General features: G+C 73.4%; 52 protein-coding genes, 1 rRNA gene and 1 pseudogene (1 of these 54 running past the window's edge). 16 read left to right on the top strand and 38 right to left on the bottom strand.

Translation table 11 applies throughout. The features are described from left to right. The 3 genes from ASD33_RS11965 to ASD33_RS11955 all read right to left on the bottom strand — a co-directional run. Positions 1-968, bottom strand: partial view of a glycosyltransferase family 4 protein gene (locus tag ASD33_RS11965; protein ID WP_056557712.1) — the 5' portion only. Its footprint begins 307 nt before the window's first position; the window shows 968 of its 1,275 coding nt (coding positions 1-968); its start codon is at positions 966-968; the stop codon falls past the left edge of the window. 114 nt (positions 969-1,082) lie between these two features. Beyond that, the gene (locus ASD33_RS11960) at positions 1,083-2,375 is read right to left on the bottom strand and encodes an ABC transporter substrate-binding protein (RefSeq protein WP_056557710.1); all 1,293 of its coding nucleotides are present in this window, start codon (positions 2,373-2,375) and stop codon (positions 1,083-1,085) included. Next, positions 2,353-2,871, bottom strand: a complete 519-nt coding sequence (locus ASD33_RS11955) for a hypothetical protein (protein WP_056557779.1) — start codon at positions 2,869-2,871, stop codon at positions 2,353-2,355. The genes ASD33_RS11960 and ASD33_RS11955 overlap by 23 nt, the downstream gene beginning before the upstream one ends. A gap of 99 nt (positions 2,872-2,970) precedes the next feature. Here ASD33_RS11955 and ASD33_RS11950 point away from each other — a divergent pair, with 99 nt between their 5' ends. From ASD33_RS11950 to ASD33_RS11940, 3 genes are read left to right on the top strand one after another with little or no spacing between them, the layout of a single operon-like run. Next, complete coding sequence (locus tag ASD33_RS11950; RefSeq protein ID WP_056557708.1) at positions 2,971-3,378, top strand: hypothetical protein; 408 nt, start codon at positions 2,971-2,973, stop codon at positions 3,376-3,378. Next, positions 3,366-5,927 carry an ATP-binding cassette domain-containing protein gene (locus tag ASD33_RS11945; protein ID WP_056557707.1) on the top strand — a complete coding sequence of 854 codons (2,562 nt, stop codon included), beginning with the start codon at positions 3,366-3,368 and terminating at the stop codon, positions 5,925-5,927. The genes ASD33_RS11950 and ASD33_RS11945 overlap by 13 nt, the downstream gene beginning before the upstream one ends. Then, positions 5,924-6,568, top strand: coding sequence for an ATP-binding cassette domain-containing protein (locus ASD33_RS11940; RefSeq protein WP_056557704.1), 645 nt, complete (start codon positions 5,924-5,926; stop codon positions 6,566-6,568). The genes ASD33_RS11945 and ASD33_RS11940 overlap by 4 nt, the downstream gene beginning before the upstream one ends. Positions 6,569-6,583: 15 nt before the next feature. Here ASD33_RS11940 and ASD33_RS11935 read toward each other — a convergent pair whose 3' ends face one another. Next, positions 6,584-7,201: a transglycosylase family protein gene (locus ASD33_RS11935; protein ID WP_056557702.1), complete on the bottom strand. Its 618-nt coding sequence runs from the start codon at positions 7,199-7,201 to the stop codon at positions 6,584-6,586. A gap of 227 nt (positions 7,202-7,428) precedes the next feature. Here ASD33_RS11935 and ASD33_RS11930 point away from each other — a divergent pair, with 227 nt between their 5' ends. Continuing rightward, positions 7,429-8,211, top strand: a complete 783-nt coding sequence (locus ASD33_RS11930) for a hypothetical protein (RefSeq protein WP_056557701.1) — start codon at positions 7,429-7,431, stop codon at positions 8,209-8,211. A gap of 227 nt (positions 8,212-8,438) precedes the next feature. Further along, a complete protein-coding gene (locus tag ASD33_RS11925) occupies positions 8,439-8,702 on the top strand; it encodes a hypothetical protein (protein WP_347232279.1) in 264 nt (87 codons plus the stop codon). Positions 8,703-8,782: 80 nt separating this feature from the next. On the opposite strand, the gene der is transcribed toward ASD33_RS11925, so the two are convergent. From der to ASD33_RS11895, 6 genes are all read right to left on the bottom strand, one after another. Continuing rightward, positions 8,783-10,231 carry a ribosome biogenesis GTPase Der gene (der, locus tag ASD33_RS11920; RefSeq protein ID WP_056557699.1) on the bottom strand — a complete coding sequence of 483 codons (1,449 nt, stop codon included), beginning with the start codon at positions 10,229-10,231 and terminating at the stop codon, positions 8,783-8,785. 70 nt (positions 10,232-10,301) lie between these two features. Then, complete coding sequence (locus ASD33_RS11915; RefSeq protein WP_056557775.1) at positions 10,302-10,889, bottom strand: lysophospholipid acyltransferase family protein; 588 nt, start codon at positions 10,887-10,889, stop codon at positions 10,302-10,304. 53 nt (positions 10,890-10,942) lie between these two features. After that, positions 10,943-11,617: a (d)CMP kinase gene (cmk, locus tag ASD33_RS11910; protein ID WP_079044718.1), complete on the bottom strand. Its 675-nt coding sequence runs from the start codon at positions 11,615-11,617 to the stop codon at positions 10,943-10,945. Between the two features lie 190 nt (positions 11,618-11,807). Then, positions 11,808-12,896: a prephenate dehydrogenase gene (locus ASD33_RS11905; RefSeq protein WP_056557697.1), complete on the bottom strand. Its 1,089-nt coding sequence runs from the start codon at positions 12,894-12,896 to the stop codon at positions 11,808-11,810. Next, positions 12,893-13,255, bottom strand: a complete 363-nt coding sequence (gene aroH / locus ASD33_RS11900) for a chorismate mutase (protein ID WP_056557695.1) — start codon at positions 13,253-13,255, stop codon at positions 12,893-12,895. The genes ASD33_RS11905 and aroH overlap by 4 nt, the downstream gene beginning before the upstream one ends. A 132-nt stretch (positions 13,256-13,387) precedes the next feature. Next, positions 13,388-13,819: a YidB family protein gene (locus ASD33_RS11895; RefSeq protein ID WP_056557693.1), complete on the bottom strand. Its 432-nt coding sequence runs from the start codon at positions 13,817-13,819 to the stop codon at positions 13,388-13,390. A gap of 107 nt (positions 13,820-13,926) precedes the next feature. Here ASD33_RS11895 and ASD33_RS11890 point away from each other — a divergent pair, with 107 nt between their 5' ends. From ASD33_RS11890 to ASD33_RS11880, 3 genes are all read left to right on the top strand, one after another. After that, the gene (locus ASD33_RS11890; protein WP_056557692.1) at positions 13,927-14,271 is read left to right on the top strand and encodes a DUF952 domain-containing protein; all 345 of its coding nucleotides are present in this window, start codon (positions 13,927-13,929) and stop codon (positions 14,269-14,271) included. 78 nt (positions 14,272-14,349) lie between these two features. Next, the gene (locus tag ASD33_RS11885) at positions 14,350-14,808 is read left to right on the top strand and encodes a Rieske (2Fe-2S) protein (protein ID WP_056557689.1); all 459 of its coding nucleotides are present in this window, start codon (positions 14,350-14,352) and stop codon (positions 14,806-14,808) included. A gap of 10 nt (positions 14,809-14,818) precedes the next feature. Continuing rightward, positions 14,819-15,511 carry a nucleotidyltransferase domain-containing protein gene (locus tag ASD33_RS11880; RefSeq protein ID WP_056557687.1) on the top strand — a complete coding sequence of 231 codons (693 nt, stop codon included), beginning with the start codon at positions 14,819-14,821 and terminating at the stop codon, positions 15,509-15,511. A 13-nt stretch (positions 15,512-15,524) separates the two neighbouring features. On the opposite strand, the gene ASD33_RS11875 is transcribed toward ASD33_RS11880, so the two are convergent. The 6 genes from ASD33_RS11875 to ASD33_RS11850 form a co-directional block, all read right to left on the bottom strand. After that, positions 15,525-16,295 carry a nucleotidyltransferase domain-containing protein gene (locus ASD33_RS11875; RefSeq protein WP_056557686.1) on the bottom strand — a complete coding sequence of 257 codons (771 nt, stop codon included), beginning with the start codon at positions 16,293-16,295 and terminating at the stop codon, positions 15,525-15,527. 3 nt (positions 16,296-16,298) lie between these two features. Continuing rightward, positions 16,299-17,330, bottom strand: a complete 1,032-nt coding sequence (locus ASD33_RS11870) for an ADP-ribosylglycohydrolase family protein (protein WP_056557684.1) — start codon at positions 17,328-17,330, stop codon at positions 16,299-16,301. Beyond that, positions 17,327-18,118, bottom strand: a complete 792-nt coding sequence (locus tag ASD33_RS11865; protein WP_056557682.1) for an NUDIX domain-containing protein — start codon at positions 18,116-18,118, stop codon at positions 17,327-17,329. The genes ASD33_RS11870 and ASD33_RS11865 overlap by 4 nt, the downstream gene beginning before the upstream one ends. Further along, positions 18,115-19,194, bottom strand: coding sequence for an AAA family ATPase (locus ASD33_RS11860; RefSeq protein WP_056557680.1), 1,080 nt, complete (start codon positions 19,192-19,194; stop codon positions 18,115-18,117). Before ASD33_RS11860 ends, ASD33_RS11865 begins: the two co-directional genes overlap by 4 nt. Beyond that, the gene (gene pnuC, locus ASD33_RS11855; RefSeq protein WP_056557678.1) at positions 19,191-19,844 is read right to left on the bottom strand and encodes a nicotinamide riboside transporter PnuC; all 654 of its coding nucleotides are present in this window, start codon (positions 19,842-19,844) and stop codon (positions 19,191-19,193) included. The genes ASD33_RS11860 and pnuC overlap by 4 nt, the downstream gene beginning before the upstream one ends. Before the next feature lie 88 nt (positions 19,845-19,932). Next, complete coding sequence (locus tag ASD33_RS11850) at positions 19,933-20,556, bottom strand: TetR/AcrR family transcriptional regulator (RefSeq protein WP_056557676.1); 624 nt, start codon at positions 20,554-20,556, stop codon at positions 19,933-19,935. Positions 20,557-20,669: 113 nt separating this feature from the next. Here ASD33_RS11850 and ASD33_RS11845 point away from each other — a divergent pair, with 113 nt between their 5' ends. Continuing rightward, positions 20,670-21,692, top strand: coding sequence for a hypothetical protein (locus ASD33_RS11845; RefSeq protein ID WP_056557674.1), 1,023 nt, complete (start codon positions 20,670-20,672; stop codon positions 21,690-21,692). A gap of 143 nt (positions 21,693-21,835) precedes the next feature. On the opposite strand, the gene ASD33_RS11840 is transcribed toward ASD33_RS11845, so the two are convergent. From ASD33_RS11840 to ASD33_RS11800, 9 genes are all read right to left on the bottom strand, one after another. Continuing rightward, complete coding sequence (locus ASD33_RS11840) at positions 21,836-23,053, bottom strand: pseudouridine synthase (RefSeq protein WP_056557672.1); 1,218 nt, start codon at positions 23,051-23,053, stop codon at positions 21,836-21,838. Further along, the gene (gene scpB / locus ASD33_RS11835) at positions 23,053-23,658 is read right to left on the bottom strand and encodes an SMC-Scp complex subunit ScpB (protein ID WP_056557670.1); all 606 of its coding nucleotides are present in this window, start codon (positions 23,656-23,658) and stop codon (positions 23,053-23,055) included. The genes ASD33_RS11840 and scpB overlap by 1 nt, the downstream gene beginning before the upstream one ends. After that, the gene (locus ASD33_RS11830; RefSeq protein WP_079044717.1) at positions 23,655-24,845 is read right to left on the bottom strand and encodes a segregation/condensation protein A; all 1,191 of its coding nucleotides are present in this window, start codon (positions 24,843-24,845) and stop codon (positions 23,655-23,657) included. Before ASD33_RS11830 ends, scpB begins: the two co-directional genes overlap by 4 nt. A 45-nt stretch (positions 24,846-24,890) precedes the next feature. Next, positions 24,891-25,394, bottom strand: coding sequence for a hypothetical protein (locus tag ASD33_RS11825; protein ID WP_242426954.1), 504 nt, complete (start codon positions 25,392-25,394; stop codon positions 24,891-24,893). Then, a complete protein-coding gene (locus tag ASD33_RS11820; RefSeq protein WP_037637819.1) occupies positions 25,379-26,404 on the bottom strand; it encodes a ParA family protein in 1,026 nt (341 codons plus the stop codon). The genes ASD33_RS11825 and ASD33_RS11820 overlap by 16 nt, the downstream gene beginning before the upstream one ends. Before the next feature lie 448 nt (positions 26,405-26,852). Next, positions 26,853-27,968 (bottom strand): alanine dehydrogenase, encoded by a 1,116-nt coding sequence (ald, locus tag ASD33_RS11815; protein WP_056557666.1) that lies wholly within the window; start codon positions 27,966-27,968, stop codon positions 26,853-26,855. A 146-nt stretch (positions 27,969-28,114) separates the two neighbouring features. Then, a complete protein-coding gene (locus tag ASD33_RS11810; RefSeq protein ID WP_242426953.1) occupies positions 28,115-30,100 on the bottom strand; it encodes a tetratricopeptide repeat protein in 1,986 nt (661 codons plus the stop codon). A 422-nt stretch (positions 30,101-30,522) separates the two neighbouring features. Then, positions 30,523-31,149, bottom strand: a complete 627-nt coding sequence (locus tag ASD33_RS11805; RefSeq protein WP_056557662.1) for an NUDIX hydrolase — start codon at positions 31,147-31,149, stop codon at positions 30,523-30,525. Positions 31,150-31,222: 73 nt separating this feature from the next. Further along, positions 31,223-32,872, bottom strand: coding sequence for a CTP synthase (locus ASD33_RS11800; protein ID WP_056557660.1), 1,650 nt, complete (start codon positions 32,870-32,872; stop codon positions 31,223-31,225). A gap of 459 nt (positions 32,873-33,331) precedes the next feature. Here ASD33_RS11800 and ASD33_RS11795 point away from each other — a divergent pair, with 459 nt between their 5' ends. From ASD33_RS11795 to ASD33_RS11780, 4 genes are all read left to right on the top strand, one after another. Next, the gene (locus ASD33_RS11795; protein WP_056557658.1) at positions 33,332-35,134 is read left to right on the top strand and encodes a glycoside hydrolase family 15 protein; all 1,803 of its coding nucleotides are present in this window, start codon (positions 33,332-33,334) and stop codon (positions 35,132-35,134) included. Between the two features lie 249 nt (positions 35,135-35,383). Continuing rightward, positions 35,384-36,220 carry a hypothetical protein gene (locus ASD33_RS11790; RefSeq protein WP_107103698.1) on the top strand — a complete coding sequence of 279 codons (837 nt, stop codon included), beginning with the start codon at positions 35,384-35,386 and terminating at the stop codon, positions 36,218-36,220. A gap of 110 nt (positions 36,221-36,330) precedes the next feature. Continuing rightward, complete coding sequence (locus tag ASD33_RS11785; protein WP_056557655.1) at positions 36,331-37,599, top strand: MFS transporter; 1,269 nt, start codon at positions 36,331-36,333, stop codon at positions 37,597-37,599. Positions 37,600-37,724: 125 nt separating this feature from the next. Next, positions 37,725-39,107: an FAD-binding oxidoreductase gene (locus ASD33_RS11780; RefSeq protein WP_056557653.1), complete on the top strand. Its 1,383-nt coding sequence runs from the start codon at positions 37,725-37,727 to the stop codon at positions 39,105-39,107. A gap of 22 nt (positions 39,108-39,129) precedes the next feature. Here the strand turns inward: ASD33_RS11780 and ASD33_RS11775 are convergent, their stop codons facing one another. Together ASD33_RS11775 and ASD33_RS11770 are read right to left on the bottom strand one after the other, a co-directional pair. Beyond that, on the bottom strand, positions 39,130-40,779 hold the full coding sequence (locus ASD33_RS11775; RefSeq protein ID WP_056557652.1) for an NAD(P)/FAD-dependent oxidoreductase: 1,650 nt from the start codon (positions 40,777-40,779) through the stop codon (positions 39,130-39,132). A gap of 25 nt (positions 40,780-40,804) precedes the next feature. Continuing rightward, complete coding sequence (locus tag ASD33_RS11770) at positions 40,805-42,319, bottom strand: APC family permease (protein ID WP_056557650.1); 1,515 nt, start codon at positions 42,317-42,319, stop codon at positions 40,805-40,807. A gap of 161 nt (positions 42,320-42,480) precedes the next feature. Between ASD33_RS11770 and ASD33_RS11765 the strand changes: the two genes are divergently transcribed. Next, positions 42,481-44,109: a PucR family transcriptional regulator gene (locus ASD33_RS11765; protein WP_056557648.1), complete on the top strand. Its 1,629-nt coding sequence runs from the start codon at positions 42,481-42,483 to the stop codon at positions 44,107-44,109. A 48-nt stretch (positions 44,110-44,157) separates the two neighbouring features. On the opposite strand, the gene ASD33_RS11760 is transcribed toward ASD33_RS11765, so the two are convergent. From ASD33_RS11760 to ASD33_RS11735, 6 genes are all read right to left on the bottom strand, one after another. Beyond that, a complete protein-coding gene (locus tag ASD33_RS11760) occupies positions 44,158-45,252 on the bottom strand; it encodes a glycosyltransferase family 4 protein (RefSeq protein WP_056557646.1) in 1,095 nt (364 codons plus the stop codon). A gap of 317 nt (positions 45,253-45,569) precedes the next feature. After that, a complete protein-coding gene (locus ASD33_RS11755) occupies positions 45,570-46,277 on the bottom strand; it encodes a hypothetical protein (RefSeq protein ID WP_242426955.1) in 708 nt (235 codons plus the stop codon). Between the two features lie 86 nt (positions 46,278-46,363). Then, positions 46,364-48,106 (bottom strand): DNA repair protein RecN, encoded by a 1,743-nt coding sequence (gene recN, locus ASD33_RS11750; protein WP_056557642.1) that lies wholly within the window; start codon positions 48,104-48,106, stop codon positions 46,364-46,366. Positions 48,107-48,237: 131 nt separating this feature from the next. Then, positions 48,238-49,161 (bottom strand): NAD kinase, encoded by a 924-nt coding sequence (locus ASD33_RS11745; RefSeq protein ID WP_056557640.1) that lies wholly within the window; start codon positions 49,159-49,161, stop codon positions 48,238-48,240. Next, the gene (locus tag ASD33_RS11740; RefSeq protein ID WP_056557638.1) at positions 49,158-49,973 is read right to left on the bottom strand and encodes a TlyA family RNA methyltransferase; all 816 of its coding nucleotides are present in this window, start codon (positions 49,971-49,973) and stop codon (positions 49,158-49,160) included. The genes ASD33_RS11745 and ASD33_RS11740 overlap by 4 nt, the downstream gene beginning before the upstream one ends. A gap of 7 nt (positions 49,974-49,980) precedes the next feature. Beyond that, the gene (locus ASD33_RS11735) at positions 49,981-50,271 is read right to left on the bottom strand and encodes a hypothetical protein (RefSeq protein WP_056557636.1); all 291 of its coding nucleotides are present in this window, start codon (positions 50,269-50,271) and stop codon (positions 49,981-49,983) included. Between the two features lie 43 nt (positions 50,272-50,314). Between ASD33_RS11735 and ASD33_RS11730 the strand changes: the two genes are divergently transcribed. Next, complete coding sequence (locus ASD33_RS11730) at positions 50,315-50,662, top strand: SCP2 sterol-binding domain-containing protein (RefSeq protein WP_056557634.1); 348 nt, start codon at positions 50,315-50,317, stop codon at positions 50,660-50,662. Positions 50,663-50,774: 112 nt separating this feature from the next. On the opposite strand, the gene ASD33_RS11725 is transcribed toward ASD33_RS11730, so the two are convergent. Beyond that, complete coding sequence (locus tag ASD33_RS11725) at positions 50,775-51,632, bottom strand: ABC transporter ATP-binding protein (protein WP_107103697.1); 858 nt, start codon at positions 51,630-51,632, stop codon at positions 50,775-50,777. A 54-nt stretch (positions 51,633-51,686) separates the two neighbouring features. Beyond that, positions 51,687-52,757, bottom strand: a complete 1,071-nt coding sequence (locus tag ASD33_RS11720; protein WP_056557630.1) for an HAD hydrolase-like protein — start codon at positions 52,755-52,757, stop codon at positions 51,687-51,689. 82 nt (positions 52,758-52,839) lie between these two features. On the opposite strand from ASD33_RS11720, the gene ASD33_RS11715 reads away from it, so the two are divergent. Then, entirely contained in the window at positions 52,840-54,135 is a 1,296-nt protein-coding gene (locus ASD33_RS11715) for a DUF1015 domain-containing protein (RefSeq protein WP_056557629.1), read from the top strand. A 70-nt stretch (positions 54,136-54,205) separates the two neighbouring features. On the opposite strand, the gene ASD33_RS11710 is transcribed toward ASD33_RS11715, so the two are convergent. The 3 genes and pseudogenes from ASD33_RS11710 to rrf all read right to left on the bottom strand — a co-directional run. Then, positions 54,206-55,030, bottom strand: a complete 825-nt coding sequence (locus tag ASD33_RS11710) for a tetratricopeptide repeat protein (RefSeq protein WP_199863516.1) — start codon at positions 55,028-55,030, stop codon at positions 54,206-54,208. Between the two features lie 585 nt (positions 55,031-55,615). After that, positions 55,616-56,428, bottom strand: a pseudogene (locus ASD33_RS36925) (hypothetical protein); the annotation flags it as partial. 138 nt (positions 56,429-56,566) lie between these two features. Further along, positions 56,567-56,663 (bottom strand): 5S ribosomal RNA (gene rrf / locus ASD33_RS11700); the annotation flags it as partial.

The following is a 56,663-nucleotide window of genomic DNA, read 5'->3' as shown; positions in this document are numbered from 1 at the left end:
CCGTCCTCGATGATCTCGCCCGGCCCGTACGGGCAGTCGGTGGAGACGACGGGGAGGCCGCAGCGCATCGCCTCGACGATCGTCATGCCGAAGGACTCGCGCTGCGAGGTCACGGCGGCGACCGAGCCCTTCACCAGCTCGGGTTCGAGCGGGGTCACCGAGCCCATGAGGAAGACCTGCTCGCCCAGGCCCCGGTCCTTGATCTGCCGGGTCAGCGGCCCCTTGAGGTCCTGGACGGCGTCCCCGGTGCCGTAGATCCGCAGCTTCCAGTCGGGGTGGTCGGCGGCGATCTCGGCGAAGGCGTCGATCAGCACGTCGTACCGCTTGACGCGGGTCAGCCGGCCGGCCGCGACGACGGTCTTCGCCGCGGGGTCGGCGGGCGGCACGGAGGGCGCGGGCACGCTGTTGGGCACGCCCTCGATCCGTACGCCGGGCAGCCCGAGCTTCCGGTACGCGCGCGCGTCCGCCTCGGTGACCGTGGTGACGGCGTCGAGGAGCGCGTACTCGTGGCCGATGTCCCGGCGCAGCCGGTAGCTGTGGCCGTCCAGGATCAGGTGTTCCTGGCCGACGAGGACCGGGCCGCGCCGGGCCTGCCGGGTGAGGTGCACGTTGAGTCCGGGGCGGGTACCGACGAGGACGTCGGCCTCCACGCCGCGCAGGTGCTCGCCGATCCGGGCGTCGGTCAGCGCGCTGTACTGCTTCCAGCGGCCGTCGCCGCGCGGGAAGACCTCGGCGGGGCGGTGGAAGTCGGGGTGGTCGCCGTCGTAGCCGGGGCTGTCCTTGCGCAGGTCGACGAGGTGGCGCAGGGCCACGCCGGAGGGCAGGCCGAGGAGTGGGTGGTCGCGGTGGCGGAACACCGAGACGATCTCGACCTCGTGACGTTCCGCCAGTTCCTCGGCGAGGGTGAACGTCGTCCGGATCGTGCCGCCGTAGTGGTAGCCGTTGTGGAGCAGAAAGGAAATTCGCATCGCGCTGCCGGTTCCCCCCGGTCAGTTGATCGGTCGCCCGACTGTACTGCCGGTGACGGGCCGGTGTTCACGGGCGGTGGCCGTGCCGGGGTCACGGGCGGCGGCGGGCGGGGGTCACGGCCGGTAGCCGAGCTGGGGCACGGTCGCGCAGTTCCGGGTCATCTCGCCCTGACTCACCCAGCCCCGGCCGTCCAGCCAACGCGCCACGGACAGACAGGTGTTCCGGGTCGCGGGCGGGCGCGCCAGGTGCTCGAAGCGGACGGGGAGCAGCAGACCGCGGGCGGTGTACGGCTCCGGCCGGTTCATGAACCGCTCCACGCACGCGCGTGTGAGTCCGTCCCCGGCGAGACAGGAGCGGGCCGCGTCGGTGAACCACATGGCCGCCGCCCAGCCCTCCAGCTGCCACTGGGACAGCGGCCGGTCCCCCATCGCCGTCCGGAACGCGCGGACCTCCGGGTTCCCGGTGTCCTGGTGGTTCCGGCTGGACGCGGTCGCCCACAGGGAGTCCCGGCAGCCGGGGGCGCGGGCGTAGTCGCGGGCGACGGACGAGGACCAGTTCTGCACGTTGGTCACCTTGGCGTCGACGCGTACCCCGAGCGACTCCATGGCCTCGCAGAGGCGGACGTTGCCGTGGGTGTCCATGGCGTCGAAGAGGACGTCGGCGTGCTGGGCGCCCAGGTCGGCGGCGACGGCCCGGAAGTTGGGCAGGGCGAAGTCCACCTGTTCCTCGACGACCCGGTAGCCCTCGGCGCGCAGGCCCCGGGTGACCAGCCGGGCGTACGCGGCGGACGCGGCCTGGTTGTAGGAGACGACGGCGGCGGTCCTGGCGCCCCGCTCCTTGGCGAACCAGCGGTAGACCTCGGTGCCGCCGTACAGGACCCCGCCCCAGCCGGGTTCCTTCCCGGTGCGCGGGGCGGAGCTGCCGTAAATCCCGTAGAGGTGCGGATAGGTGTCGTACGCGGGGGTGAGCGGCTGGCCGCCGATGTCGGGGACCCCGGCGCGGGCGACGAGGGGCGCGCCGGCGTAGTCGAGGGCGGTGGTGGCGACCAGGGCGAAGACCTTGCGTTCGTCGACGAGCCGGTGCACGCACGCGTTGTTGCCGACGCCGCTGCCGCCGTCGTCGCAGGTCTCGACCTCGATCCGGCGCCCGTCGAGGCCCCCGCGCGCGTTGAGGGCGTCGAACCAGGCGCGGGCTCCGTCGCGCGGGCCGGTGAACGCCTCGCCGCCGACCGGGCTGGTGGCGCTGGTGATGATCCCGATGCGGAGCGGCTCACCGCCGGAGGGGTGGGCGGTGGGCCGCGTCTCGAAGGCGCGCTCCGGGAGCCGGCTGCCGCAGGCGGTGAGGAGAAGGAGCAGCAGGCCCAGGAGCAGCGCCGCTCCCGCCTCAGCAGCCCGGAACGGTGACACCGCTCAGCTCGACCAGGCCGCACAGGGTCTTCACGGAGACCTTCCAGGTGTCGTTCTGCAGGACGGAGGTGCCCTTGGCGCCGGGCAGGGCCGGGTTCCCGCCGACCAGCAGGTCGTAGGTGACGTTCGCCCCGGTGGCGGAGGTGAACTCCACCCCGGTGACCTTCGCGGAGGTCATGGCCGCGTTCTTGTCGCCGCCGAAGGCGCCGAGGACCGCCTGCATCCGCTCCCCGTCCTCCAGGAGCTTCACCCGTTCGGCCGCCGGGGTCTTCGGGTCGAAGAAGGCCGTCCAGTTCCTGGTGATCTCGGCCTGGGCGGCGGCGGGATCGGCGGGCCGGTCGGCGGGGGGCGTCACGTTCGCCGTCCCGGGCGGGGCGGTGGTCGTGGTGGAACCGGTGCCGCTGTCGCCGTTGTCGGAGCAGCTCGCCAGGGCGGGGGCCAGCATCAGGACGAGGACCCCCGCTCGGAGGTGTCCGCCGCGTCGTTCGAAAACCATCTGGCTCACCACCGGACGTCCCTCCGGGCCGAACGGCCCGCTGCTACCAGGGTGGGACGGAACGGGGCATAGTGCAAGGAAGAGACGAGGGAGGCCCCCGTGCCGACATCCCGGATCCTGCTGTGGAGCGGTCTCGTGGCGCTCGCCGGTGGCGCGGTGCTCTGCGTGCTCGGCTGGTACGGGATCTCGGGCCAGCGGTTCGCGGAGCGGCAGCTGCCCTATCTGGCCTCGTGCACGGTGCCGGGGGCGGCGCTGATCGTGGCGGGCGCGGTGTTCGTCGTGGCGGGCGCGGTGCTTCCCGTACGCCCTCCGGAGCGGCCCCGCCGCCCGGAGCCGGGGCCCGAGGAGGACCCGGCGCCCTCCTCCGAGGGCCCGCTCGTGCGGGTCCCCGGCGGGACGCTGGCGCACCGGCCGGACTGCCCGCTGGTGGCGGGCAAGCCGGAGGCGGTGGCGGTGGGAGGGGCGGCCCTTGCCCCCTGTCCGGTGTGTGAGCCGTGGCCTCCCTGACGTACGAGCTGACGCTCGCCGGCCTCGCGGTCGGCGCCGCCGCCGCGCTCACCGGCATCGGCCTGGTCGTCACCTACCGGGCGACCGGCGTGCTGAACCTGGCGCACGGCGCGGTGGCGATGATCTGCGCGTACGTGCTCCGCCAGCTGGTGGTCGTCCGGGGCTGGCCGCTGCCGGCGGGCGCCCTCGTCACGCTCCTCGTCGTCGCCCCCGGCCTCGGGCTCGTCCTGGACCGGCTGGTGTTCCGGCCACTGGCACGGCGCGAGGCGAACCCGGCGCGGACCCTGGTGGCCTCCATCGGCGTCTTCGTGCTGCTGGTGGGCGCGGCGGTGGTCCTCTGGGGCCCGGGGGCGCGGGACGACGCGCCGGTCCTGCTCGGGGACGATCCCTGGGCCCAACTGGCGACGGTGGTGGCGCTGGCCTGCCTGGTGGGGGCGGTGACCCGGTGGACCCGGTTCGGGCGAAAGCTGCGGGCCGTGGTCGACAACCGACCGCTCGCCGTCCTGTCGGGCATCGACGCTGACCGGGTCGCGGCGGCGGGGTGGGCGTTCGGCGCGTTCACCGCCGGGCTCACGGGGGTGCTGCTCGCCCCCTACGTGCGGCTCGACCCGTACGGGATGCCGTTGCTGGTCATGGAGGTGATCGCGGTCGCGGTGATCGCCCGGATGCGGTCGCTGCCGGTGGCCGTGGCCGCCGCGCTCGTGATCGGCGTGGCCCAGGCCCAGCTGACCCGGCTGCACCCGGAGGGCTGGGCGGGCCCGCTGCTCCAGGCGGTCGGGGCGAACCTGTTCGTGGTGGCGCTCCTGGTCGCCGCGCTCGTCCTGCCGGGGATCGGCGGGAAGGGCAGGGACGCGCTGCCGCCCCCGGTGCGCCCGGGCCGGGTGCCGGGCGCCGTGTGGCCGGTGGCCGGGGTCCTGTTCCTGCTGCCGCTCGGCTTCGCGGGCTCCGACCTGCACACGGCGGTCCAGGTCCCGGCGCTGTCGGTGATCCTCCTCTCGTTGGTCGTGGTGGCGGGGCGGGGCGGCCAGATCGCGCTGGGGCAGGCGGCGTACGCGGGGCTGGGCGCCCTGTTCACGGCGCTGCTCACGGCCCGGGGGGTGCCGGGTCTGACGGCCCTCGGGCTCGCGGTGCCCCTGGTGGCCGTGGCCGGCCTGCTGACGGGCGGACCGGCGATCCGCCGCCACGGGCTCGCCCTGGCGCTGGCGACGCTGGCGACCGGGGTGGCGGTGAGCCGCTTCGTCCTCACCCAGCCGTACGCGACGGCGGACCTGTCCCTCGGACGCCCGGCGGGCTTCACCGACGACCGTGCCTTCTACGCCCTGGAGCTCGTCGTCCTCGCGGGCTGCCTCGCCCTGGTCGCGGCCCTGCGCCGGGGCCGTACGGGCCGGGGGCTCGCCGCGCTGCGGGACCACGAGCCGGGCGCGGAGGCGGCGGGCGTGCCGGTGCCGCGCCTGAAACTCCTGGCCTTCGTCCTGGGCGCGGCCCTGGCGGCCCTCGGCGGTGGCCTCCTGGGCATGGGGCTGCGGGCCTTCGACCCGGAGGCGTACGACCCGGTGCGGGGCCTGCTCTGGTTCGCGGCGGTCCTGGTCCTGGGTGCCGACAGCCTCCTCACCCCGCTGGTGGCGGCGGCCCTCCTGACCACCCTGGACGCGGGCCCGCACGCCGGCGTGGCGGCCCTCCTCCTGGGACTCCTGGCCGCCTTCACGGCCCGGGTCCCGCCGCTGACGGACCTGCTGCCCACCAGGGGTACGGGTGAGGGGACCACGGCGGCCGCGGCGGCCGGGAAGCCGCACGGCGGCCCCGGCGTCCGGCGGCGCGCCCCCGCGGACGGGAAGCCGAACGATGGCCGGGGCGTCCGGCGGCGCGCCCCCGCAGCCGCGCCCGTCCCCGTCAGCCCCGCCCCCCGTCTCCGCGCCCACGACCTCACCCTGGTCCACCCCGGCGGGGTCACCGCGCTCGATCACGTCAGCCTCGCCCTCTCCCCCGGCCGCGTCACCGCCCTCGTCGGCCCCAACGGCGCGGGCAAGAGCACCCTCTTCGACTGCCTCGCCGGGACCCTCCGGCCCCGCCACGGCCGGATCACCCTCGACGGCACCGACATCACCTCGCGCTCCGCGCACGCCCGCACCCGGCTCGGCATCGCCCGGTCGTTCCAGCGGCTCGCGGTCTTCCCCTCCCTCACCGTCGAGGAGAACGTCCGCGTCGGCGAGGAACGCGGTCACGCCCCCGGGGACCCCGCCGCCGTCGAGCGGAGCCTGCGCCTGCTGGGGCTGGCCGGGCCCGTACGGCACGCGGCCGCGGGAGGCCTGCCGACCGGGACCCTGCGCCGGGTGGAGCTCGCCCGCGCCCTCGCGGGACGGCCGCACACCCTGCTCCTCGACGAACCCGCCGCCGGTCTCGACGCCGCCGAGGCCGCCGCGCTGTCCCGCGTCCTCGCCGCGCTCGCCGCCGACGGCCTGACCGTGCTGGTCGTCGAGCACGACCCGGACCTCGTGGCGGGCATCGCCCACACCGTGCACACCATGGAGGGAGGCCGGATCGTGTCATGAGCGTCGAGATCGCCCTGCGCGCCGCACGGGTCCGCTACGGCCCCCTGGAGGCCCTGCACGGCCTGGACCTCCCCGTCCCGGCCGGCACGGTCACCGTCCTCCTGGGCCGCAACGGCTCGGGCCGTACGACGGCGCTGCGCGCGCTCGCGGGCACGGTACGGCTCTCCGCCGGCCGGGTGGTGTGGCGCGGCGCCGACGTGACCCGGCTCCCCGCCCACGCGCGCGTACGGCGCGGGCTGTGCTTCGTACCGGATCTGGAGGCGGTGTACGCGAGCCTGACCGTCGCGGAGAACCTCGCCCTCGCCGCACCCGGCGCCACCGCCCCGTACCCGGAACTCCTCCCCCTGCTCGACCGCCCCGCCGGGACCCTCTCCGGCGGGGAGCGCCGCATGCTGGCCCTCTCCCGCGCGCTGCTCGCGCCACGCGCGCGCGTGGTGCTGGTCGACGAGCCGTCGCTCGGCCTGGCCCCGCCGGTCGCGGCCCGGACGTACCGGGGTCTCGTGGCGCTCGCCGTGGCCGGCGGCGCGGCGGTGGTCCTGGCCGAGCAGCGCGTCCCGCGCGGGCTGCCGCCCGGGACGCTCGTGCACGAGCTGCGGCGCGGCTCCCTCGCGTTCAGCGGGGAGCCGGCCGAACTCGGCTGACCGGAGCGGGAGCGCTCACAGCGGGTCGAAGCGCAGCATCGTCCCGACGACGACCCGGTTCGGATCGGGCCCGATCAGGTTCCGGTTCGCCGTGTACAGGGCCTGCCAGCCGCCCTTGACGCCGAAGCGGCGGGCGATCGAGCTGAGGGTGTCGCCGGGCTGCACGGTGTGGACGCGCCCGCTCAGGCCGTACCGCTTGGAGCAGACGGGCCAGGCCCCCCAGCCCTGGGTACGGAGCACCTCCTCGGCGACGGTGATCTGCTGCGGCCGGGTCGCGAGGTCGGCGCGCCGGGCGTACTTCAGGCCGCCGTGCTCGACCCAGGTCGGGTGCCAGAACTGGAGCCCGCCGTAGAAGCCGTTCCCGGAGTTGACGTGCCAGTTCCCGCTGCTCTCGCACGCGGCGACGCAGCCCCAGGGCCACTGGTCGTCGGCGCAGGGGTAGGAGGGCACGGCGGCGGCCGCCCGGAGCCCGTCGGAGACGTCCCGGAGCACCGTGGACGCGTCCCGCGCCCCGGCGGCGGACGCGTCGGACACCGCCGCGGCCACGGCGGGCGCCGGGGCGGCCAGGGTCAGCAGCGCGGCCGCCGAGGCCGCCACGAGGGAACCGGCTGTCCAAAATCGGATCTTCGACATCGGGGCAGGCTAGGCAGCGCCCCGGCGGCCCCGGCCCGTGCCGCGCGGAACACTGTTCACACCCCACCCGGTCGGAGTCACGGCCCGGGACGGGCCCCGCCGCACGGGCCGGTGGCAAGTTGCCTCGCTTCCACGCGTGACCCCGGCCGAGCCTGACCCGTTGAACTCGGCATGAGACGCCCGGGAACGGCCCGGCGTCCCCCCGTACCGAGTCCAGGGAGCCCCCCGTGCCGCGCATGCTCGACGTCAGCGAGGACGTACGCGCCGAGATCGGCGACGAAGAAGCGGACCGGCTGCTCGCCGGCGACCACGCCCCGGGCAGCTACGACTGCACCTCCTGCCGCACTCCGGGAGACTCCGAGCAGGAGCGCACCAGCACGGTGCTGTTCGTCGGCGACGAGACCGCGGTCCTCGCGTTCGCCCACGCCAGCTGCATTCCGTCGCAGGTCGTCCGGGTCGCCGAGGAGCAGCTCCAGGGCGCCGTCGCCTCCATCACGGCGGCGGACACCGCGGACGCGCTCACCGCCGCCCACCCCGAGCAGGCCGTGCTCGGCGTCACCAGCGGTCTCGTCCTGATCCAGGGCGAGCTGCACCCGGCGCTGGTCGTGGAGCCGACCGCCCCGGTGGCCCGCCCGGGCACGGACGGTCTCACCGACGAGTTCCTCCCGCTCCTTGCCGAGCAGGGCTTCCACCAGGTCATGGACCTCGACCAGAAGCCGGCGGCGCTGCCGGGCTGGTCGGTCCTGGTCGCCATGGGCCAGCTGCACTCCGTGCTCCAGCCGGGCCCCGGCGGCGCCGGGCAGGCCGCCTGGTGGCAGGCGCACCAGCCGCTCCAGGTCACCGAGGGCTGGCGCGCCGCGGCCAACAAGTCGCACACGGTGCTGGTCTTCGCCGCCCCGGTGGGCTCGATCGGCCAGCAGCCGCGCGAGGACCTGCTGCGCGACGCGCTGGAGAAGGCCGCGGCGAACGGACGTCTGGTCGCCGCCGCGATGCCGCTGGCCGGTACCTGATGGAGGACGGCCGTCCGGGCATAGGGCGGGCCCGGATCACCGGTGTGCCGCCGGGTCTCCCGGCGTCGGCCGCGGAGACCGGCGCGGCCGGGGTGCCGACCGTGCCGCGGCCCAGGCCGGCGCCGGTTTCGGAGAGCCGCCCGCATCCGACGGGCGGCGGGGTCGTTGGCACCTACGTGCACTCATACGACCCCTTCCTCCCCCCGTATCCGAGTCAGATCCCCGCGATGCGCCCCTCGCGGGAGGTCACGGCGGGCTCGCCCACGCCGATCTACGACGCCCTGTACTCGGAGTACCGCAGGTCGTTCCGCACGCTGCCGGGCGACCGCAGCGGCGAGGAGGAACTGAGCTTCCGGGCCTTCGGCACGGCGGTGAGCACGGGGGTGTACGGGAACGGGCACCGGTACGCGGGCGCGTACCCGACGGCCTGGTCGGCGCAGCACTCCCCCACGCAGGCGGCGCTGCCACCGGGGCCCCGCAGGGGCGTCTAGCAGCGGCACCGGGTACGAACGGCGGAGGGCCGGGGCACGATCGCCCCGGCCCTCCGCCGTTCGTCACCCCCCGGGGGGTGCTACTTCTTGCGGCCGCGCTTCTCGCGCACGCGGACCGACATGTGGATCGGGGTGCCCTCGAAGCCGAACTCCTCGCGCAGGCGGCGCTCGACGAAGCGGCGGTAGCCGGCCTCCAGGAAGCCCGAGGCGAAGAGCACGAAGCGGGGCGGCTTGGTGCCGGCCTGCGTGCCGAAGAGGATGCGGGGCTGCTTGCCGCCGCGGATCGGGTGCGGGTGGGCCGCGACGATCTCACCGAGGAAGGCGTTCAGCCGGCCGGTGGGGACGCGGGTCTCCCAGCCGGCGAGGGCGGTCTCGATGGCCGGGACCAGCTTCTCCATGTGGCGGCCGGTCTTGGCGGAGACGTTGACCCGGGGCGCCCAGGCGACCTGCTGCATCTCGGTCTCGATCTCGCGCTCGAGGTAGTAGCGGCGCTCCTCGTCGAGCTCGTCCCACTTGTTGTAGGCGATGACGATCGCGCGGCCCGACTCGACCGCCATCGTGATGATGCGCTGGTCCTGGACCGAGATGTTGTCGGTGGTGTCGATGAGGATGACGGCCACCTCGGCCTTCTCGACGGCGGCGGCCGTCCGCAGGGAGGCGTAGTAGTCCGCGCCCTCCTGAAGGTGGACCTTCTTGCGGATGCCGGCCGTGTCGACGAACTTCCACGTCACGCCGCCGAGCTCGATCAGCTCGTCGACCGGGTCGCGGGTGGTGCCGGCCAGCTCGTTGACGACGACGCGGTCCTCGTTGGCGACCTTGTTCAGGAGCGAGGACTTGCCGACGTTCGGGCGGCCGATGAGGGCGATGCGGCGCGGGCCGCCGACGGCGTTGCCGAAGCGCTGCTCGGGGGCCTCGGGCAGCTTCCGCAGGACCTCGTCGAGGAGGTCGCCGGTGCCGCGGCCGTGCAGCGAGGAGACGGGGAACGGCTCGCCGAGGCCCAGGGACCACAGCATGGAGGCGTCGGCCTCGCCGGACTGCCCGTCGACCTTGTTGGCGGCGAGGACGACCGGCTTGCCGGCGCGGCGCAGCAGCTTGACGACGGCCTCGTCGGTGTCGGTGGCGCCCACGGTGGCGTCCACGACGAAGAGACAGGCGTCGGCGGCCTCGATGGCGTACTCGGCCTGGGCGGCGACGGAGGCGTCGATGCCGAGGACGTCCTGCTCCCAGCCGCCGGTGTCGACGACCTTGAAGCGGCGCCCGGCCCATTCGGCCTCGTAGGTGACGCGGTCGCGGGTGACGCCCGGCTTGTCCTCGACGACGGCCTCGCGGCGGCCGATGATGCGGTTCACCAGGGTCGACTTGCCGACGTTCGGGCGGCCGACGACGGCGAGGACGGGAAGCGGGCCGTGGCCGGCCTCCTCGATCGCGCCCTCGACCTCTTCGACGTCGAAGCCTTCTTCGGAGGCGAGCTCCATGAACTCCGCGTACTCGGCGTCGCCAAGTGCCCCGTGGTCGTGCTGGTCGTTCATGAAGTCCGTTCCTTGATCATTCGTGGTCGGTGGGTCCCCGGGCCGCGGGGCCCACTACTGAGAGTCTCGCTCAGCGCCCGGTGAGGCGCCTGGCGTTTTCCAGGTGCTCGGTGAGCCTGCCCTGGATCCGTACGGTGGCCTCGTCCAGTGCCTTGCGGGTGCGGCGTCCCGAGCCGTCGCCCGCCTCGAAGGCGTCGCCGAAGACGACGTCGACGGCGCCGCGCAGCGGAGGCAGGGCCTTGACCAGCCGTCCGCGGCGCTCGGTGCTGCCCAGGACGGCGACCGGGACGATCGGCGCGCCGCTGCGGACGGCGAAGTACGCCAGGCCCGCGCGGAGCGAGGCGAAGTCCCCGTCGCCCCGGGTGCCCTCGGGGAAGATCCCGAGGACGCCGCCCTGCTCCAGGACGCCCAGCGCGTTGCCGATCGCGTTGCGGTCGGTGCTGTCGCGGTCGACCTTGACCTGCCCGATGCCCTCCAGGAAGGGCCCGAGGGGTCCGACGAACGCTTCCTTCTTGATGAGGAAGTGCACGGGGCGCGGGGCGGTGCCCATGAGCATGGGGCCGTCGATGTTGTGCGCGTGGTTCACGGCGAGGATGACGGGGCCGGAGGCCGGCACCCGCCAGGCGCCGAGGACGCGCGGCTTCCAGAAACCGTACATCAGGCCGATCCCGATGCGGCGGCCGACGACGGCGCCCTTCGCGGAGGGCAGGGTCACTTCGCGGCCGTCCTCTTCTCGTCCACCAGGGTGACCACGCACTCGATGACCTGGTCCAGGGTGAGGTCGGTGGTGTCGACCTCGACCGCGTCGTCGGCCTTGGCGAGCGGGGAGGTCTTACGGCTGGAGTCGGCCGCGTCCCGCTTGATCAGGGCTTCCCTCGTCGCGTGGACGTCGACGCCCTTGAGCTCGCCGGAGCGGCGGGCGGCACGGGCCTCGGGCGAGGCGGTGAGGAAGATCTTCAGGTCGGCGTCGGGCAGGACGGTGGTGCCGATGTCCCGGCCCTCGACGACGATGCCGTTCCCGGCGGCGCGGGCGATGGACCGCTGGAGCTCGGTGATCAGGCTCCGCACCTCGGGGACGGCGCTGACGGCGCTGACCTTGGAGGTGACCTCCTCGGTACGGATGGGGCCGGCCGCGTCCGCGCCGTCGACGGTGATGGTGGGCCGGGCCGGGTCCGTACCGGAGACGATGACGGGCTTGGAGGCGGCGTTGGCGACGGCCTCGGCGTCGGTGACGTCGACGCCGTTGCTGATCATCCACCAGGTGATCGCCCGGTACTGGGCGCCGGTGTCGAGGTAGCTCAGCCCCAGCTTGGCGGCGACCGCCTTCGAGGTGCTGGACTTGCCCGTGCCGGAGGGCCCGTCGATGGCGACGATCACGGATTCCACGGTGGGAACACCTTCCTGGGGTGTGCGGCGGGCCCTGGCGGGACGCGGGGACCTCCACAAGGTTACCGAGTCCGCGGCACCCGTTCGGCCCCGCCCGCACGGGCACGGCCGCGACGGGCCCGGGGGAACGCGTCGGCCCCCGCGGCGGGGCGGGAGCGCCGCCCCGCGACGGATGCGCGTCAGCCGTCCGTCACGTCGTGCGCAGGGACCAGCCCCGTTCCTGCAGTGCCGCTCCCAGTGCCGCCGCCGCCGACGGTTCCACCATCAGCTGGACCAGGCCCGCCTGCTGCCCGGTCGCGTGCTCGATGCGGACGTCCTCGACGTTGACGCCCGCGCGCCCCGCGTCCGCGAAGATGCGGGCCAGCTCGCCCGGCCGGTCGCTGATGAGGACCGCGACGGTCTCGTAGACCGTGGGGGCGGCACCGTGCTTGCCGGGGACCCGGGCGCGCCCGGCGTTCCCGCGCCGCAGGACGTCCTCGACGCCCGAGACGCCGTCCCGCCGCTTCTCCTCGTCGGCGGACTGCAGGGACCGCAGCGCCCGTACGGTCTCGTCGAGGTCGGCGGCCACGCCGGAGAGCACGTCGGCGACGGGCCCGGGGTTGGCGGAGAGGATGTCGATCCACATGCGCGGGTCGGAGGCCGCGATCCGGGTCACGTCACGGATGCCCTGCCCGCAGAGCCGTACCGCCGACTCGTCGGCCTCCTCCAGCCGCGCGGCGACCATGGAGGACACCAGCTGCGGGGTGTGGGAGACCAGCGCGACCGCCCGGTCGTGGGCGTCGGCGTCCATGACGACGGGCACCGCCTTGCAGAGCGCGACGAGCTCCAGGGCGAGGTTGAGGACCTCGGTGTCGGTGTCCCGGGTCGGGGTGAGGACCCAGGGCCGGCCCTCGAAGAGGTCGGCGGTGGCCGCGAGGGGCCCGGAGCGTTCCTTGCCGGCCATGGGGTGCGTACCGATGTACGCGGCGAGGTCGAGGCCCCGCGCCTCCAGGTCCCGCTTCGGGCCGCCCTTGACGCTGGCCACGTCGAGGTAGCCGCGGCCCAGCCCGGCGTTCATGGCCTCGGCGAGGGTGCCGGCCACGTGCGCGGGGGGCACGGCGACGATGACGAGGTCCACGGGGCCCTCGGGGTCCTCGTCGGTCCCGGCGCCGAGCGCGGCGGCCGTGCCGGCGCGCGCCGGGTCGTGGTCGCGGAGGTGGACGGTGACGCCCCGCCCCGCGAGGGCCATGGCGGCGGAGGTGCCGATCAGTCCGGTGCCGATGACGAGCGCTGTTCTCACTGGGCGATGTCCTTGCGCAGGGCGGCCGCGGCGCCGAGGTAGACGTGCGCGATCCGGGACTTGGGCAGGTCGGTCTCGACGTGGGCGAGGAGCCGGACGACCCTCGGCATCGCGCCCGCGATGTCGAGTTCCTGCGCGCAGATCAGCGGGACGTCGACGATCCCCAGGTCGCGCGCGGCGGCGGCGGGGAAGTCGCTGTGCAGGTCGGGCGTGGCCGTGAACCAGATGCTGATGAGGTCGTCGGCGGTGAGCCCGTTGCGCCCGAGGACGGCGGTGAGCAGCTCTTCGACCTGCTCGCGCATGTGCCCGGCCTCGTCCCGCTCCAGCTGGACGGCTCCGCGGACCGCTCGTACCGCCACGTCGTACTCCTTCGCCTGCGTCAGTGCTCCGTTCAGCCTAGTCAGCGCCGGGGAGGACGTGTCGCGGCGCCCGCCCTCCGAGACGGAGGGCGGGCGCCCGGGACGCTCGGGTCCGCTGCCGGCGGCCGGCCGTCAGAGCTTCTGCTGCCGGATCAGGTCCTCCAGGGAGCCCTGGGGCACCGCGCCGTCCGGGGTCAGCTTGTCGACGGCCTGCGGCAGCGACCGCGCGATCTCGTCGGCGGCCTCCTGCGGGCTGACCCCGGCGTCCCGGGCGACCTGCCGCAGGGTGTCGTCGGGGAGCGCCTCGGCGATCTGGGCTCCGTCCACCGGCTGGTTCCGGCCGGTGCCGACCCAGGACTGGGCCTGGTCGGCGAGGCCGGACCTGGTGAGCATGTCGAGGAGTCCGCCGAGCGGGTTCGAGCCGTTCCCGCCGGCGCCCGCGCCGCCCTTCCCGCCGGCGAGGGCGCCGAGCAGGGAGCCGAGGACGCCTCCGGCGCCGCCGCCGGAGGCGCCGGAGCCGCCGAGGAGGCCGCCGAGGAGACTGCCGAGGTCGTTACCCGCCATGGTCCTGCCTTTCGTCCGGTACGGAACACGCCCAATGTCACCCGAACCGCCACGTTCCGCCACTCGGGGTAAGGGCTCGTGACCGGCCGCGCGGTAGAACTGTCGACATGTTGCTGCACGTCGTACCGCTGGCCGACTGGTCGGCCTCCCCCGCCGCCCCGGACGCCCCCTACGCCCCCGCGTCCCTCACCGCCGAGGGCTTCGTCCACTGCTCCTCCGACGAGTCCGCGGCCCTCGCCGTCGCCGACGCCCACTACCGGGACGTGCCGGGCCCGCTCCTGGTGCTCGTCATCGACGAGGCCCGGCTGAGCGGGGAGGTCCGGTACGAGGGCTCGGGGGACGTGCTCTTCCCGCATGTGTACGGGCCGGTCGAGCGGGACGCGGTGACCTCGGTCCTTGAGGTACGGCGGGACGCGGACGGCCGTGCGAGGGGGCTGGACCCCCGGGCGTAGGCCGGGTCCGGAAAGTCCCGCCCGGCCCGCGCGGCGTGTTGCGGGACCCGGCCGCGGCGCGCCGCCAAGCTGGGCCGCATGACCTCACGTGCCACGCACCGCCGTACCGTCCTCCTCGCCTCCGCCGCGGCCCTGACGGCGGGCTGCGGCTCGGACGGCGGGGGCGACGGCGGTACGGCCACCACCGCCCCGGCCACCCCGGGCGACCCGGCCGCCACGGACGCCCCGAGCGGCACCGCGTCCCCCGCCGGACCGGCCCTGGCCACGACCTCCGACATCCCGGTCGGCGGCGGCACCGTCTTCACCGAGGAGAAGGTCGTCGTCACCCAGCCCACGGCCGGGCAGTTCAAGGCCTTCTCCGCGGTCTGCACCCACCAGGGCTGTCTGGTGAACAAGGTCGCGGACGGCACCATCGACTGCCCCTGCCACGGCTCGAAGTACCGCGTCGCGGACGGTGCGGTGGCGGCGGGACCGGCTCCCCGGCCGCTGCCGGCCCGGCAGATCACCGTCTCGGGAGAATCGATCACCCTCGCGTAACCTGCCCGGCATGACTCCGGACGAGCTGGTGCGCGAGCACACGATCTACTCCTGTGTGATGGGCTCGCGCGCCTTCGGCCTCGCGACCGAGGACAGCGACACGGACCTCCGGGGCGTGTACCTCGCCCCGACGCCGCTGTTCTGGCACTTCGACAAGCCCCCGGCGCATGTGGAGGGACCCGCCGAGGAGCAGTTCAGCTGGGAGCTGGAACGCTTCTGCGAGCTGGCCCTGCGCAACAACCCGAACGTCCTGGAGTGCCTCCACTCCCCCGTCGTGCGGCACGTCGACGACCTCGGCCGGGAGCTGCTCTCGCTGCGCGGGGCCTTCCTGTCCCGGCAGGCCCACCAGACCTTCGTCCGGTACGCGGGCGGCCAGCGCCGCAAGCTGGAGGCGGACGTGCGCCGGTACGGCCACCCGCGCTGGAAGCACGCCATGCACCTGCTGCGGCTGCTGACCAGCTGCCGGGACCTGCTCCGCACGGGCGAGCTGCGGATCGACGTCGGCGAGGACCGCGAGCGGTTCCTCGCGGTCAAGCGCGGCGAGGCGTCCTGGCCCGAGGTCGAGTCCTGGATGAACCGCCTCCAGGAGGAGGCCGACCGGGCCCTCGACTCGACCCCGCTCCCGGTCGCCCCGGACCACGCACGCGTGCAGGACTTCCTGATCCGCGCGCGGCGCGCCTCGGCGCTGGACGTGCTCTCCTAGGGTCCGCCGGGGTCTAGCTGCCCGTCAGCCGGGCCCGTACGACGAGGTCGTGGAGCAGGTCGTGGGCGCGTACCGGCGTCTCGGCGAGCCCGGACGCGGCCTGTGCCTCGTCCAGGACCCCGTGCAGGGCCTCCGTCTCCGCCCGTACGTCCTCGGTCGCCAGGTCCGCGAGCCCGTGCTCCGCCGCCGCCTTGGCCGCGACGAGGTCGGGCAGCCGCGCCGGGGCCTCGGGCACCGCCTCGACCAGGGTCGGCAGATGGGCCTGCAGCTCGCCCGAGCGCATCAGATGGATGCCGGTGAGCAGCGCCCGGTAGGTGTAGAGCAGCGGCTTGAGTTCACCGCTGCTCTCGAAGAGCCGCCACTGCGTCCCGGCGAAGCCCCGGTAGTGGTGGGCGTGGTGGGAGGTGAGCACCTCGGGCACGAGGGAGATCAGCTCGGCGTGCGTCTCCGTGGTGTGCGCGACGAGCGGGGAGGTGAGCTGCTCCAGGACGTAGCCGTTGCGGCGCAGCATCAGCCGGGCGAACTTCCGCAGGTCGTGGGTGACGAGGTCCATCTCGACGCCGTCGCGGTCCCATATCCGGCTGCGGGTCTCCTCGGGTTCCCGCAGCCCGATCAGGGCGTCGACGGGCAGCAGGTGCGCCCCGCGCAGGTCCACGTCCGAGTCGCGGGACGGGAAGCCGTAGAGGTGCGCGCCGGAGACCGTCGCGAAGAGCAGGGGGTCGGGCTGTTCGGCGACGACGGCGGAGAGGTCCGCGCCCGGGGAGAGGTCGAGGGTGAGCGTCATGGATCAAGCGTCCCAGAGGGCGCCGAAGGTCAGCAGGTCGCTCCGGTACTCGATGTGCTCCTCCCACTCCTTCGGCCAGGCGGCGGCCCCGAGGTGGGCTCCGGCGAAGGCTCCCGCGAGGGCGGCGATCGAGTCGGAGTCACCGCGGGTGCAGGCGGCGCGGCGGAGGGCGGTGAGGGGCTCGTCGGGGAAGAGCAGGAAGCAGAGGAGACCGGTCGCGAGGGCCTCCTCGGCGATCCAGCCGTCGCCGGTGTACTCACAGGGGTCGAGCTCCGGGTCGGCCGTGCGCTGGACGGCGTCCAGGCGTTCGAGGACGGCCAGGCACTCGTCCCAGCCGCGCCGGATGAAGTGCAGGGCGTCGGGGTCCTGGGAGCGGGTCCAGAGGTCGCCGAGCCAGTGCTCGTGGTACCGGTCGCGGTTCTCGTACGCGTACGAGCGCAGCTGTCCGACGAGGCCGGCCGGGTCCACGCCCTGCGCGAGCAGGTACACGGCGCGGGCGGTGAGGTCGGAGGCGGCGAGCGCGGTGGGGTGACCGTGGGTCAGGCCGGACTGGAGCTGCGCTGCGCCCGCCCGCTGCTCCTCGCTGAGTCCGGGGACGAGCCCGATGGGCGCCACCCGCATGTTGGCGCCGCAGCCCTTGGAGTGGATCTGGCTGGCGTCCTGCCAGAGCCGGTCTCCGTCGAGGAGGAGGCAGGCGCGCAGGCAGGTGTTGCCGGGGGCACGGTTGTTCTCCGGGGAGTGGTACCAGTCGACGAACTCCTCGCGGACGGGCCGGGTGAGCCGCAGCGGGGCGAGCACGCCCCGGTCCATGGCCGTGCGGATGCCCCGGGCGAAGGCGAGGGTCATCTGGGTGTCGTCGGTGACGTACGCCTTCCCGCCGGTGACGGGCAGGGCCATCGTCCGCCAGGGTCCGGCCTTGGCGAGGATCGCCGGCACGTCGTTGAACTCGGTCGGGAATCCCAGCGCGTCGCCGAGTGCCAGCCCGATCAGGGAGCCGGTCGCGGCCTGCTTGGTGGCGGGGCGTGCGAGGTTCATGCGGGGCGTCCTTCCGGTCGGAGGAGGGGCGGGTGGAGGGTGGTGGCGTCGCCCGCCCGGTAGAGGGCGGCCGGTTTCCCCCGTCCGCCGGTGAGGCGCGGCGGTCCTTCCACGGCCTGGACGAAGCCGGGCGTGGTGAGGACCTTGCGCCGGAAGTTGGGGCGGTCGAGCGGGACGCCCCAGACCGTCTCGTAGACCTGCCGCAGCTCGCCGAGGGTGAACTCGGGCGGGCAGAAGGCGGTCGCGAGGCAGGTGTACTCCAGCTTGGCGCCGACCCGTTCGCGGGCGTCGGCGAGGATGCGGTCGTGGTCGAAGGCGAGGCCCCGGACGGTGTCGTACGGCGTCCAGCGCGCCTGGGCCGCGTCGCCGCCGCCGCGCGGCTCGGGCAGGTCCGGCACGAGGGCGGCGAAGGCGACGGAGACGACCCGCATCCTCGGGTCGCGGTCGGGTTCGCTGTAGGTGCGGAGCTGTTCGAGGTGGAGTCCGGCGACGCCGGCCTCGGAGAGCCCGGTCTCCTCGGCGAGTTCGCGACGGGCGGCCCGCTCGGCGGACTCCCGGGGCAGGACGAATCCGCCGGGGAGAGCCCAGGTACCGGCGTACGGTTCCTGCCCGCGTTCGACGAGGAGGACGTGGAGGCGTTCCTCGCGGACGGTGAGGACGGCGAGGTCGACGGTGACGGCGAAGGGCTCGAAGGCGTACTTGTCGTACCCCTCGGGCGTCGCGGGCGTCGGAGGGACAGGGGGCGTCGGGGGCGTTGGGGGCGTCGGGGGCGTCGGCCGGGTGTTCATCGGCGCTCCGGCAGCGGGTCCGTGAAGCCCCAGCCCTCGGCGAGGAGGCCGTCGACGGCGGCGACGGCGGCCGCGAGCCGCTCCTCGTGGGGGCCGCTGAGGACGGCCGTGCGGCGGCCGGTGTGGGCGAGCTGGGTGAGGAAGCGCGCGGTCATCCAGGGGCGCAGGTGCTCCCCGTCACGGAGCCCGTCGTCCTCGAAGTCGACGCCGCGGTGGTCGGTGAGCAGCCAGAGGTGCTGGCGGCCGTGCGCGGCGATCTCGCCGGTGGCGGTGCTGGCGGTGCCCATGTAGCGCTCGTGCCAGATGGTGGTGGCGAAGGCGTCGGTGTCGCAGAAGAGCACGGGCGAGCCGTCGCGGGCCGCCTCCTCCTCCAGTTCGGCCTGGCGCTGGGCGATGACGGGGAAGTCGGAGGAGTGGAAGGCGACGTCGGACCAGGCGGCGCCGGGGCGCTCGGCGCGCAGCTCGGCGAGCTTGAGTTCGCTGTACTCGCGCCCGTACTCCGGTACGTACCGGGTGCGGGCCCAGATCCCGCCGCGCCGCCGGTAGTGGTCGGCGAGGGCGAGGGCCATGGTGGTGGTGCCGGTGGACTCGGCGCCGAGGACGACGATCCGCCGGGTGAGCGCGGCCCGCACCGGGGGTTCGAGGAAGTCCCAGCAGGCGACGGGGTCCGCGCGGACGGCGGTGCCGGAGACGGGGAAGCGGGTGCGGTCGGGGTCGACGCAGACGGACGCGGCGCCGAAGCGGCGGCCGAGCTCCTCCCCGTACGGCTCCGAGGTGAAGACGGCGTCGACGGGTTCGGGGACGGCGGCCCGGAAGACGGCCATGTGGGCGGCCCAGACGTCGGGGTCCCGGAGGTCGACGGGGATGTCGTCGACGGCGCCGACGACGAGGGCGTCGGGGTGGATCTCGCGCATCCAGGCGACGCGTTCGTCGAGGGGGACGGATTCCACCGAGGAGGCGCAGACGAGGACGGTGAGGCGCTCGCAGCGCGCGCGGGCGGTCTCGACGAGGTGGTGGTGGCCGGCGTGCGGCGGATAGAACTTGCCGAGGACCAGGCCGTGTCCGTAGCGCTTCACGCGGCCGCTCCCACCGCGAGGGCCCGGCGGGCGGTGAGGTCCTTGGTCCAGCCGCGCAGGCCGAGGACGCAGAGCGTCATGAAGCCGACGTAGAGCAGGGAGGTCAGGTACAGCTCCTTGTACGCGTAGAGCGGTACGTAGACGACGTCGGCGGCGATCCACAGCCACCAGGACTCCAGGCGCTTGCGGCACTGGCCGTAGGTCGCCATCAGGGAGAGCGCGGTCGTCAGCGCGTCCCAGAAGGGGACGGTGGAGTCGGTGACGCGGTCGAGCAGCAGGGTGAGTCCGAGGGTCCCCACCACCCCCGCCGCGAGCAGCCACGTCCACTCGGTGCGCGTGGTGCGGCGCACCGGGAGGGCGTCGGAGCCTGGTCCACCCCCGTGGGTCCAGGTCCACCAGCCGTACGCGGCGAGGGTGATGAAGACGATCTGGAGGCCGGCGTCGGCGTAGAGCCCCGCCTGCGTGAAGAGCAGGACGAAGAACAGGTTGTTGGCGATGCCGATGGGCCAGTTGGCCAGGTGCTGCCGGGCGACGAGCCAGACGCAGAGCGCGCCGCTGCCGAATCCGAGGACCTCGGTCCAGCTGACCGGGGTGTCCAGGACGGTGAAGAGCGGCTGTTGCAGGGGTTCCAGCATGCTTGCGAGGCTCACGCCCGCCTCCTTAAGAGTCATGTTGACTATAAAGGTGGGCGACCTCCGGCCACAAGACCGAAAACCCGTGGGCGGCGGACGGCAGGGCTCAGCCGGCCGCTGTCCCGCGCCTCCGGACCAGCGGCAGATACACCTCGTCGACGATCTCGACGAGGACCTCGTCGGGCGCGGTGGGCACCCCGCGGACCACGAACTCGTTGCGGAGCAGCACGACGGCCACCGTGGCGACGCGCGGGTGCAGCGCCTCCGGGGCGGCCTCGCCGCGCGCGACCGCGCGCCCGAGCACGGTCAGCCAGGTGGCGGCCACCGAGTCGCCGGCCTGCTCGGGCAGCTGCGCCAGGAACTCCGTCGCCCCTCCGGCGGCCGCCATGAGTTCGCGCAGGACCGTGCCGAGCGGCGAGCTCCAGTGCCGGTTGGCCCCGCGGAGCAGCTCCAGGGCGTCGGAGCGCAGCTCGCCGGTGTCGGGCGGCTGGACCGAGGTGGCCAGCCGCCGGTAGCCGGCGACGCCGAGCGCGAGGCGGTTGGGCCAGCGGCGGTAGATCGCGTTCTTGTTGGTTCCCGCGCGCCGCGCGACCCGGTCCATGGTCAGTCCGGCGTACCCGGACTCGACCAGTTCCTCGGCCGCCGCCCGCAGGATCGCCTCCTCCAGGGCGGCGCCGCGCCGCCGCGTCTGCCCACCACCGGCGCTCTTCCCCGTCGGTTCGTCGGCCATGTCCTCACCCCGTGATCGGTACCGCTGGTTCCTCTCCATCGTCCTGTTGACCGCACACCACGGGCAAGTAAGGTACGCCAAGTACCTTAACCATCTCGGGGAGGACATCACCCATGCGCGCCAAGGGCATCACGTACGACACCGGTTTCGTCCGCGGGGAGTCCGTCTCCCGCGAGCGCTTCGACCCCGTGACCGTCGAGCGCGAGCTCCGTGTCATCCGGGACGACCTGCACTGCACCGCCGTCCGCGTCACCGGGGGTGACCCCGAGCGGATCGAGCGGGCGGCGAGGTGCGCGCTCGCCCTCGGCCTGGAGGTCTGGTTCTCGCCGTACCCGCTGGAGCTGACCGCCGACGAGATGCTGGCGCTGTTCGCCGACTGCGCCCGGCGCGCCGAGCGGCTGCGGGGGCTCGGCGGCGAGGTCGTCCTCGTCACCGGCGCCGAGCTGAGCCTGATGAACAAGGGCTTCCTGCCCGGCGACTCGATCGACGAGCGGGTCGCGTTCCTGCTGTCGCCGGACCGCCCCGCCGAACGGATCGCGGAGGCCGGGGCACGGGTGAACGAGTTCCTCGGCAGGGCCGTGGCGGTGGTCCGCGAGCACTTCCACGGCAGGATCACCTACGCCTCCGTGCCGCTGGAACAGGTCGACTGGACGCCGTTCGACTTCCTCTCCGTGGACCTCTACCGGTCGGCCGAGATCGCCGACGTCTTCGCCGCGGGCGTGCGGCGGCTCGTCGACCAGGGCAAGCCGGTCGCGATCACCGAGTTCGGCTCCGCGACCTTCCGGGGCGCCGGCGACGTGGGCGCGCGCGGCCTGGAGATCGTCGAGTACGGCGAGGGGCACGGCCCGCTGCGCCTGAACGGGGAGCACGCGCGCGACGAGGCCGGCCAGGCCGCGTACGTACGGGAACTCCTGGAGGCCTTCGACGCCGGGGGCGTCGACACCACCTTCGTCTTCGTCTTCGCGCTCCACGACCACGTCCACCGGCCGGACGCCGACCCCCGGGAGGATCTGGACCTGGCCAGCTACGGCATCGTCAAGGTCTTCGAGGACCGCAAGGGCGACACGTACCCCGACCTGGACTGGGAGCCGAAGGAGGCCTTCGGCGCCGTGGCCGCGTACCACCGGGAGCACTAGGTCGTGTCCGGAAAGTCCCGCCTGGCCCGCGAGCAGACGGCGCCACTTTCCGGACACGACCTAGCGGGGACGGGGAACGCGAAGGAGCCCGTGACCGCCGGGTGGGGCGGTCACGGGCTCCTTCGTAGCGCGGGCCGGGGGCCTTACATGCCGACTTCCTTCATCAGCATGCCGACCTCCGTGTTGGTCAGGCGGCGCAGCCAGCCCGACTTCTGGTCGCCCAGACCGATCGGGCCGAAGGCCGTGCGGACCAGCTTCTCGACCGGGAAGCCGGCCTCGGCCAGCATGCGGCGCACGATGTGCTTGCGGCCCTCGTGCAGCGTGACCTCGACCAGGTAGTTCTTGCCGGTCTGCTCGACCACGCGGAAGTGGTCGGCCTTGGCGTAGCCGTCCTCCAGCTGGATGCCGTCCTTCAGCCGCTTGCCGACCTCGCGGGGCAGCGGGCCGGTGATGGCGGCCAGGTAGGTCTTCTTCACGCCGTACTTCGGGTGCGTGAGGCGGTGGGCCAGCTCACCGTGGTTGGTGAGCAGGATGATGCCCTCGGTCTCCGTGTCGAGCCGGCCGACGTGGAAGAGACGCGTCTCACGGTTGTTGACGTAGTCGCCGAGGCACTGGCGGCCGTCCGGGTCCTCCATGGTGGAGACGACACCGGCCGGCTTGTTCAGCGCGAAGAACAGGTACGACTGGGTGGCGACGGTCAGGCCGTCCACCTTGATCTCGTCCTTCTCCGGGTCGACGCGCTTGCCCTGCTCCAGGACGATCTCGCCGTTGACCTCGACGCGGGCCTGCTCGATGAGCTCCTCGCAGGCGCGCCGCGAGCCCATGCCGGCGCGGGCGAGGACCTTCTGCAGCCGCTCGCCCTCCTGCTCGGCGCCCGGGAAGGTCTTCGGGGTCCTGATCTCCGGCCGGTTCTCGTACCGCTCCCGGTTGCGCTGCTCGATCTTGGCGTCGAGCTCGCGCGAGCGGGCCGGGGCCTGCCGCTGGCCGTGCGGGCCACGACGGGGCGGGGTGCCGCCCTGGGGTGCCTTGGGGCCGCCCTTGGCGCCGCCGCGGGCCGCGGAGCCGCGGCCCTTCTTCGGGGCCTCCGCGGGCGGGCTCACGTCGTAGGAGCGCTCCTCGGGGCGAGGCCGGCGCGGGTTGCTCGGGCGCTTCTGGTCGTCACGGCCGCCACCCTGGTAGCCACCGCCGCCGCCACCGCCCTGGTAGCCGCCGCCACCACCGCTGCCGCCCCGGTAACCGCCGCCGCCGCCGGAGCCGCCGCGGCCGCCGCCGCCACCGCTGCTGCCGCCGCGGCCGCCGCTGTTGCCACCACGGCTCCCGCCGTTGTTTCCGCTGCTGTTCCTGCCGCTGCTGCTTCGCATCAAACTTCCGTCTTGTCGTCGTCGTCCTCACGATCCGGTGCATCCGGATCGAACGACGGGACCCCTTCCAGCGAGTCCGGCTCGACCGCCTCCGCCTCGGGGAGGAAGGGCGCCAGCTCGGGGAGCTCGTCCAGGCCGCGCAGGCCCATCCGCTCCAGGAAGTAGTTCGTCGTCCTGTACAGGATCGCACCTGTTTCGGGTTCCGCGCCCGCCTCCTCCACCAGACCCCGCTGCAGGAGGGTCCGCATCACCCCGTCGCAGTTGACCCCGCGGACCGCCGAGACCCGGGAACGGCTGACCGGCTGGCGGTACGCGACGACCGCCAGGGTCTCCAGGGCCGCCTGGGTGAGCCGGGCCTGCTGGCCCTCCAGGACGAAGGCCTCGACGGCCGCGGCGTGCTCGGCGCGGGTGTAGTAGCGCCAGCCGCCGGCCACCCGCCGCAGCTCGAAGCCCCGGCCCTGGACGGTGTACTCGTCGGCCAGCTCCCGCAGGGCGTCCGCGACCTCGCGGGGGGTCCGGTCCAGGACCTTGGCGAGGTGGGCCTCGGTGGCGGGCTCGTCGACGACCATCAGGACGGCTTCGAGGGCGGGCTTGAGGTCGCTCATGCGGGGGCCTCCTGGTCGAATTCGTCCGTCACGGACCCGGCCGGGTCCGCCTCCCCGCCGGTCCAGGAGACGGTGAGGTCCCCCAGGGCGGTCTCCTGGTCGAGGGCGACGGCCTTCTCCCGGTAGAGCTCCAGGAGGGCGAGGAAGCGGGCCACCACGGTCAGCGTCTCGTCGCCGACGTCCTCGATCAGCTCGCGGAAGAGCGCCGTCCCGCGCTCGCGGAGCAGCGCGACGACCACGGCGGCCTGCTCGCGGACGCTGACGAGCGGGGCGTGGATGTGGTCGACGTACACCTGAGGCTCGGCCCTGGGCCGCATCGCCTTGACCGCCAGCTTCGCGAAGCCCTCGGCGCCGATGGAGATGACGACCTCGGGGAGCAGCTCGGCGTGGTGCGGTTCGAGTCCGACGGTACGGGGGTGGCGGCGGCCCTCGGCCTCCCAGCGCTCCGCGAAGATCGCCGCGATCTTCTTGTACGCCCGGTACTGGAGCAGCCTCGCGAAGAGCAGGTCGCGGGCCTCCAGGAGGGCGAGGTCGGCCTCGTCCTCCACCTCGGCGGCGGGCAGCAGCCGGGCGGCCTTGAGGTCGAGGAGGGTGGCGGCGACGACGAGGAACTCGGTGGTCTGGTCGAGGTCCCCGTCGGGACCGAGGGCGCGCAGGTGCGCCATGAACTCGTCGGTGACCTGCGAGAGCGCGACCTCGGTGACGTCGAGCTTGTGCTTGGTGATCAGCTGGAGGAGCAGATCGAAGGGCCCCTCGAAGTTCGAGAGCCGCACGGTGAACCGACCGCTGTCGCCGTCACCACCGTCGCCGCGCCCGGCCTCGGCAGCACCGTCACCGTCACCGCCGTGCCCGGCCTCGACGGCCCCGGCTCCGGCCTCATCGGCGTCGACACCATCCTCAAGGGCCCCGGAACCGCCCTCACGCGCGCCCGTGGCACCCTCTCCGGCCTCGGTGCCCCCGTCACCGCCCCGAAGGGCCCCGGAGCCGCTCTCAGGGCCGTCAGGGCCCTCGGAGCCGTACTCCCGCCCGTCCGGCCCCTCGGCCGGGGCCGCAGAGCCGTCCGGCCGCCCCTCGTCCTGTACGGGAGGGCCGGCCGGAGGCTGTGGTGCGGCCTCCTCCGGCTCGCCCGGCCCGCGGCCCAGGAGGCGGCGTGGCGGGCGGGACGTTTCATCGGGGGCGTGGTGCATGGAGGTCCAGGGGGAACGGGGAGCGCGGCAGCCCGCAGGCTACCGTCAGCGGCCGCGCAGGCGGCGGACGAGGATGCTCGCGTCGCCGCGGGACTCCAGGTCCGCCAGGACGACCGCGACGGCCTCCCGGACGATCCGGCCGCGGTCCACGGCGAGACCGTGCTCACCGCGGAGCACCAGCCGGGCGTGCTCCAGGTCCATCAGCTCCTCGGCGGAGACGTAGACCGTGATCTTCTCGTCGTGGCGCTCCCGGCCGCTGGGCCGCCGGTTCGGGGCCCGACCGCCGCCGCGTCGCCGCGCCGCCGGGGCGGGGACCGCGGCCGCGGGTGCGCCCTTGGCGGCGGCGCCGTCGGGCTCCGCCGTCCTCGCGCTCGGTTCTGCGGTCTCGGAGTCCGCCGCCGTGTGCTCCGCGGAGCCCTCGGCCGCCGCCGGGGCGCTCTCGCCCGCCGGTGCCGGGACGGCCCGGCGGGGTGCGGACGACTGGAGCGCCGTCCCCCCGGTCGTACGGAAGAGTTCGTCGGCGCCGGGCAGACTCACTCGGCGTGACACCGGGCGAGCACCTCCCTGGCGAGCTGACGGTAGGCGGCGGCGCCCACGGAGTTGGAGGCGTACGTGGTGATGGGCTCACCGGCGACCGTGGTCTCCGGGAAGCGCACCGTCCGCCCGATGACCGTGTGGTACACGTGGTCGTCGAAGGCCTCGACGACGCGCGCGAGGACCTCACGGCTGTGCACCGTACGGGAGTCGTACATCGTGGCGAGGATGCCGTCGAGCTCCAGCTCGGGGTTGAGCCGCTCCTGGACCTTCTCGATGGTCTCGGTGAGCAGCGCCACTCCGCGGAGCGCGAAGAACTCGCACTCCAGCGGCACGATGACCTTGTGAGCCGCCGTCAGGGCGTTCACGGTCAGCAGGCCGAGCGAGGGCTGACAGTCGATCACGATGTAGTCGTAGTCGTTCATCAGCGGCTTCAGGGCGCGCTGGAGCGTCGACTCGCGCGCGACCTCGCTGACGAGCTGGACTTCGGCGGCCGAGAGGTCGATGTTGCTCGGCAGCAGGTCCATGTTGGGCACGGCGGTCTTCAGGAGGACCTCGTCCGCCGACATGCCCCGCTCCATGAGCAGGTTGTAGACGGTGAGGTCGAGCTCCATCGGGTTCACGCCGAGGCCGACCGACAGGGCTCCCTGCGGGTCGAAGTCGACGAGCAGCACCCGTCGTCCGTACTCGGCGAGCGCGGCACCCAGGTTGATGGTCGACGTGGTCTTGCCGACGCCGCCCTTCTGGTTGCACATCGCGATGATCTTCGCGGGTCCGTGGTCGGTCAGGGGACCCGGGATCGGGAAGTACGGCAGGGGCCGTCCGGTGGGGCCGATCCGCTCGCGGCGCTGGCGGGCAGCGTCGGGTGCGAGGGTGGCCGCGTACTCCGGGTCGGGCTCGTACTCGGCGTCGGGGTCGTAGAAGTGCCCCTCGGGCACCTCGTCAAAGGCGGCGAAGTGGGTGGACTCTCGGCCCATCTCGTTGCCGGCCGTGGCGTTCACGTGTAGGCCGTCCATCGTCTTCATCGTGTGGGCTGTCGTCATGGGCTGGTGCGTCGCGAAGGTCCGCACCGCGACGGAGCCGATCGGAGCACCTGGCGCACCGCTCCCGGGAGTAATTGTCGACTCATTCACAAGTCGTCTACCTCCTTGGATGTCACCAGGAACATTTATCGATAGGTCAGCGTGGCACCATGCCGACGGTTGGCGACTCTATGGCGTGTCACCGCTCCGCAGCAACACAATCCGCCGGACCCGGCCCGATGTGTCGGCAACCGAACACGTCTCTGTCAAGGGTGCGCAGGCATGCATCCACACGTTTCAGGGGTGTGCGAAACGGTTAAAGGGTTACGTTCGAGGCGAGTTGGCCGAACGTTACGGCAGGCCCGGAGACACGGCCGGCCGGACCTTGTCGAACAAGGTCCGGCCGGGTGCGTGGCATTGACGGCACGCGTTGACGGCGGTGCCGCGGAGGTCAGCCCAGGAGGGTGCTGAGCTCGACGTGCTCGAGGCCGTGCGCCTCGGCGACCTCCTTGTAAACCACCTTGCCGTCATGGGTGTTGAGGCCCAGACCGAGGGCGGCGTCGCGGCGCAGCGCCTCGGCCCAGCCGTTGTTCGCCAGCGACACGATGTAGGGCAGCGTGGCGTTGGTGAGGGCGTAGGTGGAGGTGTTCGGGACCGCGCCGGGCATGTTGGCGACGCAGTAGAAGACCGAGTTGTGGACCTGGAAGGTCGGCTCGGTGTGGGTGGTCGGGTGCGAGTCCTCGAAGCAGCCGCCCTGGTCGATCGCGATGTCGACAAGGACACTTCCGGGCTTCATCTTGGCGACGAGCTCGTTGGTGACCAGCTTCGGGGCCTTGGCGCCCGGGATGAGAACGGCGCCGATGACGAGGTCGGCCTCGACGACGGCCTTCTCCAGCTCGTAGGCGTTGGAGACGATCGTCTGCACCTTGGTGCCGAAGATCTTGTCGGCCTCGCGGAGCTTGTTGATGTCCTTGTCGAGCAGGGTCACGTGGAAGCCCATGCCGACGGCGATCTGGGTGGCGTTCCAGCCGGAGACGCCGCCGCCGATGACGACGGCCTTGCCGGCGTGGGTGCCGGGCACGCCGCCGGGCAGGACGCCGCGACCGCCGGCCGAGCGCATCAGGTGGTAGGCGCCGACCTGCGGGGCCAGCCGGCCCGCGACCTCGGACATCGGGGCGAGCAGCGGGAGGGCGCGGTTCGCGGTCTCCACGGTCTCGTACGCGATGGCGGTGGTGCCGGAGGCCAGGAGGGCGTCCGTGCACTCGCGGGAGGCGGCGAGGTGCAGGTAGGTGAAGAGGGTCTGGTCCTTGCGGAGGCGGTGGTACTCCTCCGCGATGGGCTCCTTGACCTTGAGCAGCAGGTCGGCGGTGGCCCAGACCTCGTCGGCGGTGGGGAGGATCTCGGCGCCGGCGGCGACGTACTCCTCGTCCGTGATCGAGGAGCCGACACCGGCGTTCTGCTCGACGAAGACCTGGTGGCCGTGGCGGACGAGCTCGTGGACACCAGCAGGGGTGATGGCCACGCGGAACTCGTTGTTCTTGACCTCGCGGGGGATGCCGACCTTCATCGTCGATCACGGTCCTTGAATCAGGGGGATATCTGGGGCACTGCGATACATACCCGGATGCACTGCGGCGCACCGGGGCACACCACGTTCACACGCGGCGGACCCAGTCTAATGAAGGAGTTCCCGCTGTCTAGCCTTTCAAAGTACTAATCTTCGCTGGAGCCACTACGGATTTCGTAGGCTGGTGATGCCGTTTCCAGCAGTCTGTCCGCAGCGGCCCGGTGCAGCCGGGCGGCGGCCGGGTCGCCGAGCCGGTCGAGGGTGTCGGCCAGCCGCAGCTGGAGTGCGGCCTGGAGCCGGGTGTCCTGGGCGCGCCGGGCCCATTCCACCGCTTCCTCGCAGGTCCGCAGGGATTCCTCGGGCCGTCCGGCGTACTCCTGGACCCGGGCCGCCTCGCTCAACGCCCGTGCGTGGCCCGGGAGATCGTCGAGGCGCCGATAGCCGGCCGCGGCGGCCCGCCAGTTCCGCAGGGCCTCGCCGTACCGGCCCGCGTAGGTCTGTACGGCGCCGAGGCGGGCGTACAGCCGAGCCTGGTCGGCGCGCTCGTCCCGGGCGAGGCGCTGGGCGAGCGCCCGCCCGTACCAGTCGCCGGCCCGCTGCCAGTCTCCCAGCTCCTGATACGAGCCACCTACGGATTCCATTGCGCGACCGGTCGCGTACGGGTCATTTGCTGCGCGTCCGGCCTCCAATGCCAACCGATATCGCAGCAGAGCGTCCTTCGTCCTGCCGGTCCGGGCGTCGAGATCGGCGAGGTTCAGCAGGGCGGCGGCCCGCTCGCGGTGCAGCCCGTGCCGCTCGGCCACGTCCAGGACCAGCTGGTGCAGCCCGTACAGCTCGGGAGCGGCGGCCTCGGCGCCCCGGTGCGCCGCGAGCGCCCGGACCAGGGAGGCGATGAGACGGCGGGCGAGGGTGTCGAGCTCCCCGTCGGCGACGGCGAGCCGGGCGGAGGCGAGCAGGAAGGACTGGCGGGAGCGCAGCCAGAGGGCTCCGGCGGCGGCGTTCGGGAAGCGCAGGGCGCGGGGCAGGCCGGCCAGCTTCCGGCGGGCGGGCGAGCCCTCGGGTTCGGTGACCGCACGGCAGGACTGGAGGAGCCGTACGGTCCGCTCCAGCATCCGGGCCCGGGCGAGCTGCACCTCGGCGGGCCGGTCGCGCTCCTCCAGCTGGGCGCGAAGGAGGGGGACGAGATGGCCGGGCACCTCGTACTGCCCGTCCTCGCCGGCGGTGACGAGTCCCAGGGCGGCGAAGTCGGCGAGGGTGGTGGTGGCCGCCGAGACCGAGCAGCCGGCCAGGGCGGAGGCGGTGTGGGCGTCCGCCCGGCCGAGTGGCGCCAGGGAGAGGAATCGCAGTATCCGGGCGGCGGGCCCGGCGAGCGCCTCGTGGGCGAGGTGGAAGGCGCGGGTCAGCGGGTCGCCGGCGAGGGCCCGGAGCCGCTTGGCGAGGTCGGCCACGGAGGCCGTGGGCTCGCCGGCGAGCCAGCCTCCGGCGAGGACGACGGCGGCGGGCAGCCCGCCGCACTCCTCGACGAGGGTCTCGGCGGCCTGCGGGTCGACGGTGACGCGTACGGAGCCGGTGAAGGCGGTGAGGAGTTCGATGGCCGACTTGGGGTCGAGCCCGCCGAGGGTGCAGGGGCGTACGTCGGGGATGCCGGTGAGCGGGCCCCTGGCGACGCCCACCACCAGGGTGTCGGGGTCGTCGGGGATCAGCGGGTCGGCCTGCTCGGCGTCGACGGCGTCGTCGAGGATGAGGACGGCGCGGCGGCCGGCGAGGGCGCCGCGGACCAGCTCGGTCAGTTCGTCCTCGGCGGCGCCGGGGGGTTCGGCCACCCCGAGCGCGGCGAGGAGTTCACGGGCGACGCGGGCGGTGGGGACGGGGTCGCCGCCGGGCTCGGTGAGACGGGCCCGGAAGATGCCGTCGGGGTAGCGGTCGGCGAGTCCGGCGGCGAGCTCCTCGGCGAGCGCGGTGCGTCCGGAGCCGGGCTTCCCGGCGATGAGCAGGACGCGGGCGCGGGGGGCCTTGCGGCCGGTCAGGGTGTCGAGGCCGGTCCGCTCGATGTCGGCGCGCAGGGCCTTCAACTCCCGCTGCCGGCCGAAGAACTGCCGGCTGCCGGCCGCCGCCACCGCCTGATCCGTCACGGGCCACGCTCCCGTCCACCTGCACACGAGCCGATCCCGCGGGGTGTCCGCACGGGCGATCCCGAGCGTAGTTCAGGGCGGGGTACGGACCTGGCGGAGCAGGGCGGACACATCCCCCGATCGGATCAACAGATGTTCACACCGGAACCACCCACCATGGGGCTGCCCGCCCGCCGGTTGCGGGCCACGTCCCGGCCCCGCCGCAGGGGCCAGGCCTTCAGTGCCTGAACCCGCACCCGTGGTGCAACGCGCCGGCGGTGCGGGCCAAGGCACAAGGGGCCGAGGCGCGGCCAAGCGCGCCGTCCCGTGTGCCCACCCGTCCCGCCCCAGCGGGACGATTGCCCACACGGCGGTGGGAGCGGCGGCTCGGCGCGGGCCGCGCGACGACGGTGGGCGGCGCGGCCCGCACCAAAACCCCTCCGCTACGCCTCGAACGGTCGTGCCGGCCAAGCCGCCTCCGCCGGCCTCAGCGCCTCCAGCCCCTCCCCCGCCCGCGCCGCCGCCAGCGACAGCACTCCCACCACCAGGCAGTTGTTGTGCAGCTCCCCCGCGAGGACTCCGCGTACGAGCTCCGGCAGCGGCACCCGTGCCAGCTCCATGTCGGCCTCCTCCTCGGAGACTTCGAAGCGCTCACCCTCCGCCTCCGCGATCCCGCGCGCGAGGAAGATCCGTACGGCCTCGTCGCAGCCGCCCGGCGTCGTGTAGACGTCGGTCAGGACGCGCCAGTCCTCCGCCTTGACGTGCGCCTCCTCGTACAGCTCGCGCTGCGCCGCGTGCAGCGGGTTCTCACCGGGCACGTCGAGGAGGCCCGCCGGGATCTCCCAGAGCTTCTGCCGCACGGGGTGCCGGTACTGCCGCAGGACGAGCACACGGTCCTGCTCGTCGAGGGCGAGGACGGCCACCGATCCGGGGTGGACCTGGTAGTCGCGGCGCGCGACCGTGCCGTCCGGCATGACCACGTCGTCCGTGCGGACACTCGTCTTGTTTCCCTTGAAGGGGGTGGTGGTGGCGACGACGCGCCACTCCTCCGGGGTGTCCTGCACGCGCATGAGTAGTCCTCTCGTACGAAAACCGGGGTACGGGTCCACAGGACCCGTACCCCGGTTACGTTAACGCGCCGTACTACTTGCCCGTCTTGCGCTCCACGGCCGCCTTCACCAGACCGGCGAAGAGCGGGTGCGGACGCGTCGGACGCGAGCGCAGCTCCGGGTGCGCCTGCGTGGCGACCAGGTAGGGGTGGATCTCGCGCGGGTACTCGACGTACTCGACGAGCTTGTTGTCCGGGGAGGTGCCGGAGAAGACCAGACCGGCCTTCTTCTCCAGCTCCGCGCGGTAGGCGTTGTTCACCTCGTAGCGGTGACGGTGACGCTCCTCGACGTACGGCTCGTCGTTGTAGACCTCGCGGACGACCGAGCCCTCGGCGAGCTTCGCCGGGTAGAGGCCGAGGCGCATCGTTCCGCCCAGGTCGCCGGCGCCCTCGACGTACGCGAGCTGCTCCTCCATCGTCGAGACGACGGGGTGCGCGGTCGCCGGGTCGAACTCGGTGGAGTTGGCGTCCGGGATGTCCGCCAGGTTCCGCGCGGCCTCGATGACGATGCACTGCAGACCGAGGCAGATGCCGAGCAGCGGCACCTTGTTCTCGCGGGCGTACTGGATCGCGCCGATCTTGCCGTTCACACCGCGGTCGCCGAAGCCGCCGGGGATGAGGATCGCGTCGACGTCGCCGAGCTGCTTCTCGGCGCCGGCCGGGGTCTTGCACTCGTCGGAGGTGACCCACTTGACCTTGACGCGGGCCTTGTTGGCGAAGCCGCCGGCGCGCATGGCCTCGGTGATGGAGAGGTACGCGTCGGGGAGGTCGATGTACTTGCCGACGAGCGCGACCGTGACCTCGTGCTCCGGGTTGTGGACGCGGTCGAGGAGGTCCTCCCAGACGGTCCAGTCCACGTCGCGGAAGGGCAGGTCGAGCTTGCGGACGACGTAGGCGTCCAGGCCCTCGGTGTGCAGCACCTTCGGGATGTCGTAGATCGACTTGGCGTCGATCGCGGCGACGACCGCGGCCTCGTCGACGTCGCACATCAGCGAGATCTTGCGCTTGATGGCGGTCGGGACCTCGCGGTCGGCGCGCAGCACGATCGCGTCCGGCTGGATGCCGATGTTGCGCAGCGCGGCGACCGAGTGCTGGGTCGGCTTGGTCTTCAGCTCGCCGGAGGGGCCGATGTAGGGCAGCAGCGAGATGTGCACGACGAAGACGTTGTCGCGGCCGACCTCGTGGCGGACCTGGCGGACGGTCTCCAGGAAGGGCAGCGACTCGATGTCGCCGACCGTGCCACCGACCTCGGTGATGACGACGTCGACGTCGTCGGTCGCCATGCGGCGGATCCGGGACTTGATCTCGTTGGTGATGTGCGGGATGACCTGCACGGTGTCACCGAGGTACTCGCCGCGCCGCTCCTTGGCGATGACCTGCGAGTAGACCTGGCCGGTGGTGACGTTGGCCGAGCCGTCGAGGTCGACGTCGAGGAAGCGCTCGTAGTGGCCGATGTCCAGGTCGGTCTCGGCGCCGTCGTTGGTGACGAACACCTCGCCGTGCTGGAAGGGGTTCATCGTGCCCGGGTCGACGTTCAGGTAGGGGTCGAGCTTCTGCATCGTGACCCGCAGGCCCCGGGCCTTGAGGAGCGCACCCAGGCTGGAGGCGGTCAGGCCCTTGCCGAGGCTGGAGGCGACACCCCCGGTGACGAAGATGTGCTTGGTCGTCGTGGTTTTGGGCGGCATCGCCAAGAGGGGGCTCCCGTGGTCGCGTTCTGGAGGTGCGTACCGGCGTCCCCTCCGGAAGAATCGGGGGGTGCCGTCGCTGCGGTTTCGGGGTCCTCGGCTGTCGCCGTTTCCCACCGGTCCACGGGGTACCAGGGTATCAGCGACATCGGGAGACCGCTTCCGGCCACACGCGGCAGTCGGGTGTTCACGGACGGCGACGGGGGTACGGGGGCGGGCGGAAGGCGGGGTTCACCCGAATGGAGCAGCGCGCCGCTCGTGTGATCACTACGGTCACGGGGGCGCGTCGTATTCTGCTCGGACATCGCCCGCCGAGTCGGCCGGTTCGTCCCGCACACTGGCCGTACGGGCACCGCGCACGGGCCCGACATCGCACACACGGACACCGCACAGACAGCACGCACATCCGTTGCAAGCGCCCCGCGGGGCGGACATGGCCGTTCGACTGGAGTGAAGCACGTGGCCGGGCGCATCGAGGATTACGCACTCATCGGGGACATGCAGACCGCGGCGCTGGTCTGCCGGGACGGCAGCGTCGACTGGCTCTGCCTCCCCCGCTTCGACTCGCACGCGGTCTTCGCCGGACTGCTCGGCACCGAGGAACACGGATTCTGGCGGGTGGGTCCCGCCGGTCCCGCGGACGCCGATCCGGCCCCGGCCGACCGGCGCCGCTATCTGGGCGACTCGCTGATCCTGGAGTCCGAGTGGGACACCGAACGCGGCACGGTCCGGGTGACCGATTTCATGCCGCCGCGCGACGGCGCGCCGCAGCTCATCCGGATCGTCGAGGGCGTCTCCGGCCGGGTGCGGATGCGTTCCGCGCTGCGGATGCGGTTCAGCTACGGCCGGATCGTGCCCTGGGTCCACAAGGTCGGCGAGCGCACGGTCGCCGTCGCGGGCCCCGACTCGGTGTGGTTCGACACGGATGCCGAGACCCACGGCAAGGACCTGACGACGTACTCCGAGTTCACCGTGAACCCCGGTGACCGGATCGCGTTCACGCTGTCCTGGCAGCCCTCCCACCGGGAGCCGCCGGCCCTGCCGGACCCGGAGGGGTCCCTGGAGGCGACCGCCGAGTTCTGGCGCGAATGGGTCGACCACTGCACGTACCACGGCCCCTACCGGGAGGCCGTGATCCGCTCCCTGATCACCCTGAAGGCGCTGACGTACGCGCCGACCGGCGGGATCGTGGCGGCGCCGACGACCTCGCTGCCCGAGGAGATCGGCGGCGTCCGCAACTGGGACTACCGCTACACCTGGCTGCGGGACGCGGCGATCACCCTCTCCTCGATGCTCCGCACCGGCTACCGCGAGGAGGCCCGCGCCTGGCGGGACTGGCTGCTCCGCGCCGTCGCGGGCGACCCGGAGAACCTCCAGATCATGTACGGCATCGCGGGCGAGCGGGAGCTCGGCGAGGCGGAGCTCGACTGGCTCCCGGGGTACGAGAACTCCGGCCCGGTCCGGGTCGGCAACGGCGCCGCCAACCAGCTCCAGCTGGACGTCTACGGCGAGGTCACCGAGGCCCTCCACCTCGCGCACATGACAGGGCTCTCCCGCAACGACTACGCCTCGCTGCTCCAGATCAAGCTGATCAACTACCTGGAGAAGCACTGGGACCAGCCCGACGAGGGCATCTGGGAGGTGCGCGGCCCGCGCCGCCACTTCGTCCACTCCAAGGTGATGGCCTGGGTGGCCGTCGACCGCACGATCAAGCTGATCGAGTCCGGGGACGCAGACGGCCCGCTGGAGAGCTGGCGCGAGCTGCGCGACGAGATCCACCGGGACGTCTGCGAGAAGGGCTACGACCCCGAGCGGAACACCTTCACGCAGTCGTACGGCTCCAAGGAGCTGGACGCCTCGCTGCTGCTGATCCCGCAGATGGGCTTCCTGCCGCCGGACGACAAGCGGGTCATCGGCACGATCGAGGCGATCCAGCGGGAGCTGTCCACGGAGGACGGCTTCGTACTGCGCTACCCGACGTCCGGTGAGGAGGCCGGTGTCGACGGCCTGGAGGGCGACGAGGGCGCGTTCCTCGCGTGCTCCTTCTGGCTGGCGGACGACCTGGCGATGATCGGCCGGGTGGACGAGGCCCGCACCCTCTTCGAGCGGCTCCTCGCGCTCCGCAACGACCTGGGCCTGCTCGCGGAGGAGTGGGACCCGAGGCTCCAGCGGCAGGTGGGCAACTTCCCGCAGGCCTTCAGCCACGTCCCGCTGATCGACACGGCCCTCCGTCTGACGGCGAGCGGGGCGTACGGCGGCTGAGCCGCCGGGGACTCCTTCGCTCCCCGCCCCTCCCCGTGCGCCGTGGACCCCCGCGCACGGGGAGGAGCCGTGCCCCGTGACGAGCCGCAGTTCCCTCTGACGGGCCTCCCCCGCCCGTCGTCTCCCCCGCCCGTCCCCACCGACAGAGCCCTCCCCGAACTCCCTCTCCGGAATACCCCCTAGGGGTATATGGTTATGACGTCCCGAACGGACAACGCCAGGAACCACGTCACATCCTTGGGAGATGCCATGAAGGATCACTCCGCCCACGCCGGCCACGGCGCCCACGCCGGAGCCCAGCCCGGCGGGCTGTCGGTCTCCGCGCACGGGTACACCCTCCAACTCGATGCGCCGATCCTCACCGCCGGAGTCCGGACGGTTACCTTCCGGGTGACCGGCCCCGACGGACGGCCGGTGACCGAGTTCACGCCCGAGCACGAGAAGAAGCTGCACTTCATCGCCGTCCGGCGCGACACGGCCGGGTTCCAGCACGTGCACCCGGTGATGGACGAGAAGGGCACCTGGAGCGTCGACCTGGCCCTGGAACCGGGCGACTGGAGGTTCTTCGCCGACGTCCACCCGGTCGGCCACGACGGGACCATGACGCTGGGCATCGACGTCGCGGTCGCCGGGGCGTACGACCCGAAGCCCCTCCCCGAGGCCACCGGGACCGCACGGATCGGCGAGTACACCGTCACGCTCGACGGCGAACTCCTGCCCGGCGAGGCGAGCGCGCTGACCCTCACCGTCAGCAGGAACGACCGCCCCGTGACCGACCTGCAGCCCTACCTGGCCGCGTACGGGCACCTGGTGGCACTGCGGGTCGGCGACCTGGGCTACCTCCACGTCCACCCGGAGGGCGAACCCGGTGACGGCACCACCGGACCGGGGCCCGAGATCGCCTTCATGGCGGTCGCGCCCTCGGCCGGCACCTACCGCCTGTACCTGGACTTCCAGCACGAGGACGTCGTCCGGACGGCCGAGTTCACGGTGCGGACCACGGCGAGCACCTCCCGCCCCGACACACCGTCCCCGGCCGCGCCCGAGCACGGCGGCCACCACCACGGCAGCCACGCCCACCACTGACCACGAACAGGAGCGACACCCGTGCCCGGAGACATCTCCGCCTGTACTCGCCGGACACGGCCCCCACCCCTGGGCCGTGCTCCTCCGCATCGACACGGAAGGAACCCGCCATGCGCCTCTTCGCCATCCGCGACTACCGCCGCTTGTTCGGCGCCCAGGTCATCGCCCTGTTCGGCACCGGGCTGACCACCGTGGCCCTCGGACTCCTCGCCTACGACCTCGCGGGCCCACGCGCCGGCATGGTCCTCGGCACTGCCCTGACCATCAAGATGGTCATGTACGTGGTCCTGGCCCCGCTGGCCGCCGCCTACGTCGACCGGCTCCCCAGACGCATCCTCCTGGTCGTCCTCGACGTGGTCCGCGGTGCGGTGGTCCTGGCCCTGCCGCTGGTCACCGAGGTCTGGCACGTCTACGTCCTGATCGGCCTGCTCCAGGCCGCCGCCGCGGGGTTCACCCCGACGTTCCAGGCCGTCATCCCCGACATCGTCCCCGACGAGTCCGCCTACACGCGTGCCCTGTCCGCCTCCCAGGTCGCGTCCACCATGGAGAGTCTGCTCAGCCCCGTGCTGGCCGCCGTCGCCCTGACGTTCATGAGCTTCGACCTGCTGTTCCTGGGCACCTCCGCGGGATTCCTCGTCTCCGCCCTGCTCGTCCTGTCCACGCGCATCCCCGACGCCCGCCCCGGTCCCCGCACCGGGGCGTGGGACAGGGTCGCATCGGGAATCAGGACGTTCCTCCGGACACCGCGGCTGCGCGGCGTCATGGCGCTCAACCTCGTGGTGGCGGCGGCAGGGTCGATCGTCGTCGTCAACACCGTCAACCACGTCCGTGACGGCCTCGGCGGCTCGCAGTCGGACGTGGCCTGGATGCTCGCCGCCTCCGGCACCGGAACCCTCCTGACGGCCCTCGCTCTGCCCCGCGTCCTCGACCGGACCGCTCCCCGTACCGTCATGACGGCCGGCGCCGGAGTCCTCGTGGGCGCCACGACCGCCGCGGTGACACTCAGCGCGACCGGCCTCACCACCTGGACCGGCACGGCGGTCGTCTGGACCGTGATCGGGATCGGCATGGCGCTGGTCATCACGCCGACCGGCAAGGTCCTGCGCGCCTCCGTCGGACGGAACGCGATCCCCGCGGCGTTCGCGGCCCAGTTCTCGCTGTCGCACCTGGCCTGGCTGATCACCTATCCCATCGCCGGGTGGCTCGGCACCAGCGCGGGCTTCACCCTCGCCTGGTCCGTCCTCGCGGTCCTCGCCTGGGCCGGAGCGGCCGGTGCCCTCCTCCTGTGGCCGCGCCACGACGGACGGGGAGCCACCACCGGACCCGTGACGACCGCCCGGCACGCGCCGGACCGGTCCACGCTGTCCAAGGCCGCGTGAAACAGCCCGTACGGCGCTCCGCGACCCGGCCGAGCGGAACCCGCACCAACGCTCCGGCACGCGCGGGGCGGACCCCGGACCTACGATGAGAAGGTCCCGTCCCCCCGCGTGAAAGGGGGGCTCCCATGGGTCCCCACATCTCAGAGAGCGCCCTGTCCGGGCTGATCGAGGACCTGGCCGGTGAGGTGATCATCCCCGGCGGTCCCGGTTACGACGAGGCGCGCGCCCTGCACAACGGCATGATCGACCGGCGTCCTTCGGTGATCGCCCAGTGCGCCACCCAGGCCGATGTGTCCAACGCGATCGTGTTCGGCCGCGAGGCCGAGCTGCCGATCGCGGTACGCGGCGGCGGGCACAGCGTCGCCGGCACCTCCGTGATCGACGGCTCCCTGGTCGTGGACCTCCGTCGGATGCACGGCGTCGTCGTCGACCCGGAGAACATGACGGTACGGATCGAGGGCGGGGCGACGATGGCCCACCTGGACCACGCGTGCCAGCCCTTCCAGGTGGCGACCACCGGCGGCCGGGCGTCCACCACCGGCGTCGGCGGCTTCGTCCTGGGCGGCGGCTCGGGCTGGCTTGAGCGGAAGTTCGGGCTGGCCAGCGACAACCTGCTCGCCGCCGACCTGATCACCGCCGAGGGCAAGCACGTCCACACGGACGCGGAGGAGAACCCGGAACTGTTCTGGGCGCTGCACGGCGGCGGCGGCAACTTCGGCGTGGCGACCTCGCTGACGATGCGGCTGCATCCGCTGCCCCGGATGAGCATGGCGATGCTGCTCTACCTGCCGGACAACGCGCCCGAGGTGGTGCGCACCTTCCGCGATCTCGGGGCGGGCGCGTCCGACGACATGGGCGGTGGCGCCATCTACATGCCCGCGCCCCCGATGCCGTTCATCCCCGAGGAGCTGGTCGGCAAGCTGGTCTGCGGCGCCCTGTTCACGTACACCGGCCCGGTCGGCGAGCTCCGCGAGTTCGCGGCGCCGCTGTTCGCCCTGGGGCCGGTGGTCGAGGTCGTCATGGACGTCCCGTACGTGGAGCTGCAGACGATGCTCGACGACCCGCCGGGGCTGCGGAACTACTGGTCGGCCGAGTACCTGCGGGACCTCCCCGACGAGGCCGTGGACATCTTCTGCGACCGGGGCGCGCGGATCCCGGCGTCGACCGCCACCCAGCACGTGCTGTTCCTGATGGGCGGGGCCGTGGCCGCGGGGCCCTCCGAGTACCCGCAGCCGTGGCGCACCGCGCCCTGGGCGGTGCACCCGTTCGCGACCTGGGAGGACCCCGCGTACGACGAGCAGGCGAAGCAGTGGGTGCACGAGGTGCGGGCGGACGTGCGGCCGTGGGCGCTCGACGCGACGTATCTGAACTTCGTCGGCGCCGAGGGCGAGCAGCGGATCGTCTCCTCCTACGGGGAGGAGAACTACCGCCGGCTCGCCGCCGTGAAGGCCGCCTACGACCCGGACAACGTGTTCCGGTACAACCAGAACATCGCACCCGCGGGCTGATCGGCGGGCGGGCCCGCCCGGCTCAGCTCAGCACGGCCACCACCTCCTTGGCGGCCCGCTCCCCCTCCGTCGCCCCGCCCTCCATGAAGCCCTGGAAGTCGTAGCTGCAGTGCTCGCCGCCGATGTGGACGTTGCCCTGGGCTCTGCCCTCGTACCCGGCGTAGCGGTGGAGGTAGCCGACGGGCCAGCAGGAGTACGCGCCGAGGCTGTAGGGGTTCTTGTGCCAGGCCGAGAGCTGGGCGCGCCCGGTGTACGCCCGGGAGGTGCCCGGGAAGAAGGCGTCGATGCCGGCCAGGTAGCGGGTGACGAGGTTCCGTACGTACGGGTCGGACTCGGTGGAGAAGGGTGCGGCCGGGTTCAGGTTCCGGGCCAGGCTGCCGCCGCCGTACTGGAGGAGGATGCCGCCGGTGCCGCCCTGGACCTTGGTGGTGTCCCAGGTCTGCTGGACCTCGGTGTCGGTGAAGCAGTCACCGGCCGAGACGCCCGGCCAGGCGCCGGTGCCGCGCCAGGGGCGGGTGCCGAACTGCATGTTGAGCTTGGTGCAGTAGCCCATGCGGGCGTCCCGCAGGAGGTTCCGCATGAGCGGGTCGAAGGCGGCCTGAGAGAGGTCGAGCTGCTGGAGGACCGGCAGCGGGAGACAGAGGATCGTGTGGTCGGCGGTGACGGTCCTGGTGGCGCCGGCCTCGGTGAAGGTGAGCGTCTGGGTGCCGTCGGCGTTGGCCCGTACGGCGGTGAGGGACCAGCCCTGGCGCAGGGTGCCGGGGGTGAGGGCTCCGGCGATGGCGTTCGGGAGCCGGTCGTTGCCGCCGACGATGTGGTAGCGCTCGTTGGAGAGGCCCCAGATGTTGAAGTTGCCCGGATTGGTCTGGTAGCCCATCAGCAGGACCAGGGCGAGCGAGGACTGTTCGGTGGTGTCGGCGCCGTACTCGACGTTGTAGGCGACGTCGATGAACCGGCCGAGCCGCGAGGAGTGCCCGCCCGGGACCCGGGACTCGATCCACTCGTGGACCGACATGTTGTCGAGTGCGGTGCCGGTGGGGGTGGTCTGGTTCCAGAACACCTCCCCCGCGTCGGAGAGGTCCCGGCGCAGCGCCTGGTAGACGGCGTTGAAGTCCACGTCGGCCTGGGCGCGCGGGTAGTAGGCGCCGTCGAACCAGAGGACCTCCTCGGCCCCGTTGGGCCCGCCGCCGAGGAAGTCCTCGGTGTCGAGGTCGAAGCGGCGGCAGAGTTCCAGGATCTTCTTGTGGCTGGTGTCGATCAGCTCTCCGCCGATCTCGGAGGTCTGCCCGTACGCCCAGTGGGCGCGCTGGGTCCACATGCGGCCGCCGACCCGGGAGGGGTTCGCCTCGTAGAGCGCCGGGCCGAGGCCGGCGTCCTGGAGGGTGAGGGCGGCGGTGAGGCCGGAGATCCCCGCGCCGACGACGGCGATCCGGGCGGTGCTCTTCACGGGCGGGGCGGGGGTGGCGGCGCGGGCGGGGGCGGCCGAGCCGAGGCCGGCCGCGCCGGCGCCGACGGCGATTCCGGCGGCTGCGGCGTACTTGAGCAGGGACCGGCGTCCGAGGGCGTCGGCCCGCATGCCGCGCAGCTCGTCGACGGGGATGTTCAGCCGGCGGGCATCGGCGTGCTCGGCGGCGAGGCGGTTCAGGAGGTGCATCGGGTTGGTGCGTGCCATGGGGCTCTCCTGGAGGTGAGTGGGATCAGCTCTGCGGTACGACGGCGGGAGCGGGGACCTCTTCGGCGGGGCGCTCGGCGGCGTCCTCCAGGACGATCCGGCCGATGATCTCGTAGCGCTCGGGGCGCTTGGCCTTGAGGTAGAAGCCGAGGCCGAGGCCGCCGAAGAAGACGGCGCCGACGATCCAGGGGATCGCCTTGAAGAAGAGGGAGTCGGCGGCGAGACCGGCCGCGGTCTCCATGTTCATGATCAGCAGGACGACGACGGCGATCATCCCGATGCCACCGAGGAGCGGAGCGGTGAGGGTCTTGAACCAGTGCCGGTCCTCGGGGTGGTTCTTGCGGAAGTAGCCGATGACGGCGAAGGAGCAGAGGGTCTGGACGATGAGGATCGCCATCGTGCCGAGGATCGCGAGCAGCGTGTAGAGGTGGATGTACGGGTCCTGGCCGGTGAGCCAGAAGGCGGCGACGAGACCGACGGCGATCGCGCTCTGCACGTACGAGGCGATGTACGGCGAGCCGTGCTTGGCGTGCGTCCGGCCGAGCGCCGGGTGGAGGAAGCCCTCGCGGCCGATGGCGTACAGGTAGCGCGAGGCGCACTGGTGGAAGGCCATCCCGCAGGCGAAGGAGCCGGTGAGCAGCAGCCACTGGAAGGCGTCGACGGCCCAGGCGCCGATGAAGGTCTGGGTGGGGGCGAAGAACAGGTCGAGGGGCGAGGCCGAGGCGGACAGCTTCACCGATTCCGCGAGGCCGTTCCCGGCGATCGTCATCCAGGACACGTAGATGTAGAAGAGGCCGACGCCGGTGACGGAGATGAGGGTGGCGCGCGGGATGACCCGCTTGGGGTCGCGGGACTCCTCTCCGTACATCGCGGTCGACTCGAAGCCGACCCAGGACCAGAAGGCGAAGAAGAGGCCGAGCCCGGCGGAGGTGCCGGTGAAGGCGTTCTTGGGGTTGATCGGCTCGACCGGGATGCCGTCGGGGCCGCCGCCGGCGATGAGGACGGCGGTGGCGACGGCGAACAGCACCGCGATCTCCGCGATGAGCATCACCCCGAGCGCCTTGGCCGTCAGGTTGATGTCGAAGTAGGAGAGCACGGCGGTGACGGCCAGCATGACCGCCGCGTACAGCACCCACGGCACGTCCACGCCGAGCTGGTCGGCGACGGTCGTCTTCGCGAAGTAGGCGAAGACGCCGACGATCGAGGCCTCGAAGACGATGTACGCCAGGACGGCGAGCATGCCGGAGGCCATGCCCGCGATCCGGCCCAGGCCGTGCGAGATGTATCCGTAGAAGGCGCCCGCGGCCGTGATCCGCTTGGCCATGGCGACGTATCCGACGGAGAAGACGGTCAGGACGAGGGTCGCGAAGAGGTATCCGGCGGGTGCGCCGGTGCCGTTGCCGAAGCCGACGGCGATGGGGAGGTTGCCGGTCATCGCGGTGATCGGGGCCGCGGTGGCCACGGCCATGAAGACGACGCCGACGAGTCCGACCGAATTCGCCTTCAGCCGGTGGACCTCTGGGGTGGGGTTCTCTGCCATGGCGCGAGAGCATCCTCGCGAGTGACGTAGGCCACAATCGACACCCGGTCGCGCAATTCCCGCCAGGGGGCGACGAGTTGTCGCCCCCGTGTACGAACTGTCCGTTCCCGTGACCGTGGGGTGATGTCGCCGAAACAAGGACGCGGGTAGCGTCCGGATCCATGGACAATCAGGGCGGGATCACCGTGCAGCGGGCGCTCGAGCTCCCGGGTCTGCGCAGCGGGCTCCCGGAGGTCGTGGCCGGGGCGGACCGGCTGCACCGCACGGTGCGCTGGGTACACGCGGGCGAGGTGCCGAACATCGCGTCGCTGCTCAAGGGCGGTGAGCTGCTGCTGACCACGGGCCTCGGGCTCGGGACCCGGCCGGCCGAGCAGCGGGCCTTCGTGCGGCGGCTGGCCGACCGGGGCATCGCCGCGCTCGTCGTCGAGCTGGGCCCCCGTTTCGCGCGCCTCCCGGCGACGATAGTGGAGACCGCGCGGGCCGCCGGGCTGCCGCTGGTGCAGCTGCACCGCGAGGTCCCCTTCGTGGGCGTCACGGAGGAGATCCACACCGAGATCGTCAACGGCCACTACGCCCTCCAGCGGCAGGCCGAGGAGGTCCACCGGCAGTGCACGGTGGCGCTGCTCGGCGGCGGCGGCATCCCCCAGGTGCTCCGCATCCTGTCCGACTTCGCCGCCAACCCCGTCTTCCTGGAGACCCCCGACGGACAGCTGCTGTACGCGGCGGGCACCGAGTCCGGGCCCGCCGACCCGCTCCAGGTCTGGGACGGGCTGCGCGGCCAGCGGGCGGCCCGCGAGTCCGGCCCGCCCACCGGCACGGTCCTGGTCGACGTGCCCGGCGGCGGCCCCGGCACCTCCTCGGTACGGGCCCGCCTGGTCGTCCTCTCGGTCTCCGGCGCCCTCTCCCCCGTGCACCGGATGGCCGCCGAGCGCGCGGCCGGCCTCCTCGCCGTGGTCCTCATGCAGGCGCGGCAGGAGGAGGAGCTCGCCGCGCGCGGCCGGGGCGACTTCCTGACAGATCTGGCGGAGGGCAGGATCACCGCCGAGGACGCTCCCGCGCAGGCCCGGGTCCTCGGCTTCAAGCCCGGCGACGGCCCGCTGCTGCCGGTGGTGATGCGCCTGGCGTCGGAGCTGTCCCCGTCGGGGAACTGGGCCCTGCTGGCCCGCGCGGTCCTCGAAGAGCTCTCCTCCGTGGGCGTCCCGGTCCTCCTGGGCGTCCGCCCGGTCGAGGGACGGGTCCCCCTCCTGCTCGGCCTGCGCTCGGAGACGGAGCGCACGGCGGTCGCGGACCGGGTCGCGGCGGCCCTCCGCGCGGGCGTGGAGCGGGCCGGTCTGGAGCGCGCCGGAGTGCATCCGCCGGTCGTCGTGGTCGGCGTCGCCGGCAGCTGGGCGGCCGCCTCGGCGGGGCTGCGGCACGCGGCGGAGACCGCGACGGCCGCGCAGGGCCTCTCGGAGCTCCCCTGGTACGACGCCCGCCGCCTCGACATCGACCTGCTGCTGTGGCGGCTGCACTTCCACGGGGACACGGTCCTGGCGGCGTTCGTGGACCGGGCCATCGGTCCGCTCCGCGAGCACGACCGCACGTCCCGGCCGCCGCTCCTGCCGACCCTGGAGACGTATCTGGCGCACGCGGGACGCAAGGCGGAGACGGCCCGGGAACTGCACCTCAACCGGCAGACCCTCTACAACCGCCTGGCCCGCATCTCGGAACTCCTGGGCACGGACCTGGACGACCCGCAGACCGTGCTGGCCCTCTCGCTGGCCCTGCGGGCCCGCCGCCACACGCCGTAGCGAGGCCCGGAGCCTTCGGCGGGGGTCCCGCGAGGGAACCCCCGCCGGCTACCGACCCGTCAACTCGTCGTAGACGCTGAGCACATGGGCCACCGTCTCGTCCTCGGTGGGCCAGGACCCCGCCTGCACCCGCCCGGCCGCCGCCAGGTCCATCCGCCGCTCCACGTCGTCGAGCAGCCCGCGCACCGCGCTCGCGAGGGCGCCCGCGTCCCCGTACGGCACCAGTTCCGCCGCGTCCCCGACCAGTTCCGGTACGCCCCCGACGGCCGTGGCGACCAGCGGCACCCCGAGCCGCAGGGCCTCCTGGGCGAGCAGCGACCGGGCCTCCCACCGGGAGGGCAGCACCGCGACGTCGGCCGCCGCGAGCAGTTCGGCGACGTCCTCCCGGCGCCCGATCAGCCGGACCGGCAGCTCTTCGTCCGCGATCCGCCGCTGGAGAGCGGCCCGCTCGCGCCCCTCCCCGGCGATCACGAGGAGCGGCTGCGGGTCGAGGTCCCGCCACTCGCGTGCCGCGTCGAGCAACGTCCGGTACCCCCGGCCCCGTTCGAGCGCCCCGACGGCCATCAGCAACGGCCGGTCGACGGCGCCGAGTTCGGCGCGGGCCTTGCCGTCGTGGAGGCATACGGGCCCGCGGGCGGGCGGCACGGTGACGGGGGCGAGCCGGGCGTCACGGGCGCCGCGCCGCCGGGCCCGGTCGACGAGTTCGGAGGAGGTGGCGAGGACGACGGTCGCGGCGCGCACGGTCCTGCGCTCCAGGAGCCGCAGCACGCCGCCGGGCGCCCCGCACACCTGGTTCCGGCCGTCCCAGGTGGTGACGAGCGGAGCGCGGCCGATGGCGCCGGCCCCCGCCCCGGACAGTGCGAGCGCGGCCCGGACGGAGGCCTGCAGGCCATGGGCGTGGACCACGTCGGCGCCGATGCAGGCGTTGCGCAGCGCGGCGACGGTGGCGGGGTCGCCGAGGCGCGGCAGGGGCACGAAGTGCGCGCCGGCGCCGAGGTAGTCGTAGACGCGGTCGAGTTCGGCCGGGGCGCACACGGTCACCCGCACGCCCCTCGCCACCAGCCCCTGGGCAAGTGATCGGACGTGAGCGCTGCTGCCCGCGCTGCCGCCGCCCAGCACTTGGACCGTACGGAGCTGTGTCACGCGCCCAAGGATGCCAGCCCGCACCCCGGACCGTACGCACGTTCCGGCACCGAAGTGGCGTGATTCCCGCCGCCGTTCCCGCGTACGGACGGCGCACGGCGCCGGGACCCGAGGGCACGGTTCACCCACTCGGGTGAGCGCACGCAGCCCGGCACGCGCCCCTGAGGCCTGCGGGCACGCGCCCCTCACGCTCGCCGTGACCCGCACAACCCACGGACCCACGGACCCACGGACCCGTACGAGCGTCCACGGCTCCCGGCCCCGGCCGCACACTCCCCCGAGCGCCCGCGCGTCCCTCGGCGCCAGCCCACTCGGCCTCAGCCGACCGCGTCGACGACCGCTCCGGCCCCAGGCCCCGAGGCCGACCGCTCCGCCCAGACCGCAGCGCCGACCAGTCCCACCGCGTGGGCGGCCAGCCCGAGCCGCCCGTTGCCCGCGACGATCGCGCTGCCCACGGCGGCGCCGAGCGCGTGCGCGCCGGTGTCGCCGAGCATGGTGCGCTCGCCGAGGTCGTCCCCGAGGACGGCCGCGACCGCCCCCATGGGGGCGGCGGCGGGCGAGCCGCGCAGCAGGCCGGGCGCGGCGAGCGCGAGCACGGTCAGACCGGCCCGCCCCGGCCGTACGTCCACCAGGTCGACCAGATGGGCGGTACCGGCGATGACGACCCCGGCGAGGAGCTTGTCCACGGCCCGTTCCTTGAGCAGCGCGCCCGCCACGAGCGAGGCGGCACCGATCCCGAACAGCTTGACGGCCCCGCTGGTCACCTCGCCGTCGCGCAGCGCGGCCAGATGCGCCCGGAACCCGCGCCGGTCGTCACCCTTCACGTCGTCGTACGCCCCACAGGCCCCGGCGGCCAGCACGACGAACGCGCCGGGCCCACTCCCGGCCCCCACGGCGGCCCCGAGGGCCACGGCGGGCCCGGCACACAGATCGACGGTCCGCCCGGCGTGGTTGGTCCGCGTCCAGCCCTCGCCCCCGGACGCCTGCTCCCGCCCGGCCGGCCCTCCGGACACCCGTCCGCGCAGCGCCTCGTACACCACCCGGCTCACCCCGGCGGCGCGGACGAAGGCGGCGACCCGCCCGCCCGTCCCCCGGGCCGTGCCCGTGGGCTTCACACGTCCGCCCTGGCCGTCGCGAGCAGTTCCTCCGCGTGGGCCCTGGCCGTCTCGGAGTCCTCCTGGCCGGCGAGCATCCGGGACAGTTCCCGTACCCGCTCCTCGCCCTCCAGGACCGTGACGCCCGACCGGGTCACGGATCCGTCGTTGGTCTTCTCCACGAGCAGCTGCCGGTCGGCGAAGGCCGCGACCTGCGGGAGGTGGGTGACGACCACGACCTGCGCGGACTTGGCCAGTTTCGCGAGGCGGCGGCCGATCTCGACGGCCGCCTTGCCGCCGACGCCCGCGTCGACCTCGTCGAAGAGGTACGTCGGTACGGGGTCGACCCCGGCGAACACGACCTCCACGGCGAGCATCACCCGGGACAGCTCACCGCCGGACGCGCCCTTGGCGATGGGCCGGGGCGGGGCGCCGGGGTGCGGGGCGAGCAGCAGCTCGACCTCGTCGGCCCCGGACGGCCCGTAGGCGACCCGGCGGCCGCCGACCTCGACCCCCTCGGGGTCCTCGGTCTGCGCGATGGCGAAGGACACGCGCGCGTGCGGCATGGCCAGCGAGGCGAGTTCGGCGGTGACCGCGTCGGCGAACCGGGCGGCGGTCTCCGTGCGCGCGTCGGTGAGCCGCTGGGCGAGGACCGACAGCTCGTCGCGCAGCCGGTCGCGCTCGGCGGTGAGTTCCTCGACGCGGTCGTCGTCGCCGTCCAGCTCGCCGAGCCGCTGCGCGCTCTCCTCCGCCCAGGCGAGGACGGTGGCGATGTCCTCGCCGTACTTCCGGGTCAGCTGCGTGAGCAGCGCGCGCCGCTCCTCGACGGCGGCGAGCCGCAGCGGGTCGGCGTCGAGGTTGTCGGCGTATCCGGCGAGTTCGGTGGCCACGTCGCCGAGCAGGATGGAGATCTCCCCCATCCGGTCGGCGAGCGCGGCGAGCGCCGGGTCGTGCGCCCGTACGGCCTCCAGGGCCCGCCCCGCGCCCGCGACGAGCGTCGTGGCGTCGACGGACTCGGGGTCCTCGGGAGCGCCCGCGAGCGCGGCGTGCGCGAGCGCGGCGGCGGAGGCCAGGGCCTCGGCGTGCCCGAGCCGCTCCGCCTCCGCGGCGAGTTCGGTGTCCTCCCCGGCGCGCGGGGCGACGGCCTCGATCTCGCCGAGGCCGAACCGCAGCAGATCGGCCTCCTGGGCCCGCTCCCGGGCCCGGGTGGTGATCTCGTCGAGTTCGCCGGTGACCGCGCGCAGCCGCCGGTAGGCCTCGCCGTAGGCGGCGAGCGGTCCGGAGACGGCCCCGCCCGCGTACCGGTCGAGCGCGCCGCGCTGCCGGGCGGGCTTCAGCAGGCCCTGCTGGTCGGTCTGGCCGTGGACGGCGACGAGTTCGTCGGCGAGTTCGGCGAGCAGCCCGACGGGCACGGACCGTCCGCCGAGGTGGGCCCGTGAGCGCCCCTCGGCGGAGACGGTACGGCTGACGAGCAGCACCCCGTCGTCGAGTTCCGCCCCGGCCTCCTCGGCGCGTACGGCGGCGGGCGCGCCCGGGGGCACACTGATCCGCCCCTCGACCACGGCCGAGGCCGCGCCGATCCGCACCAGGGCCGGGTCGGCACGTCCACCGAGCAGCAGCCCGAGGCTGGTCACCACCATGGTCTTGCCCGCACCGGTCTCACCGGTCACCGCGGTGAAGCCGGGCGACAGCTCGACCACCGCGTCGTCGATGACCCCGAGCGACCGTATCCGCATCTCCTCCAGCACGCCCCAGACCATACGAGGTTTCCCTGCCGCGACGCGACATCACCCCCGGGCGTAACCCTCCGGCGCGCCGATCGTTCCGGCCCGCGGGAGGCCGAGGCCCGCTCCGTGCGGAGGGGCCCCGGCCCGCCCCGTACGGAGCGGTCTCAGCGGGCCCCGCCCCGCCACCCGGAGACGGGCAGCGCGAACTTGGCGACGAGCCGGTCCGTGAAGGAGGCGTGGTGCAGCCGGGCGAGCCGGACCGGCACGGCACCCCGCCGCACCTCGACCCGCGCCCCCGCCGGGAGTTCCACCGTCCGCCGCCCGTCGCACCAGAGCACCCCGTGCGGGGTGTGCGGTTCGACCTCGACGGCGAGCACCGACTCGGGGGTGGTGATCAGCGGCTTGGCGAAGAGGGCGTGGGCCCCGATCGGGACCATGAGCAGCGCCTCGACCTCGGGCCAGACGACCGGGCCGCCCGCCGAGAAGGCGTACGCGGTGGATCCGGTCGGTGTCGCGCAGATCACCCCGTCGCAGCCGAAGCCGGTCACGGGGCGCCCGTCGATCGCGAGGACGACCTCCAGCATCCGTTCGGGGGACACCTTCTGGACGGCCGCCTCGTTGAGCGCCCAGTCCCGGTGCAGGACGTCGCCGTTCTCGTACACGACGACGTCGAGGGTCATCCGCTCCTCGACCTCGTAGGCCTTGGTCACGACCCGGTCGACGACCTTGTCGAGGTCGTCGCGCTCGGCCTCGGCGAGGAAGCCGACCCGGCCGAGGTTGACGCCGAGCATCGGGACGCCGGAGGCGCGGGAGAACTCCGCCCCGCGCAGCAGGGTGCCGTCGCCGCCGAGGACGACGAGGAGTTCACAGCCGTCGAGCGCGTCGGAGCAGGCCTCCGGCACCTTCTCGACGGACGGCGGCAGCGGCAGGTCGGCCGCCTCGGCCTCCAGGACGCGGACGCCGATGCCGCAGCGCAGCAGCCCGAGGACCACCAGTTCGGCGCTGCGCACCGCGGCCGGCCGGCCGGTGTGCGCGAGCAGGAAGACAGTACGTGGTGCGGTCTCTGGTGCTGTTGCCGTTGAGCTCAACGAGGTCCTTCCGCCACGGCGCGGTCGACATCCGCCGGATCCAGCGCGGGCGCGCCTGCCCGCAGCCACAGAAAGTACTCGACGTTGCCGGAGGGTCCGGGCAGCGGGCTCGCGGTGACGCCCAGGACACCGAGCCCGAGCTCGGCGGCCCGCCGGGCCACGTTCTTCACGGCGTCCGCGCGGAGTTCGGCGCTCCGGACGACTCCGCCGGTGCCGAGCCGCTCCTTGCCCACCTCGAACTGCGGCTTCACCATGAGGACGAGGTCGGCGCCGGTCGCCGTACAGGCCGCGAGGGCGGGCAGGACCAGGCCGAGCGGGATGAAGGACAGATCGCCGACGACCAGGTCGACGGGGACGCCGTCGATCGCGTCGACCGTCAACTCGCGTACGTTCGTACGGTCCTTCACGGTGACCCGCTCGTCGCTCTGCAGCGACCAGGCGAGCTGCCCGTAGCCGACGTCGACGGCGACGACATGGGCGGCGCCCGCGCGCAGCAGCACGTCGGTGAAGCCGCCGGTGGACGCTCCGGCGTCCAGGGCCCGCCGGCCCTCGACCTTCAGCCCGAGCGGGACGAAGGCGGCGAAGGCCCCGGCGAGCTTGTGGCCGCCGCGCGAGACGTAGTCGGGGTCCGAGTCGTCCTGGACCACGACGATGGCCGCGGCGGTCTCGACCTGGGTGGCGGGCTTGGTGGCGACGGTCTTGCCGACGGTCACCCGGCCCGCGGCGATCAGCTGGCTGGCGTGCTCGCGCGAGCGCGCGAGCTTGCGCCGGACCAGCTCGGCGTCGAGACGGCGGCGTGCCACTCCTGCCACGTTCGGTTCAGCTCCTGTTTTCGTGCGGACGGGGGGCGGGGTGCGCGTCGAGCGAGGTCAGCTCGGCACGCAGTCCACGGTGTACATCCTCGTACACCTCCAGGTGTCCGTCCGCCGGGAGGTCGTCCACCTCGGCGAGACGCGCCAGGTGGGCGTCGACCCCGGGATGCCCGGTGGGCTCCCGCTCGACCCCGAGCGGGGCGGCCCCGGCGGGCTCGTGGGCGTCCCGCGGGTCCACCGCGTCCGCCTGCTCCGGTACGGGCTCCGCGTCCGGGGGCTCGGGCATCGCGTCGTTCATGGCCACGACGCTACCGCGAACCCCTGGGGTACGGTCGACGGCGATGGCGACGATCACGGAGTGCCGCGGCGCACTCGAGAAGCTCTCGGACAACCTCGCACGGGCGGACGGCGACGTGCGCGGGGCGGCCGCGCTCGACCGCACGCTGAGCTGCCACGTCACGGACCTGGACAGCACGTTCACGGGCCGTCTCGCGGACGGCCGGATCCATGTCGAGTCCACGGTGGAGGGCCCGCCGAGGTCCAAGGCCCAGATCCGGCTGGCGATGACCGGCGACGACCTGGTGGCGATGGTGGGCGGCGAACTGAACTTCGCGAAGGCCTGGGCGTCGGGCCGGTTGAAGCTGGAGGCGGGCTTCCGCGACCTGCTGAGGCTCCGCTCGCTGCTCTAGCGGACGCACGGCCGCCGGCTCCCTGCTGGGGAGGCACGGGCCCCGGCTCCCCGCTCCAGAGGTGTACGGCTCCGGGCGGTGTACGACCCGGCCGGCGCGGGCGCCGGAACCCTCACTTCCGCAGGGCGGGCTCCTGCGCCACCGCCTCCGGCGGCCCCCCGGCCCGCGGCACCCGCGCCCTGCGCCCCGCCGGTACGACCAGCGGCGTGCCCGTCTCGGGGTCGTCGATGACCTGGCAGCGCAGCCCGAAGACCCGCTCGACCAGCTCGGCGGTCACGACCTCGGCCGGCGGCCCCTCGGCGACCACCGCGCCGTCGCGGACGGCGATGAGGTGGGTCGCGTACCGGGCCGCGTGGTTGAGGTCGTGCAGGACGGCGACGAGCGTCCGCCCCTGGGTCTCGTGCAGTTCGGCGCACAGGTCGAGGACGTCGATCTGGTGCTGGATGTCGAGGTACGTGGTCGGCTCGTCGAGCAGCAGCAGCGGGGTCTGCTGGGCGAGCGCCATGGCGATCCAGACGCGCTGGCGCTGGCCGCCGGACAGTTCGTCCACGTACCGCTCGGCCAGTTCGGCGACCCCGGTCGCCTCCATCGACTCCCGGGTGATCCGCTCGTCCTCGGGGGACCACTGCCGCAGCAGCCCCTGGTGCGGGTAGCGGCCGCGGGCGACGAGGTCGGCGACGGTGATGCCGTCGGGCGCGACGGAGGTCTGCGGCAGCAGACCGAGGGTCTTGGCGACCTTCTTCGCGGGCAGCGCGTGGATCGACTGCCCGTCGAGCAGGACGCGCCCCTGGCTGGGCTTCAGCATCCGGGAGAGGGCCCGCAGCAGGGTCGACTTGCCGCAGGCGTTCGGCCCGACGATGACGGTGAACGAGTGGTCGGGGATCTCGACGGACAGCTCGCGGGCGATGACCCGCTGCTCGTACGCGAGGGTGACCGATTCCGCGCTCAGGCGCTGCTGCCGACCGTCCATGCCCGTGCTCCCGTATACCCTCAGCCCCATTGAAGTTAGGTTAGCCTACCCAATTCACATCCCGAGTCGTGCCAGCGCCTTCGTGGCGTCCGGCACCGCACCGGCGTCGGCGGCGGCCCAGGCGGCCCCGCAGAGCGCCCGCACCCCGTCCATCACGTCCGCACCGGCCGCGTCGCCGCCGTCGAGCACCAGCTCGCCCCCGCTCACCGTGGCCCGCCGGCCGCCGCACACGAACCCGCCGTCCCCGTCGGCGACGACCTCCGGCTGGGCCACGAGCAGCCCCCGCAGATCGGCCGACACATACGTCGGCCGGTGCTCCGGAACGGCGTTCAGCAGCTGCGGCACGTCCGTCACCCCGGTCAGCACGAGCAGCGAGTCGACCCCGCCGTTGAACGCGCCCTCGATGTCGGTGTCCAGCCGGTCCCCGACCACCAGGGGCCGTCGCGCTCCGGTCCGCAGCACCGTCTCGCGGTGCATCGGCGGCAGCGGCTTCCCCGCCACCTTCGGCTCCGTCCGGCCGCCGGTGGCGATCCGTACGACCTCCACCGCCGCCCCGTTCCCCGGCCCGATCCCCCGCGCCCCGGGAATCGTCAGGTCCGTGTTCGAGGCGTACCAGGGCAGCCCCCGCGCCACCGCGTAGCTCGCCTCCGCGAACCGCGCCCAGGGCATGTCGGGCCCGCCGTACCCCTGGACGACCGCCACCGGCCCGTCCTCCGCCGAGTCCACGGGCACGAGCCCCCGCTCGCGCAGCGCGACCCGGAGTCCCTCGCCGCCGATGACGAGGACCCGGGAGCCCGCCGGCACGTCGTCGGCGATCAGCCGGGCCACCGCCTGCGCCGAGGTGATGACGTCCCCGGCCTCGGCGGGCACGCCCAGCTCCGTGAGGTGCGCGGCGACCGCGTCCGGCGTCCGCAGCGCGTTGTTGGTGACGTACGCCAGGTGCATCCCGCCGGCCCTGGCCACCCCGAGCGCCTCGACGGCGTGCGGCACCGCCTCGCCGCCCGCGTACACGACCCCGTCCAGATCGAGGAGGGCCGTGTCGTACGCATCGCTCAGCGGCAGCGCGCTGCCGCCCGGCCGATTCCCGCCGATGTCCTGCCGTCCCCGGCCGTCCCGCACCGTCACCGCGCACTCCTCGCTTCACCGGGTGGAAATCCCCCGCTCCCCCGATCATCGCTCATGCCCGTCCCCCACATACGATGACGAGATGAACACCTCAGGTCACGCGGCCGCCGACGTCCGCGCCGACACCGCAGGGCTGCGCCTGGCCCCGTTCCGTGGACTCCGGTACGTCCCCGAGCGGGTCGGCAGCCTCGCCGCCGTGACGTCTCCCCCCTACGACGTCGTCGTCCGACCTGACGGACTCCTCCATCTCGAGTCGGCCGACCCCCACAACATCGTCCGGCTGATCCTCCCGCAGGCGATCACCGCCGGCACCCGCCACCGCAAGGCAGCCGTCACCCTCGACCGCTGGCTCGCGGACGGCGTCCTCGCCCCCGACCCGGAGCCCACGCTCTACGTGTACGAGCAGCACGGCGACGGCATCCTCCAGCGCGGCGTCATCGGCGCCCTGGAGCTGTCGACCCCGGCGGAGGGCGTGGTCCTCCCCCATGAGGACGTCATGCCGCACGTCGTCGAGGACCGGGCGGCCCTCATGCGGACGACCGCCGCCAATCTGGAGCCCCTGCTCCTCACCTATGTCGGGCGGGAGTCCAGCGGCGCGGACGAGGTCATCGAGCGGGCCGTCCAGGGCGAGCCGCTGCTCTCCACCACCACGGAGGACGGCTTCCAGCACCGGCTGTGGGCGGTGACGGACCCGGCCGAGCAGGCCGTCGTCGCCGCCGAGCTCCGCCACCACCAGGCGCTGATCGCCGACGGCCACCACCGCTGGGCGACCTATCTCCGCCTCCGCGAGGAGCACGCCTCGCCGGGCCCCTGGAACCACGGCCTGGTCCTCCTCATCGACACGGCCCGCTACCCGCTGCGGGTCCGCGCCATCCACCGTCTCCTCAACCGGCTGCCGGTCGCCGACGCCCTCGCGGCCCTGGGCGACTCCTTCCGGGTACGCCGGATCGAGGGGGCCCTGCCGGACGCCCTGGCCGCCCTGGAGGCCGCCACGGCCGAGGGGAACGCCTTCCTCCTCGCGGGCGACGGCACCTTCCACCTCGTCGACCGCCCGGATCCCGCCCTCCTCGACCGCACGATCCGCGCGGACCGCCCGGAGGCCTGGCGCACCCTGGACGCGACGGTGCTGCACGCCACGCTCCTCGAGCACGTCTGGGGCATCCCGGACGCCCCCGAGGACATCGCCTACATCCACGACACGCAGGCCGCGGTCGCCCAGGCGGAGCGCCGCGGCGGTACGGCGGTCCTCATGCACCCGGTGCGCGAGGAGGTCGTACGGGACCTCGCCCGCCAGGGCGTCACGATGCCCCGCAAGTCGACCAGCTTCGGCCCGAAGCCCGCGACCGGCCTGGTCCTGAGAAGCCTCGCGCTGGACTGACCGGTCCCAGGAAACGAGAAAGGGCGGCACCCCCGGAGGGGTGCCGCCCTTCTCTCACTTACGGACCGCGTCAGCTCTTGTCGCCGGCGCTGTCGTCCCGCACGTCCTCGTCGAGGCCGTCGTCGAGGATGTCGTCGTCCTCGTCATCCTCGTCATCCTCGTCGTCGTCCAGTTCGACGATCGCGTCGGAGACCTCCTCGGACTCCTCCTCCGACTCGTCGAACGCGTCGACGAACTCGACCCCGTCCATCTCGGCGAGGCGGTCCGAGGCGTCCGTGGCCCCGTCCTTGTCGGACTCGAGGGCCTTGGCGAACCACTCGCGCGCCTCGGTCTCGCGGCCGGCGGCCAGCAGGGCGTCGGCGTAGGCGTACCGCAGGCGCGCGGTCCACGGGTGCACGGCGCTGGAAGCCAGCTCGGGGCTCTGCAGCGTCACGATGGCCGCGTCGAGCTGTCCGAGGTCCCGGCGGGCGCCGGCGGCCACGAGCCGCATCTCGACCTGACCGGCCTTGTCGAGCTTCTGCACCTCGGGCTCGCCGGCCATGGCCAGCGCACGCTCGGGCCGGCCGAGGCCGCGCTCGCAGTCGGCCATGACGGGCCACAGCTCCACGCCACCGCTCATGCGGCGGGCGGCACGGAACTCGGCCAGCGCCTCGGAGTACTTCTGCGTGGCGTACGCGGCGAAGCCGGCGGCCTCGCGCACGGCGGCGACACGGGAGGCGAGCCGCAGGGCGACGCGCGAGTACCCGTACGCCTGCTCGGGGTCCTCGTCGATCAGCTGGGCGACCATGACCAGGTTGCGCGAGACGTCCTCGGCGAGCCCCTTGGGCAGGCTCATCAGTTCCTGGCGCACATCCGGGTCGATCTCGTCACCGGTGACCTCCGGCGGGATCGGCAGACGCTTGATGGGCGCGCGGTCGCCGCGCTCGCGGTCGTCACGGCCACGGTACCCGCCGCGGTCGCCACCCCGGTCGTCACGGCCACGGTACCCACCGCGGTCGCCACCCCGGTCGTCACGGCCACGGAAGCCGCCGCGGTCGCCGCCCCGGTCGTCACGGCCACGGAAGCCGCCGCCGCGGTCGTCACGCTGACCGTAGGAGGGACGCTCGTCACGACGGAACGACGACGGACGCTCATCACGGCGGTCGTCACGGCGGAAGCCGCCGCCGGCACGGTTGTCGCCGCCACGGTCGTCACGCTGACCGTAGGAGGGACGCTCGTCACGACGAAACGACGAGGGACGCTCGTCACGCCGATCGTCGCGACGGAAGCCACCGCCGCGGTTGTCGCCGCCACGGTCGTCACGCTGACCGTAGGAGGGACGCTCGTCACGACGGAACGACGAGGGACGCTCATCACGCCGGTCGTCACGGCGGAAGCCACCGCCGCCACGGTTGTCACCGCCGCGGTCATCGCGACGGAAGCCACCGCCACCGCCACGGTTGTCCCCGCCACGGTCGTCACGACGGAAGCCACCGCCGCGGTTGTCGCCGCCACGGTCGTCACGCTGACCGTAGGAGGGGCGCTCGTCACGACGGAACGACGAGGGACGCTCGTCACGACGGTCGTCACGGCGGAAGCCACCGCCGCCACGGCTGTCGCCACCACGGCTGTCATCCCGGCGGAAGCCACCACCACGGTTGTCGCCACCACGGTCGTCGCGGCGGAAGCCGCCGCCACCGCCACGGTTGTCCCCGCCACGGTCGTCACGGCGGAAGCCACCGCCGCGGTTGTCCCCGCCACGGTCGTCGCGACGGAACCCACCGCCGCGGTTGTCGCCGCCGCGGTCGTCGCGACGGAACCCACCGCCGCGGTTGTCGCCGCCACGGTCGTCACGCTGACCGTACGAGGGACGCTCGTCACGACGGAACGACGACGGACGCTCATCACGACGGTCGTCACGACGGAACCCACCGCCACCGCCACGGTTGTCACCGCCACGGCTGTCGCCACCACGGCTGTCATCCCGGCGGAAGCCACCACCACGGTTGTCGCCACCACGGTCGTCGCGACGGAAGCCGCCGCCACCACCACGGTTGTCCCCGCCACGGTCGTCGCGGCGGAAGCCACCACCACGGTTGTCACCACCGCGGTTGTCACCGCCACGGCTGTCGCCACCACGGTTGTCATCCCGGCGGAAGCCGCCGCCGCCACGGTTGTCGTCGCGACGGAAGCCACCCCCGCCGCTACGGTTGTCGTCACGGCGCGGCCCACGGAAGCCGCCCCGGTCGCCACCGGCACCGTCCCTGCGACGCGGCTCGCGCTCCGGACGGTCGTCGGGAGAGTTGGTGGACATCGGTGTGACTCCTGTCTTCGGGTACTGCAGTCATTCTCGCGCAGCCGGCACTCGGCCGCGCATCGGAAAAAGTCAAGCAAAAAACAAAAGGACCCCTGGTCCCAGCGTGAACGCTGGGACCAGGGGTCCTGAAGAATTGTTCGGCGGCGTCCTACTCTCCCACAGGGTCCCCCCTGCAGTACCATCGGCGCTGAAAGGCTTAGCTTCCGGGTTCGGAATGTAACCGGGCGTTTCC

It is taken from the genome of Streptomyces sp. Root1304 (genome assembly GCF_001426405.1).
Taxonomy (GTDB): domain Bacteria; phylum Actinomycetota; class Actinomycetes; order Streptomycetales; family Streptomycetaceae; genus Streptomyces.
Note: the sequence above shows the minus strand (reverse complement) of the source record. Positions and strands in the feature narration are given on the sequence as shown.

Coding starts and splice junctions, on each gene's coding strand:
- ASD33_RS11955 (WP_056557779.1), bottom strand. CDS start 2,871: ATGGTTTTCGAACGACGCGGCGGACACCTCCGAGCGGGGGTCCTCGTC.
- ASD33_RS11940 (WP_056557704.1), top strand. CDS start 5,924: ATGAGCGTCGAGATCGCCCTGCGCGCCGCACGGGTCCGCTACGGCCCC.
- ASD33_RS11935 (WP_056557702.1), bottom strand. CDS start 7,201: ATGTCGAAGATCCGATTTTGGACAGCCGGTTCCCTCGTGGCGGCCTCG.
- ASD33_RS11925 (WP_347232279.1), top strand. CDS start 8,439: ATGCGCCCCTCGCGGGAGGTCACGGCGGGCTCGCCCACGCCGATCTAC.
- der (WP_056557699.1), bottom strand. CDS start 10,231: ATGAACGACCAGCACGACCACGGGGCACTTGGCGACGCCGAGTACGCG.
- ASD33_RS11915 (WP_056557775.1), bottom strand. CDS start 10,889: ATGTACGGTTTCTGGAAGCCGCGCGTCCTCGGCGCCTGGCGGGTGCCG.
- ASD33_RS11895 (WP_056557693.1), bottom strand. CDS start 13,819: ATGGCGGGTAACGACCTCGGCAGTCTCCTCGGCGGCCTCCTCGGCGGC.
- ASD33_RS11890 (WP_056557692.1), top strand. CDS start 13,927: ATGTTGCTGCACGTCGTACCGCTGGCCGACTGGTCGGCCTCCCCCGCC.
- ASD33_RS11885 (WP_056557689.1), top strand. CDS start 14,350: ATGACCTCACGTGCCACGCACCGCCGTACCGTCCTCCTCGCCTCCGCC.
- ASD33_RS11880 (WP_056557687.1), top strand. CDS start 14,819: ATGACTCCGGACGAGCTGGTGCGCGAGCACACGATCTACTCCTGTGTG.
- ASD33_RS11875 (WP_056557686.1), bottom strand. CDS start 16,295: ATGACGCTCACCCTCGACCTCTCCCCGGGCGCGGACCTCTCCGCCGTC.
- ASD33_RS11870 (WP_056557684.1), bottom strand. CDS start 17,330: ATGAACCTCGCACGCCCCGCCACCAAGCAGGCCGCGACCGGCTCCCTG.
- ASD33_RS11865 (WP_056557682.1), bottom strand. CDS start 18,118: ATGAACACCCGGCCGACGCCCCCGACGCCCCCAACGCCCCCGACGCCC.
- ASD33_RS11850 (WP_056557676.1), bottom strand. CDS start 20,556: ATGGCCGACGAACCGACGGGGAAGAGCGCCGGTGGTGGGCAGACGCGG.
- ASD33_RS11845 (WP_056557674.1), top strand. CDS start 20,670: ATGCGCGCCAAGGGCATCACGTACGACACCGGTTTCGTCCGCGGGGAG.
- ASD33_RS11840 (WP_056557672.1), bottom strand. CDS start 23,053: ATGCGAAGCAGCAGCGGCAGGAACAGCAGCGGAAACAACGGCGGGAGC.
- scpB (WP_056557670.1), bottom strand. CDS start 23,658: ATGAGCGACCTCAAGCCCGCCCTCGAAGCCGTCCTGATGGTCGTCGAC.
- ASD33_RS11830 (WP_079044717.1), bottom strand. CDS start 24,845: ATGCACCACGCCCCCGATGAAACGTCCCGCCCGCCACGCCGCCTCCTG.
- ASD33_RS11820 (WP_037637819.1), bottom strand. CDS start 26,404: ATGAAGACGATGGACGGCCTACACGTGAACGCCACGGCCGGCAACGAG.
- ald (WP_056557666.1), bottom strand. CDS start 27,968: ATGAAGGTCGGCATCCCCCGCGAGGTCAAGAACAACGAGTTCCGCGTG.
- ASD33_RS11805 (WP_056557662.1), bottom strand. CDS start 31,149: ATGCGCGTGCAGGACACCCCGGAGGAGTGGCGCGTCGTCGCCACCACC.
- ASD33_RS11800 (WP_056557660.1), bottom strand. CDS start 32,872: ATGCCGCCCAAAACCACGACGACCAAGCACATCTTCGTCACCGGGGGT.
- ASD33_RS11790 (WP_107103698.1), top strand. CDS start 35,384: ATGAAGGATCACTCCGCCCACGCCGGCCACGGCGCCCACGCCGGAGCC.
- ASD33_RS11785 (WP_056557655.1), top strand. CDS start 36,331: ATGCGCCTCTTCGCCATCCGCGACTACCGCCGCTTGTTCGGCGCCCAG.
- ASD33_RS11780 (WP_056557653.1), top strand. CDS start 37,725: ATGGGTCCCCACATCTCAGAGAGCGCCCTGTCCGGGCTGATCGAGGAC.
- ASD33_RS11775 (WP_056557652.1), bottom strand. CDS start 40,779: ATGGCACGCACCAACCCGATGCACCTCCTGAACCGCCTCGCCGCCGAG.
- ASD33_RS11770 (WP_056557650.1), bottom strand. CDS start 42,319: ATGGCAGAGAACCCCACCCCAGAGGTCCACCGGCTGAAGGCGAATTCG.
- ASD33_RS11765 (WP_056557648.1), top strand. CDS start 42,481: ATGGACAATCAGGGCGGGATCACCGTGCAGCGGGCGCTCGAGCTCCCG.
- recN (WP_056557642.1), bottom strand. CDS start 48,106: ATGGTCTGGGGCGTGCTGGAGGAGATGCGGATACGGTCGCTCGGGGTC.
- ASD33_RS11735 (WP_056557636.1), bottom strand. CDS start 50,271: ATGAACGACGCGATGCCCGAGCCCCCGGACGCGGAGCCCGTACCGGAG.
- ASD33_RS11730 (WP_056557634.1), top strand. CDS start 50,315: ATGGCGACGATCACGGAGTGCCGCGGCGCACTCGAGAAGCTCTCGGAC.
- ASD33_RS11725 (WP_107103697.1), bottom strand. CDS start 51,632: ATGGACGGTCGGCAGCAGCGCCTGAGCGCGGAATCGGTCACCCTCGCG.
- ASD33_RS11715 (WP_056557629.1), top strand. CDS start 52,840: ATGAACACCTCAGGTCACGCGGCCGCCGACGTCCGCGCCGACACCGCA.